Raw genomic sequence first — 57671 nt, 5'->3', positions numbered from 1 at the left:
TTAAAAACCAGTTTTAGCATCGTTTTCTTTTATTGATTCAATCTTATGAAATATAGCTTATTAAAGTTAACATTATAATGCTGTTTTGTTTGCTAGCTATATCAACCGAAGCCACGCGTCTCTATATTGCAGCAACACCCTCAGTTTAACATTTCCCTCACTTAAAATCGTCCAAAATCCTGACGAATTCAAGCAAGATAGACTTATATTGCTTATAATACCCATTAAATTTTTTGATGATATTGTCTGTAGTGTCTCAGGATGCTCTGTCGCTGATACAGGCACTAAAACTCATTTACATCGATATAAGGAATGTTATGCAACTTGATAATGAAACAATCAAACGTCTAAAGAGCATTGGCCACGAGCTCAAGCCTATCGTCATGATCGGTAATAAAGGCATCACCCCTGCTATTAGCGAAGAGATCGATAGAGCTTTAACCGATCACGAGTTGATTAAGGTGAAACTGCCAGCAGGTAGTAAGCATGAGCGTGATATTGTTAGCACCGAGATTGCGACTACAGCGAATGCGAATGTTATTCACACTATCGGCCGTATGGCGCTGTTATTGCGCCAAAACCCAAACGCCAATCCTAAGCTGTCAAACTTGGCACGTCATGCTAATTAACCGATAGCCACTACTGACTTTATAGTAGAAGGTTAGCTTATAATAAAAGCCGCAGCTTATAGACTTGCGGCTTTTGTCATTTTTACTCTTCTACTTTTGCCATCTTTTTACTGACCGCTTAGCCAGTTTTAAGCGTTTAACCTATTAACTGTAAGGCAATCCCTAACATGAATCAGACTTTTATCCTTAAGCTTGCAAGCGATAGTTTGATAAGCGATGCTCAAAAAATCGGCGTGCCCGCTACGCGGTTACAGCAAATTGCAGTTAAGGTGACAGCTAGCATTGCAGATTTGGCTAATACTGATAGTGATGATTTAAACGCAAAGACTAGCGCAGTCAATACCAGCTTAAATCTCAGCTATGAGATTAAGCTACCTTCTATACCTTTACTTGAGCAGCTGCAGTGGCCACTGTGGAGTAAAGATAAGGTTGGCTTTGAAGATTACTTATGGGAGCAAACTTGCCTAGAATGCTTTATAACCAATAACCCGGCAAGCTATGTTGAGATCAACGCCAGTCCAGACGGTCAGTACGCTGTCTATCAGTTTACAGACTACCGTACCCCTGCTACGCTGCCACCCACTCCTTTATTAATAAAAGATAGCCAAGGTCCTGTTCGTATTCAATGGCACGATACCGCATTGACAAGTAGCGATATCTTAACCAAACAGCGCCGAGTCTCAATCTCATTAGATAAGCTGCCCTACCCTATATTAAACCCCGACTCTACTGCCTTGATACATCCTTGCGTCATTCTTTATTTTAATGAGATTCCGCTTTATTTTGCACCCTATCATGCCTCTCCAGCTGATTTTCATCAGCGTAAGCATTGGTCAATGCTGCAGTTTGGTAAACAGTTATGGAGTAGCAAAACTAAAAAGTAGCATCCCTAAAAGTTGCGAGGACTTATAGGCGTAGCATTAGATGTACCATAAAAAACCCAGTAATGTCATTGAGATCATTACTGGGTTTATTTGCTTAACTGACGACAGTTAGATCATAACTAACTATGGCAAGTGCTGAAGCATTTACTCGTCAGCCATCGCTAAGTAGATACCACGGTTTGAGGCATCATCAACATATTGCGAATCGCGCCAAGTCGTATACTCGTGGACACCACTATAAGGGCTGATACCGTTTTGACGGAAATCAGATACCCAGCCATTACCATCAAAAATTTGGATATGGCCGTGTGGGCGTCTTGATGAGCGGTTAAAGACGACGACATCACCAACTTGCGGCTGCATGTTGTTGCTGATCTTAGTAAAACCTGCGTTAGCTAAAGTACCACGCGTAGCATACTGATAAGCAGATGGATTAGGTGTGAACTCGTAACCGGCAGATTGTAGCGCTTTACGGACATAACGGGCGCAGTAACCGGTACTTCTAGCGTGCGCTGCTCTTGCCGCACGTGCTGCAGCGATAGCAGGCGCTGAATTGCTATCAGGGATATTACTGCGGATTTGCTGTTGTCTCTCGTAAGATAAACGGCTAGTTAGCGACGCTAACTGATATTCTTTTTGCTTGGCATGAGCGCTTAAGTTATCAATAGCTTGACTGATTTCGTCATTGCTAAAAACATGAGCGCCACTGTTGGTGCTGTAGATGTTCTGGCTAGAACCGTAGTTCGAAGCAGCAGAGATATTAGTGATGGTATGAGTCAAGGTATTATTTGATTGAAAGGTCGTTTCGGCAGCACCACTTGTTTGTGCTATGCCCATTCCCAGTACTGACAAAATTAATAAAGCTTGTTTCATAAATTTACTACCTATTGTTAATACAAGATCGCTCGTCATCCATAACGAAGCATCAATTAATTTAGAGGATATAACCATCAAACAATCATGATAAAATCCTAGGTGTAGCAGCTAACCCTCTAGTCTTAAGCGCCCGACACTAGCATCATTACTAGTTCTGTCATCCGCCTCGTAGATTGTCCGCTTCAACCTTATATCTAGCAATGAGCAATACGATGTCAAAAAAACAGCCCAATCGACTTGCCCGGCTTATCGATCATCAAGCATTTGCTGGTAGTGCGCTACCTCGAAGCTTGAGCGATAATATTCGTGTTTTTACACAAGCAACCACTGAGATAAAAAAACTATTGGTAGATTGTCTACCAGAAGAGATTCTTAATACCTGCTGGGTTGTCGGTCTGACTAACGAGCAACTCACACTCAGTGTAGGTTCAGTAACTGCTGCTAATCACATTCGCTATTTACAAAATGCTTACTTATCGGTCTTAACAGAGCAGTCGATTACATTTCAACAACTCAAGCAAATCAACGTCGTGGTAGCTCATACCGCCGCCCATAGTTCTAAAGTTTCAGAAAAATCAGCGGTCTCAAAATCCAATCAAACCAATGTGCATCAGGCTCTTAGCCAAAACACAAAGCGGACTATATCACAGGCAGCAGAGCATGTCACCACAGATAAAAAGCTGCAAAAAGCGCTTTTACGGCTGATAAATGACTAAAAATCCGTAGCTCACACTGTAAACTTATGTAAAAAATGCTCTGAAAAATAGTCCATGCTGAGTCATTATCCAAAAAATTTCGCACAAAAAAAAACGTACAATGAAGATTGTCTTTAACTTGACATCATCATTGTACGTTTTTTTATAGCTGTTAGCTTTTATACTACCTAAGTTTCAGCGATTTTATTTAACTCTAACACTCTAATATAGTCAAAATTATGAATGTTTTACTTCGTAAACTATGTAATATTGCGTAAATGTTGCGATACATCCTGTATGTTCGTGTATTTATCCTTCAACGACTAACCCAGAAAGAGGCAAATATTCGATAGGACAAGTTACATTGTCATCAAATGTTACAATTTCAAAGTTATTTGAGTCAGATAAAATCTCACGAACCAAGAGATTGTTTAGCGCATGACCGGATTTGTAGGCACTAAACCGGCCTAAAATAGGATAACCGATCAGATATAAGTCGCCTAATGCATCTAATATTTTATGACGGACAAATTCATCGTTAAAGCGTAGGCCTTCAGCATTTAGCACTCTTGCCTCATCGATAACAATAGCATTGTCCATGTTGCCGCCTAAAGCGAGGTTGTTTTTGCGCAGTGCTTCGATATCCTTCATAAAACCGAAAGTGCGCGCTTCGCTTAACTGCTCAATAAAGTTATGAGTAGAGAGGTGGAACTGGGCATGTTGAAAGTCTTTGTCAAAGGCAGGATGATCAAAGTCAATCTCAAAATTCATCTCAAAGCCATTATAAGGACGAAGCTCAGCCCATTTATCATCGACCTTAACTCGTACTGGTCTGACGACTTTTAGAAACTTCTTAGCCGCTTCTTGCTCTTCAAAGCCAGCTTGCAGTAATAAGCCTACAAAAGGCGCAGCGCTACCGTCCATAATAGGAATCTCACTGGCGGAGACTCGTATCAGTAAATTATCCACACCAAGGCCCGCAATAGCGCTTAGCAAGTGCTCAACGGTACCTACGCGCGTACCCCCAAACACTAAATTAGAAGACATCATCGTGTCTTGCACTAGAAAGGCGCTAGCTGGAATCGGTGCTGAGCCTAGTATATCGGAACGCTCAAAAACAATACCAGTGTCAATAGGCTGTGGATGAAACTCGAGATCCACTGGCTGACCACTATGTAAGCCGATACCAGTGACTGCTAAGGCTGTTTTTATAGTTCTTTGATTCATGGCTGTAATCCCACATATTTTGTTACAATTACCCTAGTGTACCATTACTACCCCTTAATTCGCTATAGTCAAAAAATACTAATTTGCATATTTAAGCTATTAATAATACTTATCACTATAGTTTTTTAAACTATATTTATTCATCATAGAGTGGCTGAGCGTAGAGCAGATAGGGAGTACAGCTCTAACATAGATAATAAACAACCTGCTCTAAACCCTTATTTTTACTCAGTAATTCTAAATATTCATAACAAATTTTTAACGTTTCCCCTTAATAATAAAATATAACTTTGTGATTTATTCATGCTATTAGCTATTTTTTAAGCAAAAAAAACCAGCGTTCATACGCTGGTTCCTTTTTACTGACCTAAATAAATAACTAGAGTGTGTTATTTGTTCTGCTGACGCTTTAGGTAGTCTTGGATACTGTTAGTCTTAGTTTGCGGCTGCTCTTGCGGCGCGGTACGAGGCGCGCTGTCTTGGTATTGCTGCGCTTGGGTTTGTTTTTGACTGTTTAAAGCGCTCGTATGCAAGCTTGGGTCTACTGATTGAGTGCTAGTTACAGAAGGCACTGGCACTTCAGGAATATCTTCATTCAAAGTCAGACCGGTTGCGATAACGGTAACATGCAAGTCATCACCCATCTTCTCATCGATGACCGAACCATAAAAGATATTGGCGTCGTCGTTATCAGTGATACCTTCGACGATTTCACTGATTTGACTGAACTCGTCTAAAGATAGCGATTCAGAGGAGATGACATTGACCAACAGACCTTTCGCATTTTCTAAACGTAAATCGTCAAGTAGTGGTGATTTAATCGCTTTTTCAGTGGCTTGACGCGCACGGTCATCGCCGCTAGCACGACCGATACCCATCATCGCATGGCCTTTAGCGGTCATCGCTGTACGAATATCATTGAAGTCAATGTTGATAAGCCCTTCACGAGCGATAGTTTCAGCAATACCTTGCACCGCATGTAATAGAACATCATCCGCTTTTTTGAAAGCGTCTTGCATTGAGATATTACCGTAGATACTCATCAGCTTATCATTGGGGATAGTAATGATAGAGTCCACAAAATTAGTGAGCTGCTCGATGCCTGCTTTGGCCGCTTTGATGCGCTTGCCCCCTTCAAATTTAAAGGGCGTTGTGACTACAGCGACAGTCAGCACCTCTAACTCTTTGGCAATACGGGCGACAACTGGAGCAGCGCCTGTACCTGTACCACCGCCCATACCGGCAGTAATAAATACCATATCAGAGTTCTCTAGCATCTCACGGATCGCTTCTTCTTCACTTTCAGCTGCCTCACGTCCGACTTCTGGATTAGCGCCAGCACCTAGGCCGCGATTAGTCTTGGCGCCTAGCTGTAGCTTATTAGGAGCGGTTAGACGATCCAGCGCTTGTCTATCGGTATTGGCGCAGACAAAAGTGACGCCTCTGATACCTTGCTGTACCATATGCTCCACTGCATTACCGCCACCGCCGCCTACCCCAAATACGGTGAAGCGCGCTTGGCCATTGTCTTGAACTTGACTATCATCTGGCATAGTATATTTTGACATAAAAAGGGTTCTCCAGTTGCAAATAGCGTAAGGGTCGACATGGCATAGTGCAGGCAGGTTCTGTCATATCGACTGACTATATATAAATGTATTTAAATAAAATGAGTATAAGTATATCTTAGTTTAGTTTTCAAACTATCTTTTCAAACTATCACAGTATCTTTTTAAAAACGTTTGTAAAACGCTGACCGACTCTTTGGAAGGTGCCTTTTACTCGGCTTTCTTGAATAGCTTCGGGCTCGCTTTGTTCACTATGACGAAACTGCTCGCTCTGACTGTATAATAAAGCCCCAAAAGCCGTATGATAAGCTCGATCATTAATCTGTGTGTTGAGCTGCTTAAAGGTATCTTCATTGTCAAAATGGTTAAAAGCGCTGATTGCCGGATGAGTATTACTCATGACGACTGGCATTTTTAATAATTTTTTAGCAAAAGGCACCATACCTTTAATCGTACTACCACCGCCTGTCAAGACGATGCCGCGATCGATAAAACCTATCAAATCTGCGTCATGCAGCTGACGCGCTACTTCGGTAAATATCTGAATAAACCGTGCCTCAATAATACGGGCTAAATTGTAAATGCCGATATTGATCTCATCATTTGAGCCTTGTGGCTTAAACAAAAAGAAGGCACTAGGGTCTATGCTATTGGTATCGACTGTGCCATGGGACTTTTTGAGTCTCTCAGCTTCTATCATCGAGATACCCACATCGGCTGAGATATCCATAGTCACTTCATGACTACCGCTAGCGATACAATGGGTAAAGATAAGCTTGTTTTCTTTATAAACACAAATACTTGTGGTACTTGCCCCGATATTGACCAAACAGACGCCCTGCTGACGCTCCTCACTCATCAAGCTGTACTCTGCACTAGTGACAGCATCAAAGACGATATGGTCGATACCCACATCGCAGCTTTGCAATAGTTTTTGAATATTTTGGCGACTGGCCACTGGCATCATCATCATGTGATAAAGAACAGTGATATTTTTGGCAATCATTTCGATAGCATCATCGACCATAGTATCCGTATCGTCGACATAGATACCTTGCTGACAGCAGTGCATAAGATAATAATCAGAAGGCAAGTCTTTAGTTTTTGCGTTAGACAATGCCTGTACCATGTCTTTAGCCAGCACTACCTCTTCTTCAACAGCGACCTGTCCGGTACTATTTTTACTGAGTAACTCAGGGGTCGCTAAAGTCAGCCAGACGCTATGCACACGGCAATTTGCCGTATCTTCTGCTTCTTGAATGGCTTGTTTTATCGCACCTTGCAGACGTTCGCGGTGCTTGATTCGACCTTGATAGAAGTCATTGTTTTTGACTTGACCGACACCCATGATACGGATGTCTTTTGCAGAGACGACACTACCAATCACAGCATAAACTGCAGTGGCACTTAGATGGACAACAACGAGGTTTTCAGTATTTTTCATGTTACCAGACAAATTATCGCTAATCAGGGAACGGTTTAACATCCCCATTAATCATTAAAAAGTACTTGCGAAGCAATCTATCTAACGAGTTTCGTTAAATTATCCTTTAGAAAACTCTAAAGTAAAGATCCATTTCACAAAGATGAATAAAATATAAGCTAAAGAGTCGCTGCACTGTCAGTGCTAACCGTATCAGTCTCTTCTTTCACATTCCACGCTATAGTGAAGCCGTTTTTGTAACGCAGATCTATCGACTGCATCTCATTACGACGATCATGCAATTGCGCGGCCAATAATTGGCTCAGACTCAGTAACTTCTGAGCGGTATTTTCATTATCTACAATCACTCGTAAGCCATTATCAAAACGAACCAACCACGTCATACGCGGGGTCAAAATAATATCTTCGACTTGCATCTCAAGCGGCGAATACCAATCGTTGATCTGCTGCATTTGCTGCATGATGACCGGTGCTTGCTCGACAGCGCCTTGTAAAGTTGCAAACTGAGGTTGGCGCAAGTCGTTGCTATCAACAGGTACAAATACCTCGCCTTTAGCATCTACTAGTCGCTCAGTACCAAAATTAGCAATAGCTTGTTTTGGCAGCGCAGTAATAACAATTCCGCGTTGCCAATCACGAGTCACACTCACCTGATCAACCCAAGCGAGTCTCATTGCGATATCACGTAAAGACTGCAAATCATTGGTAAAAAAGCTACTAACGGTTTGCTGACTCATCGTTTGTTGCAAGCTTTGATACTGAACCGGGCTCAGACCTTGAGAGCTGACCTGTATAGTAGCAGGCGGCGCGTCACGTAAAGCCTTAGCACCCATACCTAATATTAATAATAATAGAGCAACTACGATAGCCGTAAAAAAATACTTAGCCGAATTCGGGAGTGGTAAGCTTCGTTTCGGACGATCCGGTTTACTATTCATGAGCTCAGCCACATCATCGACAGTTTGAGCCATAATTTCATCCGTCCCTATACTCGATTAATTTTACACTTAATATGTACTAAATTTACTAAATACTGAAGCTACGAGCTGCAATAGTCCGTTCATTTATAAAGCTGTTTTTAAAAGTACGGTTAGTGGCCGCTTGACTGAGTGCTGCTAAGGTTAAGATACGACAATCCTAGCAAAAACAACACAATCACTGCAATATTAACGTATTTTCTAGCTAAACAATAGCTTAACCCGAGTTGTGATTGATGAATTTACACAAGTTTACACTAAGCTATGCTATAGCAAGCTTAGACCGGGTTGTTGCCCATCATTCGTTTAAATTAAATGGAGCCTACAAAGCTACAAAGTCTGCGATAAAATATGCCAACACAAGCTATCAAAATCCATACCACGCGCTTTAGCAGCCATAGGCACTAAGCTATGACTGGTCATACCTGGTACCGTATTGATTTCAAGTAACCAAAAACTGCCGTTATTATCCTGCATAGCGTCGATACGCCCCCAGCCTTTGGCATCTACCGCTCGAAAAGCGGCTAAGCTTAGCTCTTGTAAGTGCTGCTCATCACTAGCGCTCAGACCGCAAGGAATATAGTAGCTGGTATCATTGCGATTGTATTTGGCTTCAAAATCATAAAAGTTGCTAATATCAGCAGGCTCTAAGCGAATGATCGGATAAGCTTCATCATCAACGATAACGATGGTGAATTCGCGTCCGGTAATCCAGCGCTCAGCCATCACCGCATCCCCGCACTGTACCGCAGTGGCATAGGCAGCTGGTAGCTCATCTAAATGATTGACCTTAGTCATACCAATGCTAGAGCCTTCGTGTACTGGTTTGATGATCAAAGGCAGGCCAAGCATATTGACCACTTGTTGCCAGTCAGTATCCGCGGTCAGTAATGAAAACGGCGCTGTTGACAGACCACAGCCCTGCCACAGCTGCTTAGTACGCACCTTATCCATGCCAAGCGCCGAAGCCAATACGCCAGAACCTGTTTGTGGAATATCCAACCACTGCAAGACGCCTTGTAATAACCCATCTTCACCGCCGCGACCATGTAGGACATTAAACACACGATCATAAGCACGCAGCTCAGTGATGTCTTGATCTTTTGGATCGAAATGCTCGGCATCAACACCCTGATTTTGTAGCGCTTGTAATACTGCTGCACCACTATCTAAAGAGACCGTACGCTCATTACTGTTGCCGCCATATACCACCGCAACTTTGCCAAACACACTAGCGTCTTTGACTAGCGGAGCAGCGCTCAAAGCTTGGTCATTATTGGCTTGTTCCTGAGCAAACGCTTGCTTATCATTGGCCTCTTGCTCGCTCTGAGCTGCCACTAATGCCGGCTCTGGATTTTCTATATTGGCTTTATGAATGTGCTCGTTGCTGTCTTGCGAGAGGCTTTGACTATCTTGGTGATTCATATATAAATTCCTAACGTTCTTTTGAATGCTCAGCGAGGCGCTCTATGGTGGTAGGGCCGACCAGTTCAATGACTATTTTAAATACAAATTATTAGCAGCCAATTCAACCGCAATTTGCCCAACATTACCCGCTCCCTGAGTGATAAGCATATCGTTAGCTTTTAGCAGACGCTGCATCACCGGCGCTATATTATCCTTATCAACGATGGTCGGCTCCACTTCACCGCGCAGACGAATACTTCGGGCGAGCGACTTGGTATCCGCGCCATTAATATGGTTTTCACCTGCAGAATATACGTCTAATAGCAATAACTCATCGACGCTAGAGAGCACTTCGACAAAATCATCAAAACAGTCGCGAGTACGGCTGTAACGATGCGGCTGGAACATCATTACCAAACGGCGCTCAGGGAAGCTTTGGCGAGCGGCTTTGATTGTAGCGTCGACTTCTTTTGGATGATGACCGTAATCATCAATCAACAACACATCACCCTCATCAAGCGCGACCGCTTCATGCTGCTCAAAACGACGTCCAACACCAGCGAACTTCTGCAAAGCGCGAGTGATGGCTTCATCATCTACGCCCTCATCGGTAGCCATAGTGATAGCGGCAAGCGCGTTATATACATTATGAATCCCTGGAATGTTAAGGGTTAAACGCAGCGGCTCATGATCGCGGCGTAATACGGTAAAATGGGTCTTGGTTCCTTCCGCTACTACATCGATCGCTTGTACATCGTTAAAAGGCTCAAGTCCAAAAGTCAGTACCGGACGGCCAATATCATCAATCATGGCATAGAGCTCAGCATCATCACCGCAAACCACTGCTAAGCCATAAAAAGGCATGTTCTGTAAAAACTGAATGTAGGCGGCTTTTAATTTGTCGAAGCTATTTTCATAGGTTTCCATATGGTCTTGGTCGATATTGGTAACAATAGCGGACATCGGATGTAGCGTCAAAAATGAAGCATCAGACTCATCCGCTTCAGCAATCAAAAAGCGACTACTACCAAGCGCGGCGTTCTTGCCCGACGCGTTGAGCTTACCACCGATCACATAAGTAGGGTCTAGCTGTCCCTCTGCCATCATCATCGTCAGTAGACTGGTCGTCGTGGTTTTGCCATGCGCGCCTGCCACAGCGATACCATGACGATAGCGCATAAGCTCACCAAGCATATCGGCGCGGCGTACCACAGGCAGACGGGCTTTTAGCGCCGCTTCGATCTCAGGATTGCTACGATCAATAGCCGATGAGACCACAATCACATCAGCATTAGAGATGTTTTTTGAGTCATGGCCAATAAATATCTCGATGCCAATACTCGCTAAACGCTGAGTCACCAGGCTGTCGTTAATGTCAGAACCGCTGACTTGATAGCCTTGATTATGCATCACCTCAGCGATACCGCACATCCCTGAGCCGCCAATACCAACAAAATGCAAATGCTGAATACGGCGCATCTCTGGAATCTCAATCAGGCGTTTGGGTAGGTCTTTAGTAGAGGTAGGCATAAAAGGGTCTCGATAGAAAAAGTAAATATATAAATATAAAAGGCTAAAAGACAGAAATAAAAAATAGTCGCAAGGCTAGACCACTTACAACGACTGCCAAATGATATCAGCCACTTGCTCAGTAGCACTACGGTTGGCAAGCGCATGGCCTTTTTGTGCCATCTCTAGACAGTCAGCACGGTTAAGAACGCTTAGCTCATTGCTTAGACGCTCAGGCGTCAGCTCAGACTGCGGCAATAAAATAGCGGCGCCATGATCGGTTAAAGTACGCGCATTGGCGGTCTGATGGTCATCGACAGCATGGGGCAATGGTACAAATATAGCTGGAATGCCAACGTTTTGAATCTCAGTCACCGTAAGGGCTCCTGCGCGGCAAACGATGACATCCGCCCAATTATAAGCGGCAGCCATATCATCGATAAACGGCTGAACTTGCGTGCTATGACGGCTCAAATCTTCATTATCGTAAGCCGTTTGGGTGGCTGACTCGTTATTACGTCCACATTGATGGCGCACCGTAAAAGGCCTATCTATCAAAGCCAAGGCTTTAGGGACATTATCATTAAGCACTTGCGCACCCAAAGAGCCGCCAACGACTAGCAAGCGTAGCGGCGAATCGTCATTAACGTTATAACGCTCTGTAGGAGCCGCCACCCCAGTAATCGTATTGCGTACCGGATTACCTACGGTTTCAAGCTTGGCATCTTGCTGAGTATCGGCAAAAGTACCCTCAAAAGCTTGCAACACTTTAGTCGCCATCTTGGCAAGATAACGATTACTCATACCAGCAATGGCGTTTTGCTCATGAATAATAAGCGGCGTACCAGTCATACGCGCCGCGATACCACCAGGAGCAGTCACATAACCACCAAAACCCACGACCATATCGATCTGATTACTACGAATCACTTTCATCGCCGCCATCGTCGCTGATAATAGAGTCACGGGTAGCTTCAATAAGCGCCCGATACCTTTGCCGCGCAGCCCCTGCATATCAATAGCATGAAACGGATAACCAAGCGGCTCAACCAATCCATTTTCCATACCCTTTGGCGTACCTAGCCAGTGGATAACGGCGCCGCGCTGAGTCAACTCTTCGCTTACCGCAAGCGCTGGAAACACATGCCCGCCGGTACCAGCAGCCATCATCAATATATGCGGAGTCTTCATGCACGCCTGCCTATCTTTTTTGGTAATGTCTATAAAGCTACAACAGTAGCTGACTAAAATTTGCCTAGTATAGAGGAAATCGCTCGCTCATATATAGTACTTTTTCTCACTAAAATAGCTTACTTTGATCTCTTATGATCTAGGCTTGATTTCGTTATTAGGCTATTAGTTTTTGTTCTATCGCCACGATAAAATCGGTGCCGATATCGGTGCCGCATTGATCGTCGATCTCGCGTACACAAGTTGGGCTTGTGACATTAATCTCAGTGATACGCCCGCCTATTAAATCTAAGCCGACAAACATCAGTCCTTTTTCTTTGACGATAGGCGCAACCGCTAGCGCCACTTCGCGCTCGGTGTCAGTCAGCGGCATCGCCACACCGCTACCGCCAGCGGCTAGGTTACCGCGAGTCTCGCCTTTGACCGGAATACGCGCTAAGCAATAATCGACCACCTCGCCGTCAACGATAAGTACGCGCTTATCGCCTTCCTTGATCTCCGGTAAATAACGCTGCGCCATAATAGGTAGGGTCTCAAGCTCCGTTAGTATCTCAAGGGTAACACCAATATTAGCGCTGTCAGCGGTGAGACGAAAGATGCCGGTGCCGCCCATGCCGTCTAAAGGCTTGACGATGACGTCTTGCTGTTCAGTGATAAACTTACGAATATGGGCTTGTTTGCTCGTGACAATCGTTGGGCTCATATACTCGCTGAACCATGTGGCAAATAGCTTTTCATTACAATCGCGAATCGCTTTTGGATCGTTGACGACTAACACGCCAGCCGCTTTGGCATGATCGAGCATATAAGTGGCGTAAACAAAACGCATATCAAACGGCGGATCTTTACGCATTAAGATGACATCATAATCACTAACCGAAGCTGTCGTCTTCTCGCCTAAATTATAAAAGCGCTCAGGATCTCGGTAAACCGTGACTGGCTGCGAGTCTATCATCAGCTGACCGCGATCTAACCATAAGTCATGAATCTGACAATAGCCTAATGTATGGCCGCGATCTTGCGCCGCCCACATCATCGCAAGACTGGTGTCTTTTTTATAATTGACAAGTTCAATAGGGTCCATGATAACTAGTATATTTAAAGGTTTTGCAGCTGTTTGATTTTTCATATTCATAATAGGGCTCACTATTTTTATTATTGTTTAGATAAGAATTCTCTTAAACTGAGGTGCAAATGCTAGACTCCGTATTGCTCACGGTAATGCTGCATTTTTGCTAATTGCTGAGCATCTTTATACTGGCTATTTTGTGCATCATGGTCATCGGCTAGATAACCGATCAAATCATCAATATCAACTAAAGCCCGTACCGGTACTTGCAAATTCGCTGCTAACTCCTGAATAGCGGACTGCTCATTTTGGCCTTTTTCTTTACGGTCTAGGGCGACAAGGATACCAGCAACGCTAGCGCCTGCCTGCTGCAAAATCTCTATCACTTCTCGCATTGCCGTGCCGGCGGTAATCACATCATCGAGAATCCAAACGGCTTTGCCCTCAACATCAGCGCCGACTAAATTGCCGCCTTCGCCATGGGTTTTGACCTCTTTGCGATTATAGCCCCAATCCGCGTTGATACCATGATGCAGCCACAAAGCTTGGGCGGTCGCTGCTACAAAAGGAATGCCTTTATAGGCCGCGCCAAAAATAACTAGCGTGTCATCGCTGGTACTTGAGTTGTCAGTATTATCAGCCTCATTAACCGCCAACTGCTCAACTAAAGCATCCGCATAACCTCTTGCTAATAATGACAGCATCTCACCTGATGCGAGCAAACCAGCATTAAAAAAATAAGGGCTAATTCGTCCAGATTTGAGTACAAACTCGCCAAATTTGAGCACTTTATTCTCAAGAGCTAATTCGATAAATTGCTGCGCTGAAAAAGAGGCTTGTGTAGCGTTTTGAGCGGTGTTGGCAACGGGCATGAGCGTTCCTGTTAGTAGTTAATAATTAGTAGCAGATAATCGATAAAGGTAATAAAAATTAGTCAACAGCAAGTGAGCAGATAAGGCTAACTCGACCAACCGTTAATCATGTAGTCATCCACATTGGCATAACGAGTCAGCAAACCACAGCGCGATGAGATATTAAAATACACTTGACCATCATGGCTGACTTGGATATCCCAGCCTAAATGATGAGCTGCCACAATAACATGACCGACAAATAAGCGAATCTGACGATAATGATAACGGCTAGCCGGTGCATGATAAAGCTGGCTTAGCAAGTAGCTACGCAGATAATGGCAGATTTGCTCAGCGCTATAGCTTTGATTGACACTTTTACGAGTCGCGCATTGCTTTAAGGCGTGCACTGCCACGCTACAAGCCAAAATATCTGTCGCTAAGCTACCCTCGCCCATTTCAAAATCCTGTGGCTGCAAAATCACTTGCCAGTCATCAGCGTAAAGACTGCTGAGCAGCTCATCAGGATTATAACGCTTAATCAGTGTACGTAACGAATCGGCTGTATTTGAAGCGGTACTTAAAGGCGACTTATCTGCTAAAAAACCATAACGGCCAAGCTGGGGATAATGAATAATAGCGTCTTGAATATCTGCCATATCAAGCAAAGTCATCTCGTCTAGTGGCGACAACAAACGGTTAGCCGGCGAAGTGCTTAAGGCTTGTTCACTATCCTGTTTAGGATAACGACGATAAAAGCTGTCCGGCAGTTCTATCAGCTTTGCGGCGCTAAGTAGCGATAAATGCTCCGCAAACGGTTTTGAAGCCATCAGCTGCCACTTGGATAACGACTGCGGTTTGGGCGCACTAAAACGCGCTGACTTACCATAAAACCTTCGCAGCTGGCCGTTTACCCGTCGCGCGGGCTCTGGAATATCACTCAAAGGCCGCGCCGGATCAAGTGGCGTCTGCCGAGGGTCAAAATTGGGATGGACAATAGCTGGCTGCTCGCAGCTCGCGGTCTGTGCGACCTCAGCATTACTCTCTGCAAGCTTGCCTGGCTCAGCACTGCTCTGAGCATTCGGTAAACTCGTATCAGAAGTAAATGGCTGGGTCATAATGGCTCCGCATAGTGATAAAAAAGTAAAAATGAAAATTAAGCTTGGGCTAATAAACAACCAACAAACGATTTTAACTAGGTATAAATATCATAATCATAGTAGTAGTCATAGTTATCATAGTAGTCATAGCTATTTATGGACTCGACCGAAGGCAGAAATGCGCTCTACTGTTGATGCTGCAAAATATCTTGATAGCCCGTCTGCCAATCAGGATAATCGAGCCAAGTTAACGGAATATTGCTATGCAAGCGTTTACCAGTAGCTAAGCTTTTATTATTAACCTCTGCAGCTGTAACGCCTAGCTTTTTACTGAGCCACGCGTCAAGCTCAAGTGTAGTCACAGGCAGATAGTCAGTCGCAATATAAAGCGGCTTTAATAGCTTCGCTTGCTCGGTATCTGCCCTATCTAAGGTCAAAACATTAGCAATAACCGTCACTAAGTCACGATCCATGATGCGATTGCTCCAATGCTCAGCGGCAATAGCCTCTTTATTTGACTCGCGCGCCTTACGTAGGCGCATCAGACGCTCGCGACCATAGATACCGCTTGGGCGGATAATGATAGCTTTATCTTTAAACCCTTGCTGTAGCGCTTGCTCCGCCTGCATGATTATCTTTGAGGCATCACGCTCAGGCTCTACGGTTACGGTATTTTCATCAATCCATTCGCCATTATCTTGTCCGTAAATGCCCGTTGAGGAGATAAAGACAATACGCTCAAGCTGAGATAACTCGTCAGCCAAAGACGCTAAGTGCTTACAAATAGCTAGATAACTGTTGCTGTAGCCGTGAGCGGAATACTCATCAGGAGTGACGATGATAGCAATAGCGCTAAACACTTGTAGCTGATCGCTCGTCAAACTCAAAGCATCGGCTTGCATAAACTTGGCATGATCATCCAAATCATAATGCTCGCGTTTACTACGGGCAAGGCCCGTAACGGATACACCGTCTATAGCAAGTTGATTTGTGACCGGCAGACCGATATCACCTTGACCAATAATCAGTAAATTTTGCGCACTCATAATGCCTCCTTTCTTGCATAAGTTTTCAAGACAGCGATTAAAAATAGCGCATATAGGACAATTGAATATCCTCATTATCCTCAACGCGATCTTGCCAATCGTAACTGGCCTTTATACGTAATGCTTGGTTTTTATCGATATCATACTGTACGCCGATAGTGCTGATTGGTTGCCAGTAATTGGCTTGTACCTCGGACAGACTGCTGTCGCCATGATACCAATATGGCAGCTGCAATTGGGCTTGTAGGCGTAACCGATTGTTAAGCTGGTAGCGGCAACCGGCATTGATACCAGCGCCAACACGAAAGCCCTTATTGATTCCGCGGCCGCCTTGTAGCGCACCTGTCGCTAAGGCGTAGCATAACTGCTGCGGCATCTCACCTGTCAGCCTGCCAGCATCAGTGGCTGCAGTCATAGCAGGCGGCTGTCCAAATACCCAGGATTTGCCGTACTCAAAAGTAGCGCTACCGACCAAATGCGCCGCGCCGTCTTGCTGCGAGCCGTCGTTGATTTGTGTCGCCTCTATGCTAGCTCCCCAAGTCTGACCTTTTTTGGCAGCATTGTCCGGATTAAACGAACGACCCCGAAATAAAGTGAAGTTCTGCAATTCAACCCGATCATTATTGGCATCATCGTCTTCAGTATCATAAACCCGTAGCGAGGCTTTGAGTCCTTCTAAATCAAAAAACTGCGGATAGCCGCTAGGTCGATCAAGGGTATCGTGAAAGCCTGCGCGTATGCCAACCTCAATATAAGCATTATCGCCGCGTTGACCGGCGCCAACATGAGCACGCTGCAGCCGATGCCGATCTAGTGGATTATTATCTGCAGTAGCAATCGGCAACATCGGTAGCGTTTGCTCATCCGCTGACATACTGGAGGCTGAATTGGCCGTTTCTGACTTAATATTATTGAGCTCATCTTTACTGATACTAGTGTAGCCAAGCTTGGCCGATAGTTTCGCTTGATTGAGCTGTGCTTGCCTAACGCTACTATCTGCTGGAGTATAATGACTAGTCGCTAACAATTTTTCATCATTAAGCAGATTGACCACATCAGCAGGTACGACCACATAAGGCAGCTGACTTAACAGGCCTTGCTGCGGACGCACGACATCAATTAGGCGTAAAATCTCAGAAGCACAGTTGTCAGTGGTAAAGTAATAAGGAATCTCTAAATTTTTGGTTTCCCAAACATGCGCGATAATCTGCTGTACTTCTGATGGCGTCAAATCCAACCGATAAGTCCAAGTATCACGCTCATCGTCTTTGAGGTACTTAGCTAGCTTCTCTGGATAAGGATCAATCTCAATCCGATTATCATAACCGCCACTGATCGACTTGATAGCATAAAGCACAAAGGGATCATCGGGATCACCATCGACAGTATCATTCAGCGCATAAGCATGATTAATTTGGGAAAAATCAGCGGCGCTAGCTTTGGAGTCGATACGAAGCAGCGTATGGGCAAAAGCTGAGATAGGATTATCCAAATACTCTTCGGCGAACATAATCGATAACTGCTCAGGCGCTAGCATAGCCATCCATTCTTTGAGCTCTGGGCAGTCGGCTTGTAAAGACGACTTATCGATATCTAGCTGCTCAGCTAGCCAATTTACTCGCGCCGGAAAACGGCATATAACCGAATCATTGGTCGCAGCGGCGACTTGGTTTGGCGTAGCGATTTGCTTGGCTAAGGCGACAAGCGTAGCATCAAGCTCAACAGCTGAGTCCTTGTGGCCATTACGCGTTAAAAAAAACGAAGGATCATCAATAGTGCTTTGGTTTTTAGCCTGACTAAACAGCCCTTTTTTATCGTCTAAAAAATATAACAATCGGCGCCATGTCGTATGCTGAGCCAAATTTTGCGCAGCCGCTTGCTGACGCCAAGTCGCTAATAATTGCTCTGCTTGTAGATTTGAGTGTTTATTTTGTTCATCAGTAACTAGGGTATTAGCATTGCTTGCTTTGGTTGCCAAGCTGGGATTGAGAGTTGTTGCCGCTAGTGGAGAATGACTTGATGTTGGCGCAGGCGCTGTTGTAGCTGAAGCAATGGTATTATCTTTGATTGCCGCATCAGCTAATAACGCGTCAGCTTCGACCACCGACGACGGTGTCGGCAAAAAAGCGGGTACTTGCGCGCTCAATAACAACCCAGCAACAGCTAGTGGCAGGCGCGCGGACTTGGTTAGATATTTCGAATGATCAGCCACTGCCTTGAGGTTAGGATTTATAGACATGGATTAGTCTCTCGTATTTGGCTTCATTAAGGTTCTATACTAGTCAGTTATAAATGTGTGCTGATAACAAGCGTTCGCTTATCTTTGGTTTGGCTAGCGTGTATGATATGTCATCTTGAATTGACTATTAGCCATAAATTTTTATAATCAAACGGCTTTAAGCGCTGACTTTATCTTTATCGTCGACTTTTTTTATATCCTCTTCTCATTATAACAGAGACTACTATGTCCACCACGCCGATGACTATTTGCAATGGTCAATTATCTTCTGCCACTTGGCTGAGCTCACCTAATAAAAACCTCCGTCCTACTCGTATGAGTAAGAGTAATATAAATGGCGATGACGATAGCAAACCAAATGCAAACGCTAATATCGATCCGGCTTATATTAATACGATTGTTATCCATAATATTAGCTTGCCGCCTAATGAGTTTGGTCAGACTGACGTTAATGGTCTACATTATGTCAAAGCGCTATTTACTAATAAGCTGGACTGGGACGCCCACCCCTACTTTCAAACGATCAAAGGCGCGGAGGTATCGGCGCATCTGTTCATTGAGCGCGATGGTGCTATTACCCAGTTTGTCAATTTTGAGGAGCGCGCTTGGCATGCTGGTAAGTCGAGTTATTTGGGGCGTCCTGAGTGTAATGACTATAGCATCGGTATTGAGCTTGAAGGCTCAGACTTTACCGCTTTTACCGATATTCAGTACAAGGCCTTAAGCGAAGTCATCATTGCGTTATACAAAGCTTATCCTAAGACCCGCCGGCATCTCACCGGTCATAGCGATATTGCCCCAGGCCGTAAAACTGATCCGGGTGACTATTTTGACTGGGCACTATTGCGTGAAAGGATAGCTAAAAAACTTAATAACTAATCGCTGATAATAGACTAGATTTCACAGTCAATCCATTTACCAAGCGTCTTAAAATGCTATAATCCGTCAATTTTTGACCCTCTTATATTCACCGGCAAACTTGCAAAAAAGGTTCTCATGGCAAAAAGTCGCTTGTTCCGCTCCACAATGGTCGTCAGCAGCATGACCATGCTATCGCGTGTTTTGGGTTTAGTACGCGATATCGTGCTGCTAGGCGTGTTTGGTGCCGGCGGCTTGATGGATGCGTTTTTGGTCGCATTCAAAATTCCTAACTTCCTGCGACGTTTATTTGCTGAGGGCGCTTTTAGCCAAGCTTTTGTCCCGGTTCTGTCTGAGTATAAAGAGAAGTACAATCTGCAACAAGTACAGCTATTGGTTAGTCGCACCTCAGGGGCTCTGCTCCTGATTTTGTCGATGTTGACGGTAGTGGTCATCTTATTAGCGCCTTGGGTAGTAACTTTATTTGCTCCCGGTTTTGCCGATCAGCCTGATAAATTTGCGGTTACTGCTGACTTACTCCGTCTAACTTTCCCTTATCTACTCTTTATCTCGATGACTGCTTTTGCTAGTGGTATTCTACAAAGTTATGGGCGCTTCGCCGCTCCTGCCTTTGCGCCTGTGTTATTAAATCTTTGTATGATTGGCGCGGCGCTAATATTTGCGCCGATGTTTGATACGCCAATTATGGCTTTAGGCTATGCCGTAGCTATCGCCGGACTGTTGCAGTTTTTGATTCAGCTGCCGCAGCTATGGCAACAAAAGCTACTGGTCGCGCCTAAAGTCGATTTTGAGCATGAAGGCGTCAAGCGTATCTTAAAGCTGATGCTGCCCGCTATTTTTGGGGTGTCGGTTACCCAGATTAACTTATTGCTCAATACTGTTTTTGCCTCGTTAATGATCGGCGGCTCCGTCTCTTGGCTATATGCTGCTGAACGTATGAGCGAGCTACCATTAGGGCTGATTGGGGTGGCGATTGGCACGGTTATTTTACCCAGTCTTTCCGCTAGCGAAGCCAAAAAGGACGATATCACTTTCAAAAAAACTATCGATTGGGCGGCGCGTCTCATTATTGTAGTGGGTTTGCCAGCGGCAGCGGCGCTCTTTATCCTCTCTGATGTGATGATGCAGGCGCTGTTTTTGCGCGGTGAGTTCTTGCTGCGCGATGCTGAGATGAGCGGCTTGGCGCTACGCAGTATGGCCGGCGGCATCTTAGGGTTTATGCTGATCAAAATCTTTGCACCCGCATTTTTTGCGCGGCAAGATGTCAAAACCCCTGTCAAAATAGGTATTGTATCGGTCTTTGCTAATATGATATTTAGCGTGCTGTTTATTGGTATTTTTTACTTCCTTGAGATTCCTCTACACGGCGGCCTCGCCCTAGCGACGACGGGTGCTGCTTTCGTCAACGCTGGCCTCCTATATTACTTCTTACATAAACGTAATATTTTCCGTTTTGATAGTCATTGGAAAAAGCTATTTGCGCAGTTTATCATCGCTACTAGCGCTATGGTGGCGGCGCTCTACGTGATGCTGCCCTATTTCCCAACGGATTCTGCCCAGTGGCGACGCATTGTGGCTTTGTTGATTATGTGTGCGATTGGGGCAGCGGTCTATGGCGTCGTACTACTAATGACGGGGTTTCGTCCGCGTCAGCTTAAGCATGGCTAAATTAAGGCTAGCGGTGATATAACTACTGATTGTCAATACTAGGCAGAATCGTCATAATGATTCATTTACCAAAATCTTATATTAACTAATGTTGAGGTTTACCATGACAACCACTCTAGTATCAAAGCCACTACTATTGGCGACTGGTTTATTGACGGCCAGCCTAGTGTTTACTGGCTGTAGTAATAATGACAGTGCCGATGTGGAAGCAACTGAAGACAACAGCGAACAGACAGTCGTTGCCAATACCAATGGTCCGGTGGAAGAAGCCGTAGCAGCTAAGGCTGATGGAGTGGTTGCTGATGACGAGCCGGTTAGCGCTGACCAAGTAGCGGACGAGACTAGCATGCCTAGTAGCAATATTAATCCAGCGACCACTACCCCGGATCAGCCAAGCTTAGTCACGAATCCTACCGAGCCCAACACTCCAGAGGATACCGTCAAGCAAGCGCTTAACACGCTATACTATGGCGATGTCGAAGATGCCGTTGGCTACTATCAAGTCGATATGGCAAACTTTGAGCAAGAGCTGGGCAACACCCAAAGCGCGTTTCAGCAAACGGTCGAGAGTGTGACGATCACTAAGACGCAATATAGTGTCGACAATACGAAAGCGACCATCACAGGAGAGCTGCGACTCAAAGGTCAAAGCGAGCCGGCACCTCTGACTTATCAGCTACGTAAAGTTAATGGTCAGTGGAAGATTTTGGGCTAGAGAACTAACGAATAGATAAATCAAAACTATATATACTGATACCAGCTCTCCAAACCTTTAAATACTTGGAGAGCTGTTAGTTTTGTTCGTTATGCCAAGCATTACTACGTCGGCGATAAAGCCTTGCATATCACAAACTTGCGGCATATAGCCCCACTGCTCAAAGCCAAGCTTGCGAAATAACTTTAGGCTTGGGGTGTTATGAGCGAAGATAAGCGCCACGATATTGTGAATACCCAGGCTTGGCGCTTGACTAAGCATCCATTGTATTAACAGGCGACCTAAGCCCTGTCCGTGATAATCACGATGCAAATAAATACTGACCTCACTACTGATATGGTAGGCGGTACGCGCGTATAAATCGCTAAAACTGCCCCAAGCGACGATAACAGCTGGCGAGTCGACTGATATCGCTGATCGCGTGGTTACCACATAAATGGGCCGTTTTGGATTGTTTAAGTGTTCATCGAACCAACTGGCACGCTCAGCGCTAGTGACGGGTGCTAATTGAGCGGTCGCTTGCTTGCCGGCGATACTTTGATTATAGATATCCAGTATTGCCGTTAGATCATCGATACTGGCACGTTGCACGACAAATTTATCATCTAATGAAACTGGGTTTAATGGGGCTACGGCCGTCTGCTCCTGACGACTGGCGGCATTTTGTAACATAGCTCTCCTAGTGGAATAGTTTGTGGTCTATAGTTTGCTGTGTGAGTTTGGCTATTTTACTTTATAATGACAAACCTTGAAGCCCTTTATGCTCGTAGATTCATTATGTGTGTCTTTTATTTAACCGCTCCTATCATAGCTGTAAATTATGAATACCTATTATTTAGAACAACTGATCGCGCCGCCTTATATTGTTAGTAAAAATACTAAAGCTACTGACTTAGCGCCTTGTGTACTGACTATTGGCAATTTTGATGGGGTGCATCTGGGCCATCAAGCGATGCTTGCAAAAGTACGTGCATTGGCTGATGAGCAAAACCTGAGCGCGGCGGTGATGATATTTGAGCCGCAGCCGCGTGAGTTTTTCACCCCGCAAAAGGCCCCTGCTCGTCTGACCTCGTTAGCAGAAAAGCAAGCGCTGTTAGCGGAGTTTGGAGTAGATACGTTAATTGTAGCTAGCTTCGATAATGATTTTCGGGCGCTGTCAGCCACTGCTTTCGCCGACCTGTTAGCGCTGCGCCTAAACGTACAAGCGCTAGTCTTAGGCGATGACTTCCGTTTTGGTCACGATCGCACCGGCGACAGTCAGTTTTTGCAAGACTATGGCCTGCAAGTCACCGACCTGCACACTATAACGGATGAAGTCAGCGCAAATAACGAGGTCGAAAACGCAGATCATGATGCTGAAAGCACGCGCATCAGCTCAACCCGCGTACGCGACTTACTATTAGCCGGCGACCTTGAGGCAGCCAATCGTTTATTAGGCCGCGACTACACGATTATGGGGCAAGTGGTTGGCGGTGATAAAATCGGCCGGACTATGGATTTTCCGACCGCTAATATTGAGCTGGCTCGGATAAAGCCTGCCTTACACGGTATCTTTGCAGTCGATGTGGTCCGCCTCGATAAACAAGGTCATGTCGTAGTGGATGGTATGAGCGCTCTTGCAGAGGCAGGACAAACGGGCATAGCAGGGTTACGAGAGCACAGTCTCTTTGGCACTGCAAGCATTGGTACGCGGCCTTCAGTGACCAAAGAGCAAGAATGGCGCTTAGAAGTCCATTTCCCAAACTTTAAAGCCGATCTATACGATAAGACCTTGCAAGTGCGTTTTTTGCACTACTTGCATGGCGAACGTAACTATGAAGGTTTAGAAGCTCTAAAAAAAGGCATCCATCAAGACGTAACTGATTTGCTGGCTTGGCGAGAGCAGCAGCAGCTAGATTAAAAAAATTATCGAGTTTTAACTGTCAACTAAAAAAGCCACTTTAATTATCATTAAGGTGGCTTTTTCGATGTATGGCTTATTGAGTTCTAGCTACTAAGCATCAGGATGCATACGGACATTTAAGTCATCAATAACCTCTACCCATGCGGCATCTTTTTTCCATTCTTCTTCCAAGAACATACGCTGACTATCTGTCCAGACATCTGCTTTTTTTAACTCTTCATCCTTTCCTAACTGATTATCTGCGATAAACTTATCAATGGCCTCATCTGAATTATCGAGACCTAACTGAGCAAATAGCTCATTCATATTGTAATCGACTTCACCTAGCATAGTGCTTCTCCTTAATATTAATATCAGCTTTAACAGGGTTACTTTATTATATGACTTCTTTGTAGTGCTATTTTAGTGCTTTTTAGCGAACGTCTTCATTGTAGCAAGCTCCCTTGCAAAAGCTGTTAGTCAATGTTTATCTAAGCTTACCAGTTGTGTTAACGAAGCAGGCATAAAAAAGCCCTGCTAGGTAAGCAAGGCTTTTGTATTTCTAATCAGACATTATACCAATAGCGCTTATGGCAGTAAGTGAGATACCGCATCACGCTCTTCGCTCAGCTCTTGCTCGGTGGCAGCCATTTTCTCTTTTGAGAACTCTGATGAGACATCGACGTTTTCAACGATAGACCAGTCGCCATTGCTGCAAGTGCAAGGGAACGAGTAGATCAAGCCTTTTGCAATGCCGTATTCGCCGTTAGAGTAGACCGCCATAGAGACCCAATCGTCGCCGTCCGTGCCCATGACCCAAGTACGGATATGGTCAATCGCGGCATTAGCAGCAGAAGCAGCTGAAGAAGCACCACGCGCTTTGATAATTGCCGCGCCGCGTTTTTGTACTTCTGGGATATAAGTATTTTCATACCAGTCGCGCTCGACTAAATCTAGCGCTGGCTTACCGTTAACGGTACAAGCGGTCAGATCTGGGTACTGAGTTGAGGAGTGGTTGCCCCAGATGATCATCTTTTTCACATCATTGACAGTGCTATCGGTCTTTTCAGCCAACTGTGCAATAGCGCGGTTGTGGTCTAAGCGAGTCATTGCCGTGAAGTTGCGTGGATCTAGATCCGGCGCATTACGCTGAGCGATAACGGCGTTAGTATTGGCAGGGTTACCAACGACTAAAACTTTGACATCACGGTTAGCGACATCATTTAACGCTTTACCTTGTGCTGAGAAGATAGCAGCGTTAGCTTCTAATAAGTCTTTACGCTCCATACCTGGGCCACGTGGACGTGAGCCTACTAATAAAGCATAACTCACATCTTTAAAAGCAACTTTGGCGTCGTCAGTTTGCACGATATCTACTAATAACGGAAAAGCACAGTCTTGTAGCTCCATAACTACACCCTTTAGGGCGTCAAGCGCTGGAGTGATTTCAAGTAAATTCAAAATAACGGGCTGATCTTTACCTAGCATCTCACCAGAAGCAATACGGAATAGCATAGCATAGCTGATATTACCAGCAGCGCCAGTGACGGCAATACGTACAGGCTGTTTCATAGAGTATTCTCCAATTGATTATTAGACAGTATCTTGTTCGACAATATCTTTATTAAGTAGTCACTTTTTCAGTCGTAACGGTTCGAATTAAACACTGCTTTTATGCAAAAGGCGCATAAAACGAGAGCTAGTGTAGCACCTCATTTAGGGAATCGTCTAGGAACAATAGCAGGCAAGCTGAAGATTTGCGCGCTATATTGTTACATTTTATGCTAATACTATTATAGTATTAGCAACCAGAGTGAATATTAATAGCAATGAATAAGCAAGTGATAACACTCTATACCCCCTAAAAATCAATTTAGAATGAATAGGGTACAAAATGAGTAAAGATAGAGATTTTAAAAAAGAGGTTAACCACTCATTCAAAACGCGCTCCAAGATAGTATCAGAGACTGTTGTTAAGCATTTAGTTAAGAGATTTGCAACAATTGTCATGCTGTCTATTATATTAGTATTTTTATATTTATCTGGCGCACTTAGCGGTCTTTTCTATGTGCTTATCTACGCGATTTATTATTGACCCCCGGAGATGATAAACTTTTTGCCACAGCTATCGACAACATTGCTACAACTGGCAAAATCATTGCCTTCATAGCAGATATTGATATCGGTCAAAATAGATTGGCGGCGACTACCCGCTTGGCATATCAGATCGATGTCAGATGAACTCATACCACGATTAAGGCTCGTCATCTGCTTGAGAAAACTCGATTTGGACACCGTATAGCTGTTACCTGTTGTCAGCTCGCTGGGTAGCTTTAGGTCTCCAGCATAGTTGATAATTTGACGAAAATAACTGTTAGCACTTAATGGGCTACAAGTACCATAGCGATGCCACACTTGGCTGCGCACCGTAGTATCCGGCATAATACGGTTGACGACTTTGAGCTGCAGCGGTGTCAAGCGCGGCTCACTACCACGGCCGCAGCGCTCACCATAGCCTAAATCTAGGCCAGATATGGTAAACGAATAGCCTTCTAAACATTGACGCATACGCGCGCGCGTCGGCTGCAGACTACATAGCGCGGGGGTCATCTCAACCATAAGGACACGCTGACCACTTTTGACCACGCTTGCCGCCTGTGCAGGCGCTATAAAGACGCTAGGTAGTAGTATTAGCCCCGCTAGCTTCGCAACTTTAGATAAATAAAACCCTGACAGTTTTTGCAGGTCTCGTTTATTAGTTAAAGGACTAATCAATGAGTATTGTAAAGCCTGCTTATTCAGTAAAGAGGGGTTCAGCTCAGATTGTTTTGAGTGTTTTGTAGGTTTTATTAGCTTTACAGACTGCGGTTTAGTTGAGGTAGCAGACACTCGAAACCAAACAGACGATTGACGGCTGTTTGCTGGATACTTTGCAAAATTTAAATATTTATTTATCATAGTCAAAAGGATATTCAACAGTAGGAGCAAGTATTAAAAGAACAAGTATTCATCGTCCCAATTCTGGACGCTAACTAAATAAAAGACTAGCAATCTATAACATTTAGACAGATTAGTCTAATACTAACAAAACACTTTGTTTAATCTATAGCAAAAACGTAAGTCAGCATAACAAACTTCTAATTACTGATATAGAAAATAATGTAGCGATTAGTCAAAGTCTCATCTACACCTTTATCCTTTAAGAAGATCAAAAAAAGCCATCAACCCTATTTTGCTGATGGCTTTTACTATATGAATTTTTGCTATTTTGCTATAAAGCTGCACTACTAACCACGTCAAACGCTATTCTTGGGCAATGAACTTGTTAAAAACCCGCTGGCACCGCTCCCATACGATCAGTAATCGGTTGCGGACGGCCCAATAGGCTACTATAAATAGTCGCGTTTTCCATCACGTGCTTGACGTAATTGCGTGTTTCAGGATAAGCGATAGACTCCACATATTGATCGGCAGCGAGCGAGCCATAGACCGGCTGCCAGCGCTTGGCATTGTTAGGGCCAGCATTATAACCAGCGGTTGCAAGGACAGGTTGATAATTGAGCTTACCCAAGATATCGCCCATATACCAAGTACCATAACGAATATTAGTATCGCCGCTATTAGCACGGCTGGCACTATAGCTCTCGCCTAGATTGCGCGCGATGTACTTAGCGGTATCGGGCATGACTTGCATCAGGCCACTAGCGCCAACGTTCGAGCGTGCTGAGGTCACAAAGCGGCTCTCTTGACGCATAATGCCATAAGCCCATGCCGGATCAATGCCTGCCTCTCGGCTATAGCGTACCACTGCGCTTTGGTGCGGCATCGGGTGCGATAGCGCTAAGCTGTCTACTCTATCAGTATTGTCCACCGCATAGATCGCGCGATCAAGCCAGCCCATATCATGCGCTACCCGCGCGGCAGCAATGATTAGATTATCATCACGCTTATCACGAGCTTGCTTGACCGCCCAGTTCCATTCGCGGTTGGCAAACGAGCGATTGGCATCGGAGTTATACAGCGCAAAGGCGCGCGCAAAGTTTGGCTCTTGCATTACACGAGCGCGATCAGCGCTGCTAATATTAGGTAAATTATTGCCACCTAAACGGCTGGCATCGAAGCGTTGACCGATTTTGTCTTTTGCCATTAAGCCATAATAGTCATTACTTTTTGCCAGCTGCTGATACATTCTCTTAGCGGTAGTACGCTTATTAGCATCGCTCGATTGCTCGTAAGCGCGCGCGAGCCAATACTGCCATTGATCTGACTTTTGAGTCTCGCTATCCATCTTAGAGATCGCCTCAGCGACATCATCCCAACGACTGAAACGGATAGCAGCCATCGCATAATCTTCGGCTTCTTCAAAATTAAAATCATCATCAAGACTGTTACGGAACCAGTCTACCGCCTCACTATTAAAGCCATCATCGGTATTATAATTCATCCGTTTGACACCAATAATACGATAAGCATAGCGACGCGTGTCATCATTCAATAAGCGCGCGTTACGCTGATTGTCCTGCTTGATATCGAAATCTAACTGCAGCGCGGCTTCGCGATAAGACTTATCGGCGAGGCGACCCATCGCGTATAAATAAAGATATTGGTTGGTTTGACTGTTGGGCTCTCTAGTGAATCGGCTAAGAAACGAGGAAGGATTAAGCTGAATCTCGCTCAGTGCTGAATAAGGAATAGGCGTCCCTAAGCGTGAAGATAGCGCCATAATATCGCCTGTCTTGCCGACACGCAGCATACGTTTCAGTCTCGAGACTCGATCGCTATTGCTAATAAGCGCGTTGTTATTCATCTCCATCGCTAGCTGCTCGCATAGCGCAGGCTGTTTTTTGGTAGTTAGCCAAACTTCAGACTTTTCTGCCAAGGCGCGCATCGTATCACCGCCATTATTGAACCCAAGGGCAATGGCGCAGCGCTCAGATCTATCAGCATTAGTAATCAGGTTCGCGACTTGACGTACCGCAGCATAATCATTAGCGCCCGCCTTGGTCTCCGCAAAATCAGCGACGAGTTTTTCGGCCATAACGGTACCTGGATATTGACGCACAAATTGCGAGACGGCCGCTGAACTTTGCGAATTAAGATCCAAATTCATTCGCCAATAAGTCGGATACATGGCAAATAGGCTGCCACTCATCAGCTGCTCATAATTGAACAAGGAGCTGATATCGCCTCTATTTTCCGCTTGCGCAGCGGCATTAAAATAGTCCACGCCGCTGCTGCCCTGCTGATAGCTACTGCCTGAATAGTAGCTCCCTTCTTGCTCAAAGCTCTCGCCATCACCCCAAGATAGCTCAGCACAAGCCACTTGTGATAATCCAAGGGCTCCCATAGCGGTCGCTAAGCTCAACGCACTCACTCGCAGCTTGCTGTTTTTGACGCTCTTTAATGCTTGTAGACTTAGAGTGTGGGTAGTCGTTTTCTCTTTGCTGTTATGAGCAACGCGCAATTTTGTCATACGGACTCTCTTTATATTCTTTAGTATCAGGTAAGTTAGTAGCAGGTGAATTACTGGCGTGTGCATAGCGATTTGGTGCCTACCGCTGCAATAAGACAACTTATCATACTTTTTATCATACTATATTTGCTTAACTTTCAACCAATAGCTTTACCATTTATCCATAATTAGGACAGTGCCCAGTAACAACAAAATGATACTGCTCGCCTTTTGCTAACGCATACTAACAGCGCACAGATACAAGCTGATACTCTCGCTCTAGTCCTAAAAGCTTAAACTATCTTATATTATTGGTGAGCGAATGATAAGCAATTGATACTATTATAAATAATTTATCAAACGAATGATATTCGCTACTGCTTACTTTTCACTTTACAGACTGATTATGATAAAATACGCGCCTTCAGTGCTTGGTCTGCAGCGTTTAGTCTTCAGCGCTTAGCCCCGCCAATCTGTTTAACCATGGACGTCTTGTTATGAGTGTTACTGTATTTGATCCGCGTATCGATAATATTGCTAGTGTTGACACGAAAGCTGTAGCGCTTGAAGCTTCTAACTCTGCGCCAGTAGCTACTGATAAACAGGCAACAAAGAAGGTGTTTATTACGACGCAAGGCTGTCAGATGAATGTCTATGATTCTGACAAAATGCTCGATGTGCTCGGCGACTCACACGGTATGCAAGTCACCCATGACATTGATGAAGCTGATGTACTCTTGATGAATACCTGCTCTATTCGCGAAAAAGCGCAAGAAAAAGTATTCTCAGAGCTTGGCCGCTGGCGCAAATTGAAAGAAAAACGCCCTGATTTAGTGATCGGCGTTGGCGGCTGCGTGGCCTCGCAAGAAGGCGATAATATCCAAAAACGCGCGCCTTATGTCGATATGGTGTTTGGTCCGCAAACTCTGCACCGTCTGCCAGAGCTCTACGATCAGTCCAATGAGCAAAAAGCTATCTCACCTAAAAACCGCATCGGTACTATCGATATCTCTTTTCCTAGTATTGAGAAATTTGACTTTTTACCTGAGCCCAAGGTCGAAGGTTATAAAGCCTTTGTCTCTATTATGGAAGGCTGCTCGAAATATTGCTCCTTTTGCGTGGTTCCTTATACACGTGGTGAGGAATTATCACGCCCGCTCGATGATGTGTTAGCCGAAATCGACAGCTTAGCGGAGCAAGGAGTGCGTGAGATTAACCTGCTCGGTCAAAACGTCAATGGCTATCGCGGCGAAAAAGACGATGGTAGCATTTGCCGTTTTGCCGAGCTCTTGCATTATGTCTCACATGTCGATGGCGTTGAGCGCATTCGCTATACCACTAGCCATCCGCTAGAGTTCACCGATGATATCATTGATGCTTACGCACAGTTACCTGAGCTGGTCTCGCACTTGCATTTGCCCGTTCAGAGTGGCTCAAACGCTATCCTTGCGGCGATGAAACGTAACCATACTATTGATGTCTATATTAATCAGATCAATAAGCTCAAAGCTATTCGCCCTGATATTCATTTATCGAGTGACTTTATTATCGGCTTCCCCGGTGAGACGGACGCCGATTTTCAAGATACTTTAAACCTAGCTAAGGAGTTAAACTTTGATCACTCCTATAGCTTTATTTACTCGAAACGTCCGGGCACGCCAGCAGCAGAACTGCCTGATGATGTCAGCTTCAAAACTAAGAAGGAACGCTTAGCTGAATTCCAAAAGGTGATTATCGATTCCACGCTAGCTAAGTCGCATGAGATGGTCGGCACTACTACTCGCGTATTAGTTGAACAAGTCGCCAATCGTCATCCTGATTGCTTAATCGGTACCGCGGATAATACGCGTACAGTGATGTTCAAATATGATGTCGATAAAATGGATGAGCTACTGGGTAAAATCGTCAGCGTAAAAGTGACTGATTTTGTCAGCCCACATATGGTTAAGGGCGAGCTGGTTGAGGTTTTGGCTTAATAGCTATTCATTCAAAGCTATTGCAATAAGATTATATTTTCGTCGGTTGCTGTAAAGCTTGCCACGCCCAACGATTTAAATGAGAAAAGCCGTTTGCTATCATTAGCGAACGGCTTTTTTATGAGTGACTACTAATATTCTAAAGGTATTCTAATGAATAAGTAATAGTGTTGTTTAACCTATAAAATGACTAATTGCTTCAGCCAATAATGCGGCGGCAATTAACATAAATATCACCCCGCAAGCGCGATTCAGCCAAGCCAGACGATCGCCAACATCGAGCCAGCCGGCCAATTGCTTGCCGCCAAGCGTATAGATGATTTGCCAAATGGTTTCGCTTAAGAACAAGCCAAAAGTCAGCATGATATACTGCGGCCAAAGCGGCGCGCTAAAATTAATAAACTTCGGAAAGAAGGCAGCGAAGAATAATATAGCCTTGGGGTTAGACAGTGATACCCAAACGCCGGTACGAAATAACTTTGAATTGCTAGGAATGACCTTGACCGCTGCACTAGATAAGCTACGTGGTTTCGGCTGCTGTGAGCTATTAAACACCTCAGAACTATCAAGGTTAGCCACTTCCTTACTCACTGCACTCGCCTCTGCCATCAAGTTGCTATGACCTGTATCGCGCCATGATAAGATACCTAAATAGATGAGATATAGCGCTCCTACTGTTTTGATAACTTCTAACAGCCAAGGCGATTGACGACTGATGACATCTAAGCCCAAGAGCGTCGATAGCAGTAGGATAAAAAGTCCGAGACTCAAACCTGCTAACGTCCAAAGCGTACGCTTAACACCATAATTTATCCCGTACTGAAAGGCTAGCAACATATTAGGGCCTGGAGTGGCGGAGATAAAAAAGGTACTGACAAAGAATATCGTAAATAGATGCCAAGACATCAATAACCCCTACTATTTGCAACTTTATTTATTAAAATTTAGCTTGCTCGCGATAAACCAAAAAATAAACACCGCCATTCAGACGGTGTTTTATTAATCATGATTATACTCTAAACGCTTCCAACCTATGAACGTAAGCTACAATTATTTTATTAATAAATAGCTAATTAACCGTACAACTGTCTAATAATTTTTGCAAGAACTCATCACAGCGCGCAATTTCGCTTAGCGCTACAAACTCATCGGCTTTGTGCGCCTGCTCGATACTACCCGGACCACAGATGATCGTTGGAATACCGTTATTGGTAAATTGGCCACCTTCGGTCGCATAAGCGACTTTATGACGCTCATGATCGCCAGTGAGCGCGGCGATGAGCTGCTGTAGCTCGTCATTGGTATTATCAGTCATCGCCGGTACGCCCTCTTCTTGCAGCAGCTCAATACCCGTTTCAGGGGCGCGCTGCTGCATCTGCGCAGTTAACTCAGCGATTTTGGCTTTGATCGGCGCTAACATATCGTCTTGGGTCATATGCGGCAAGTTACGATAATCAAAAGTAAACTCGCATAGGTTTGGCACGATGTTAGTCGCGGTACCGCCTTGTATGGTACCGACTGATAAGGTCGAATACGGCACATCAAATATCTCATCGTTATCTTTACGGCTGGTGAACTCATCCGCTAAGCTATCGACATAACCGACCAAGCGACTAGCATAGCTAATAGCATTGACACCTTGATGGGTCAAGGAGGAGTGCGCGGATTTGCCATGGACTCGGCAACGATAGACCGCAATGCCCTTATGCGCGACCACCATCGTCATATTTGTGGGCTCACCAACGATGCAGTAATCAGGAGTGATATCACGTGCTTTTAGATCGGCCAATATCAAAGGCGCTCCTAAACAGCCGACTTCCTCATCAAACGATAGTGCCAAATGTAGCGGACGACGCAATTGACCGCTATTTGACAGTTGTACCGTTTTGGGTAGTAAGCTCAATGCACAAGCAATAAAGCCTTTCATGTCACAAGACCCGCGTCCATAGAGCTTATCACCGCGAATCTGCGCTTTGAACGGATCAGAGCTCCAATCTTGCCCATCGACGGGTACTACATCGGTATGCCCTGACAATACTAAGCCGCCATTGATATCCTCAGCATTACGACCTGCTGGCACGGTAACAAATAGATTGGCTTTGTTTTTTTCGTCATTAAAAGTTAGCTCAACATTCAAACCCAACTGCTTACAATAGCTTTGTACGTCTTCAATCAAGGCTAAGTTTGAATGGCGGCTCACTGTATCAAAGCCAATCAAACGTGTCAGCCAGTCGATACTTTGCTTCGGATAACGAGTATCGGCTGTCGTTTGCTCGTCAGTATGGTTCACTGTCTTGGTAGACATGGTATGTCCTTATCTTATAAAAGCGTTTCTGCACTACAATGATGAAAGCCGCTCGTTACCCTCTTTGCTGAGCTTGGTGCTGTAATTCTTTCACTTCTTGATCTAAGCCTTCGACTGGTCCTTCGACAAGAATATCAGGGGCAACCTCTGAGATAGATAGAGAATTAATCGACAACGGCGCATCAACTCTCATCTCACTCATCCATTCGCCTAATTGCTTAGCAGAGCTGACATAAACGATGCGACCTAGCCCGGCCAGTCCATGCGCAGCTGAACACATCGCGCAGTGCTCACCTGAGGTATAGACCACCGCTTTTGCTCGCGCATCAATGCTCATATTTTTTGCCGCCCAGCGTGCTACCGCAATCTCCGGATGGTAAGTGGCATCGACACTATTGATACGGTTGCGATCTTCTCGTAATACCTTACCATCACCATCGACTAATACGCTGCCAAATGGCATATCACCCGCCTCTAACGCTTCAGCAGCTAGCTCGACGCAGCGGCGTAAATGGATCATATCAGCATCAGTTATCATATCTACTCCTCAAATAGGTGATAAGTTATTACTTCTATTCTAACAATACATCACCCATAGATGAGGGCTTTTCAGTAACCAATCTTAGGACGGATTATTTTGATTCATCACATCCATGACCGGTGGCATGGGCTTGGGCAGCTTACCTTCCGCTTGTAGCTCTTGAGTAGTCTTAGCATCGATTGGTAGTCCGGCAATTAGCGCAAGATCCTTCACCGATTTGCGTTTGCGGGTGGCAAAGCTGACGGGCACCATACGTGCAAACTCATAAATATAAAGATAGGACTCTTCACCGCCCTCAAACTCGTCTTCTTCAGCTAAACGAATCGCGCCAATCTTTGCCAAATCAGAGAGCATCTCGTTTTCCTCAGAGCTTAAGCGACAATCAGTAATACCAAAACCGGTCATAAACCCATTCGCCCACTGTTTCAGCGCCATTACGCGCTCGTACAAATCATGTTCATCATCCGGCACTAGCGGCATATAGGCGTAAGCATCATCTTTATCCTTTAGCTGAAATACCGTGTCCTCGGCCTCCTCAGTCAATAAAGTTAGCGCCTCTTCGGGCAGAGCTTCAAAACTAAGCTCGCTCAAAATAGCCGCCCAACCTTGCTCATCAGGCGCGTTGCAGGCGGTCATCAGCCCGGTCATCAAGCCATGTATCTCACTGATAGTCACATCCGTCCAACCTGCAAACGCATCCGACCAAGTGTTCCAGCCTGAAATATTATCATTCATAAATACATCCTGATTTAAAATAAATTAAGGTTAAATAATGGCTACAAAGTATAAATTTGCATAAATATGCCCGCTATAAGCTCAGCGGCAATTACTTTGTTGATATAGATATTATGAGGTCACTTATGGCATTATTAAACGCATAAAGCCAATTCATTCACATCACGTTTCTTAAGGATAAAAACTGACTATGTATGATCAATTAAAAATCTTAGAAAAAATGATACTAGACATAAAAAAACAGCATCAACTGGTCAGTAATGAACTCAGTCAACTAAAACAACAGCCCCATCCTGATCCAAAAGAGCTGTCTACTCTAAAAACCCAGCTCAGCAGCAGCAGCAATGAGCGTGATACTGCCAAAAAACAACTGAGCGATCTAGACAAGCGCTATCAAAGTTTGGCCGAAGCTCATCATATGATAGGGGAAGAGCAAGACAAACTACAGCAGCAACTGGGCGATTTAGAACAAAAAAATAGTGAGCTTAAACAGATCAATCAGCGCTTAGAGCAGCAAAACCAAGAAGCACATAAACAGCTCGATGATATCAAGCAACAAAATAGTGATTTACAGCAAAAAAACCAACTGGCAGCTGAGCGTACCCAAGTGGTATTACAGCGCTTGACCCGTATTGACCAGATGGATAGCTAAGCGCTTTAACGTCAATTTCAAACCTTTATTTTGTAGGATTTTTTATGACTGATAACCGTACTGACTCGCAAAACCCAGCGCTCGCAGCAACGAGTAAAAGTGGCGACACGACTAATAAGAGCGACACGACCAATAAAAATAGCACTGTAAAAGCGGATAGCAATCCAAATACGCCGCCGACTCAGCGCCAAGACGCATACGCTCAAAGCCGAGTAGTCGAAAGCAAAGCGGTGCGCTCATCGGCTAATGCTAATGGCCCGGCCGAGACAACTGACCCTAATAAAAGCAATGATATGACTAATGGTAAATCCGCCGACAAAACCAAAGAGCTGCAAAACAAAAAACCAGAGAATAAAAATCTGGAAAGCAAAAAGCCGGAAAGTAAAAAAATAGATATCGTAATCGCCGGTGCCAGCTACCCTATTTTTTGTCCCGCTGATGAAGAGCAAGAGCTAAGAGCAGCAGAGAAGTTCATCAATGACTTTGCCACTGCGATCAAAAAAGACGCACCTAAGCTGAATCAAGAAAACCTGTTAGTCTTGTCTTGCTTGAATTTGTATGAACAAATTAACGCTTATAAAACCTCAGCAGCTGAACGTCAGCAGCAAAGCAAACAAAACGAGCAGTTATTAAATAAAATCATGCAAGAAGCGCAGTCTGTTCTCTAAACCTATTTTTAAACCCAGACACGCCTAGGAGTGAGCGTTATAGACTTTTCCAGCATGAAAGTCGGCCTGATGCTCGTAGTTACAGAAAAATAGCTCTTGATTCTTGTCAGCAGCCGTAACGGTCGTCATGCCATCTGCAGCTGGTGCCGCTTCGGTATTAGGCTGAGTTTCGAGCACGCCGCGATACTCAGCAAGACTATGACCGCAAAAGTTGCAGGTGCGCGGGGTGGTAATATCGCCTGCTTGCGGCATCATACTTTTGGGCGCACGCGGATACATGACTTTATAAAACAGCCACATGCAGATCCAAATGATAATAATAGTGGTAATAACAGCGAACACGGCAAGGCTCCTTTGAGTAGCGGACAACGCTCTGGATATTGGGGTCTGTTGAACATTAGACCGTGGCAGTGCCTTCTTGCGAATGTTCAACAGACCCTAGAGCGTCTTAAATCTTCACCTTTAGATTTTACGGTAAGTTACGCACTTCGTATAGGACGCACTCACAAAAAACTGGCTTCATAAAGCCAGTTTTTGGTTTATCAGTTAAACGATGACTTCTAGAGTTGCAGCTCGCTAATATCAGCAACCGTTAAGAATAGCGCGCGGACCTGCTTTAGTAGTGCTAAGCGATTGGCTTTTAGCGCCGCATCCTCACTATTAACCATGACGCTATCGAAAAACTGGGTGAGCGGCTCATCTAAGCTGGTTAAGGTTTGCAAGACTTGGGTATAATCCGCCTGCTCTAACAGCGGCGCGACTTGCTGCTGCGCTTGCTGCACTTTAGCGTATAAAGCTTGTTCAGCGGCTTCAGTCAGTAGCGACTCATCGACACGATCAGCGACTGTATCTTCTGACTTAGCAATGATATTAGCCACGCGCTTATTAGAATCCGCGAGCTTTTGCGCCTGCGGTAATTCACTAAAGGTCTGTACCGCGCGGATACGCTGGTCAAAATCAAGCGGCATGTGCGGATTTATCGCTTGCACCGCTTGGATGGTATCGACGCTGACGCCTTTTTCGGTATACATCGCGCGATAACGCGAATTTAAGAACGCCATCACCTGAGTGAAGGTATCGCCCATTTTTGCAATCTTACTGCCCTCGCTGCTGCTATAATTCTTAATCGCTTGCTCAACCAGCGCCACTAGGTTAATAGGTAGCTGCTTTTCGATTAAAATACGCAAAATACCGATAGCCGAACGGCGTAAGCTAAACGGATCTTTTGATCCTGTTGGTGCTTGATCGATAGCAAAGATACCGACTAAGGTATCCAAACGATCGGCTAGCGCTAAGCAGATACCAATCGGCGTCTTTGGTAACACGTCACCGCTAAACTTAGGCAAATACTGCTCTTCAATACTGGCAGCGACCGCCTCAGGCTCATTATTCAAGCGCGCGTAATAGGTACCAGCGATACCCTGCAATTCTGGATACTCTCCGACCAAGGAGCTGGCTAAGTCCGCTTTGGCTAGTATGGCAGCGCGTACCGTCTCATCAAGGTCAATCGTCTGCCCTTGCTCTTGCATGAGCCCAGCGATAAAGCCAGCAAGCTTGGCAATACGCTCAGACTTCTCCCAAATCGTCCCAAGCTGATCTTGGAACACGCGCGTCTTCAAGCTCTCAGTCATCGCGAATAATGGCTGCTTTTGGTCTTGTAAAAAGAAAAATTCTGCATCGGCTAAGCGCGGACGCACAACTTTTTCGTTGCCTTCGACGATTTGGCTAGGGTCTTTTGATTCGATGTTGGTAATAAAGATAAAATACGGTTGCAGTTTGCCATCTTTGTCGGTCAGACAAAAATACTTTTGATCCGCTTGCATGGTTGAGATAAGCGCTTCTTGCGGTACTTGCAAAAACCTGGGCTCAAAGCTCGCTCTTAGCGCAATCGGCAAATCAACCAACGCCGTCACTTCATCTAATAGTTCTGCCGGAACAATAGCATCGGCATTGACTTGATCGGCTAAAGTTTTGACCTGATTGTTTATCAGCATCCGGCGCTTATCAAAATCAGCAATCACTTTTGAGCGCTCAAGCAGCGATTCATAATTATCGGCATGATCTAGCTCATAATACTCTGGGCTATGGAAGCGATGACCACGGGTCTTTGCGCCAGTCTGATGACCTTGAATAGTCGCATCGATGACTTGCTCATCTTGCATCAAGACCACCCACTGCACCGGACGTACAAACTCTTCTCTACTCGCACCTGAACGCATACGCTTAGCAATTGGCAAATTGTCTAATGCCGTCTGGAAAATATTGGGTAATAATTCAGTCGTCGCTTGACCGTGAATGGTTTGCTCATAGCCGACGTAATCGCCTTTATCAGTATTGATCGTCGTCAGCTCGCTGGCCTCTATGCCTAAGCCTTTGGCAAAGCCCATAGCGGCACGAGTGGGATTGCCCTCGCTATCATAGGCCGCTTTAATGGCAGGGCCGCGCTTTTGCTCGCTGCGATCGGGCTGCTTATCGCTAATACCTTGAATCTGAATCGCCAAACGACGCGGCGCGGCAAAGGCTTTGATACTATCGAAGCCAATCTCTGCTTCATTTAACTGCTCGGTGACACTCGCTTGTAGCGCATCACGTAAAGGCTTTAGGCTTTTTGGAGGTAGCTCTTCACACCCCAATTCAAATAAGATGGTACTCATGGGATGCTCCTATTTATTAACTTCAGTATTAGTACTGTTATTGTTATTAGTACTGGTAGGCTGGTTTTCAGTAGAACCTTCAGTAGCCACTGTCATATCTTCTTTGGGCAAATACTTATCAATAGCGGCTTGACGGTGCGCTTCATCAGCTAACGGGAAGCCTAACCTAGCGCGTGCTTCGACATAACCAAAGGCGACCTTTCGCGCCAGCGTACGTACGCGCAAAATAAAGCGCTGACGCTCAGTGACCGAAATCGCGCCGCGTGCATCGAGCAAGTTAAAAGCATGCGACGCTTTTAGCACCATCTCATAAGCAGGTAAAGGCAAGCCTGCAGCCACCAGTTTATCCGCTTGCGCTTCATAAAAATCAAAGAACTCGCCCATCTTCGGCACATCAGCGTGCTCGAAGTTATAAGTCGACTGCTCGACCTCGTTTTGATGAAATACATCGCCATAAGTGACGCGGCCAAACTCACCATCTGCCCAAACCAAATCATACACGCTATCAACGCCTTGTACATACATCGCTAAGCGCTCAAGCCCATAGGTAATCTCGCCGGTGACCGGAAAGCACTCGATACCGCCGACTTGCTGGAAATAGGTAAACTGGGTGACTTCCATACCATTGAGCCAAATCTCCCATCCTAAGCCCCACGCACCAAGAGTAGGCGACTCCCAGTTATCTTCAACAAAACGAATATCGTGTACCAAAGGATCGATACCGATGGCACGTAAAGAGTCTAAGTACAGCTCTTGGATATTCGGCGGATTCGGTTTGAGCACTACTTGAAACTGGTAATAATGCTGCAAGCGATTGGGGTTATCGCCATAGCGGCCATCGGTCGGACGGCGTGAAGGCTGTACGTAAGCGGCGTTCCAGCGCTCAGGCCCTAGTGAGCGCAGAAAAGTCGCCGTGTGAAAGGTGCCCGCCCCAACTTCCATATCATAAGGCTGCAATACCACGCAGCCTTTGGATGCCCAATAGTTTTGTAGGGTTAAAATCAAGTCTTGAAAGCTCAAAGGATTAGAGTCTTTAGGGGAGTTTTCATTATTAGCAATACTGTCTTGGGAGGTCATAAAAAAATCACTATGAAATAAGTAGGATTAGAGCGAGCTTAACTAAAAATAGTTAAGCTTTGCTAGCTTGTTCGGCTACGCCTCTATTAACTTGCTTACCTTACTAAAAAATGGTCATTTTATCCATATATACAGTAACTATATTTATAGTATTTGATTTATAGCAACTATATTTACAGCGATATTTACTACGATTGGATTTAGCTCATACAGTTCAAAACTGTCTATATTTGACCAAAAAGAATAAGCTCATACCTTGCAAAACAAAAAAATACCCAAATGCGTAAACATTTGGGCAGGAGGAAAAGTGTGATACCGGTATCCTGTTGCGTCAGGCTTTTTGTTTTTTATAAGCTATTATTTTTATTATAGTTAATACTTCGATAATTTTATTTAGTTTGCTATTTATTAATAGGATTGGCTACCTGCTTTTGGCATGACGATCCACAATATAATGTAAATCAAGATCCCTGGAACTGCAGCACTTAGTGAAGAGATAATGACGAATAATACTCTAACCCAAGTCGGTGACCATCCTAAATACTGAGCGATACCGCCCATAACTCCAGCGATCATTTTATTATTTTGCGAGCGATGCAACTTAACTAACTTACTCAAAGTTTTTACTCCTTCTCGAGCGATTTAACTTATAAATAAGTATAGCAAGCATTTACTTTTTATCTGTTGATGCTTTAAGCGTGCTTTGTGACTTTATGATAATCAAAGTTGCCGTAACCTGTCGTAAAGTGCGGTAACTCCCTGATTTTAAATAGTTATTTCAAAATGTTTCAAGGAAAGCGATGTTACGGGTTCTTTTCGCTTAGTTTGCAAAAACCATTACCGATGACAATCGCTATTGATTTCAATAACTTGTCTATTCTCACTGCTCATTCTGTAAACTTTTACAATAACTCACCTGTATCTGCCTTCAAAGCTTTATACCATGCTATTAATTTAGCGCACAAACAGCACTGTTTGCATAACGAAGTCATGTAGGAGATATTATGATTGATACCGGTTTAATGATTGGGCATTTTCAGCCGCTACATTTAGGTCAAATGCGCAGTATTTTGGCCGCAGCGGGGCAAGCTAAAAGCCTCCATATCGTCATTACCTCTCATCCTACGCCGCATCCAGATTTCGATATTACCCTAAAAGATAAAGCGCGTTGGCTACAGATGGCTTGTGCTGACTTGCCTTTTATTCACCTTCATATTAGCCAAGAGATTGCGCTGCCTATTCATGATAGCTTTGCCGATGTCGCTATCGACGTTGCTGTAACTCAGGCCAAACTCACCCATATCATCAGTGAGTTAGAGCTTCCTACTGATACCGCGTTATTCGTCGCGGATAACCATCCTATAGCGCAAGATGAGGTCAAGTCTCAGCTTAGTATGCCGGTATTAACGACACCGCTACAGCCAGAGTTTGATTCTTTTGCTATCGCAAGCAACCCTATCGCGCATTGGTCAGCGATTCATCCAGAGGCGCGCGCCAACTATACCAAGACTGTCGCTATCGTCGGCGGCGAAAGCTCAGGCAAGACCACTTTAGTACATAAGCTTGCCAACTATTACGGCGCAAGCTTTGCTTTAGAGATGGGTAGAATTTATGTCGGTACCGATTTAGGCGGTAGCGAGATCGGCCTGCAATATAGTGATTATGGCCCTATCGCGCTCGATCATGCTGAGGCTATCCGCCAAGCTAAGATCAATGCGACCGCGCCTGTGACTATCGTCGATACCGACTTTGTGACTACCCAAGCGTTCTGTGAAGAGTATGAAGGCCGTACTCACCCTTTCGTTGACGCTTGTATTAACGAGTTTCGTTTAGACTATACGGTGATGCTTGATAATAATACGCCTTGGGTCGATGACGGTATGCGCACGCTGGGTAGCGCGGAGGCTCGCGGCCGCTTCGAACAGCTGCTACTAGATATCTTCGCTCGGCATAATATTGAACCACACCTTATCGACGCGCCAGATTACGACACGCGCTATCATGAGGCCGTTAAGTTTATAGATGGCTATATCTATGGCAAAGCATTGTAGAATCAATAAAACAGCAGTGAGTATTATTCACAATCCTAAGACATGAATAACCCCACGACTCCAATAAACGCAAGACTTAAAGGATAACTCCCCTATGCGCATTCAGTTACTAGACAACATCACTGGCAAGTGGTCGCTACAATGGATCATTATCTGGTTTATCTCAGGAGTCATAGCGCTAAGTGCAGGGTTTTGGCTTACCACTGAACATAGCACTTTAGATTGGTTTTATTTGGGTGTCTCTTTTATTGGTCTGATCTGCGTGGTGTCATTATCGTTTCGCAAAAACGTCGCGGGCAACGGCTTTGGTATGGCAGCGACCGCCGGTGAAGTAGTGGTACAAGGCACGGCAGGCTCAGTCGGCCTGATGCTAGCGCCTTTGTTTAACTTTTTCACGCATCTTTATGGCTTATTTTATTGGTCAAAGAATACCGACGCTGACGGCGACATGATCCCAAAATCGGCCAACAAGTGGGTCTGGCTCATTACTATTACCTTTATGATCATCGGCCTAGCGCTCTTCCCTACTGTCAACGCGCTACTAGCAAGCTACGGTTATGCGGTCGTCGAAAACGATAGTAGTTTGTTTTTGGGCGTGATCTCTTTTTTCTGGATTAACGTCATCGCCTTTATCCTCTCTATCACCGCACAAGCAGCGATGATTTTGCGCTACTCGTTTAACTGGTGGTTATGGATTATCTCCAACTTCGTTTGGCTCACGGTGAATCTCATGACGGGCAATTATATCTTTGCTATTCAAACGATGGTCTATCAAGTCAACTCTTTCGTCGGGCTTTATGAATGGTATCGCAGCGAGCAAGACTTAGTGAAAGTACAACGTAAATAAGATTAATTTAAATCCAAAACTAAGGCTTATTGAAGCTAGTAAAGTGGCGTATCACTTTGAGATAGTTTTGAGATAGTAACGCCCAAAGCGCTTTCTTATGACGCTAGGGTTTACTCGATAAAGTGGTAGCGCGCGCTAAATAATGCTAAAACTAAGATATAGTTATCGTTTTACCTCATAGAACAACAGTATTTTATAGACAACAACAAGGAGGTTAGTATGTCTCGTAACTCTCAATCTCATAAGCAGCAAAAGATGTCAAAACGCACACTTGAGCAGTGGCTTAGCGAATATTCGGTCAGTCACCAAAACTTAGTCAATAAAAAGATCCACTGGATGGCTGTACCGACTATTTTTGTCAGTATCTTAGGCATGGGTATGTCGTTGTCAGTTTGGATTACGTTAGTGCTAAGCGCCTTAGTGCTGCTGTTTTATATGCAGCTCTCAACGCCGCTATTTTTAGCGATGGGCATATTTATCTTGATTTGCTTATCAGTGATGGCAGCGCTACCTATCGGCTTTAAGGTCTGGGCCAGCATCTTCGTAGTCGCCTGGATCGGGCAGTTTGTCGGTCATAAGATCGAAGGTAAAAAACCCTCTTTCTTTGAAGACTTACAGTTCTTATTAATTGGTCCAGCTTGGGTGGTCAATAGCTTAATGGGTGGTAAAAATAAGCAGGGCTTAGAGCTTTCTATCTTAGATACAAGGCTACGACTTTAGCCTAGCGTCTCATCTTTACAAAGATTTTATTGCGGCTAAATAAGCAAAAAAGCGCGACCTTGTTAGCAAGATCGCGCTTTTGTTTGTCAAAAGTTACTAGTGCTTATGTGCTATTAGCGATCATACAATGTAAATCTTTTCATTTAGCTCAAGTTTAACTCCAGTTCTAACTCAAAGTCTGCACGCCGCCACCATTAACAAACAAGGTCTGACCGCTGACCCACTCTGAGATTGGCGCAGCAAAATAGAGCATAGCGCCTGCGATATCGTCCGCCTCACCTAAGCGTTTTATCGGCGTATGCGCAAGCATTTTTTCTTCAATCGCTGGCGTGAGTACTGATTTTAGCGCATCGGTGCGCGTCGCCCCTGGTCCGACCGCATTGATACGTACCTCAGGACCGAAGTCATGTGCTAGATTGGCGGCCATATGATTAACCGCCGCTTTGGAGGCGGCATAACCACTCATATTGGGATCTTTATTGACGCTCGACATTGAGGTGGTGATGACGATGGAGCCATAGCCTGATTTTTTCATATACGGCACGCAAAGCTGACACAGACGCCAAGCACTAAAGACGTTTAGCTCAAAGTCACGGCGAAAGTCATCTACTGAAATCTTAAAGGGGTCTTCTTTACCGCCACCGCCACCGCCCGCGTTGTTAATCAAGATATTGACCGTACCAAATTCGCTGACCGCTTGCTCTACCATAGCGACGAGATCCTCATCTTTTAAGATATTGCACTCGACCGCTAGGGCTTTAACGCCAAAGCTTGCGATTTCTTCGGCAGCGGCTTTGGCATCGTCCATTTTTAGATCAGCGATTACAATGTTAGCGCCCGCTTGTGCCAGTCGTAGGGCGCTTGCTTTGCCAATACCGTTAGCGCCGCCGGTGACGATAGCAACTTTATCGGTTAAGTCAAATAGCTCGTTAAACGTTTTATCTTTAAATTCTGGCATAAAAAATGCTCCTATTTTGATTAGGGCTTGTTATTAGGTGTGGGCAAACCTGCAGTGACGATTATCTTAATTTTATTGGTTTAAAACCTGTACTTTTAAAACTTGTACTTTAGATATCGCCTTAAAGGTCATTCATTAATTATGCCCTGCTAACCTCAAGTAGATGTAGCCAGTTGACTGACTTTTGTAACCTTAGCACTTTTCAGTATTGCTTCTCATTATTTTCATATCAGACTGCTTTCAAAAAAAATCCGCAACATGCAGACAAAAAAAACCCTCACTATTGATATAATAGTGAGGGTTTTTGCTATCTATCTTACAGATAATATCTATAAGATATAGTAGCCATATTTGGAGCGGGATAAGAGATTCGAACTCTCGACCCCAACCTTGGCAAGGTTATGCTCTACCACTGAGCTAATCCCGCATAGATCAAAGCGTATCATTAATTAATATTAATTACTACGTCTCGATAGGTTGGCTATTTTAGCAACTATTTTGCCGGTGTCAATATATATTTTTGAATTTTACTCATTTTTATGGCTTTTGTCATTCCTAAATTAACAGGTGTTCGATTATCTAGTTGATAATTTAGCGATTATTCATCAACGCATCTTTTAGGTTTAGCTGTGATTTTTTTATAATCCTTAGGCGCTGCCCAACTATCATATATTGCTTATACTAGAGATTTACTTACATTTGCACGTAGTAATGTTACTTTTACTGCACTGGTCTTGTTGCAGTAGGCTTATTATACTATTGCATATCTCGGATTAGATTAGATACGCTTGGCTTTATATTTGTTTCATTTTAACTTTAATCATTAGTATTAATTATTAACAGCGAGGATGTTTATTATGAAAAAATTGCTTACTACGTCACTGATGGCGGTCTCATTATCGACACTTGGACTTGTTGGCTGCACGAGTACCACTAGCACAGGTGCTGTGGGCGTCGATCGTCAGCAGCTGTTACTAGTGTCTGATGAAGAAGTGCTGCAACTTTCTGCTAAAAGCTATAATCAAGTACTACAAAAAGCCCGTCAAGAGAGAGTTTTGGACACCAATCCAGCGCAGCTTCAACGTCTAAAAAGAATTGCCAATCGTCTGGTAGGTCAAGTAAGTGTCTATCGCCCTGACGCTGCTCAGTGGAACTGGGAAGTGCATACTATTAAGTCAAAACAGCTTAATGCTTCGGTATTACCAGGCGGGAAAATCTTATTTTATTCTGGCATTATCGATCGTCTCAACTTAACCGATGATGAGATTGCTGCTATCATGGGTCATGAGATCTCCCACGCGCTGCGTGAGCACTCACGTGAACGTATCTCGCGTGAATACGCGACTCAGACAGGTATCGGGCTTGCTGCAAGTGTCTTTGGTCTCTCGCAAGGTCAAGCACAGCTAGCTGGTCTCGCAGGTGATCTAGGTTTGAGCCGTCCGCATAGCCGCACCCAAGAGTCTGAGGCCGACCAAATCGGACTTGAGCTAATGGCACGTGCTGGCTACAACCCACAAGCGGCTATTACGCTATGGCAAAAAATGCAACGTGCTAGCCAAGGCGAGCCACCACAGTTCTTAAGCACTCACCCGACTAGTGGTACACGAATCTCGCAGATGCAAGCGTTAATGCCTAAAGTGATGCCACTGTATCAAAAAGCGCGCCGTTAATTATCAATGTTAACCGCCTTAATAACAGGGTTTGAATATATATTCATGCCCTGTTTTTTATGGCGCGTGTTTTTTATGATAAAACGCAGTATCCTACGGCTCTACAACGACAGACAGCGTTTAGCATTTGCTAGCTTTGCTCTGTTATAATAGCTTTCTCTGTTTTTTGTTACCTACTTATCAAATCTACACATTACTGACTGTTGAAGGACTGTTATGACGACTACCGCACCTACTGCTATCGCCCTTAAAGAAGCGCTACAGGATTTACAGCCACAGTATCTGGACCTGATCAATGAATCTATGAATCACGCCGGTTACTTTGAGGGTAAAGAGAGTCATTTTAAGCTGACAATAGTTAGTGAAGCTTTTACAGCTAAGCGTTTGGTCGCGCGCCATCAGCTCGTCTATCAGCTAGTAGATCCGCTACTGACCTCTCAAGGCGGCACTGTGCATGCACTAGCGATTCACGCTTATACCCCTACTGAATGGCAACAGCAAACCCAAAGCCCTGAGAGCCCACTATGTGCCGGCCAAAATAAATAAGCGCTATCACTGTGTTAAATTAGCTCAGACTGACTGACTAACAATGGCTGTTACCCTACAAGGAATAGAATTCAATGAAACATCTGCATACGCTACTGGTATTTATATTAATTGGGTTATTTATCTACCAGAGCTTTTTGGTGTTGAGCGCCAATAGACGCGCGCCGCGTCCGGTGAAGATTGCCAACCATATTTTATACGCCTTAGTGATACTCTCAGGTGCTTGGATGCTAATGCAGCTGATGAGTGTCAATGCACCAGTACAGTGGGTATTTGCCAAAATTATATTGTTAGTCGCGGCGATCAGCGCTAGCGTCAAAGCCTTCAACGTCAATGCTGCGCCTAGTCAAAGTAAAGTCGGTATTCTTATCGCTGGTGTCGCGTATATAGGGATTGTTATCTTAGCTTACGCAAAACCCAGTAATTTGTTTTAATATCAGTGGATGCGCTCTTTTTAATATCATAGACGCTTTATATTTGCTATCTTAAATACCTCCTACTGGTTTAACGGAGTTTTTATGAAAACCTTTACCGCAACGGCATTACTGGCAACCGCTGGCATTTTTACTCTTTCAGGCTGTGCAACCAGTGGCAATCTCACTCCGCAATATGTACCGCCAAGCACTTATCAGAGCTATGACTGCCAAGCGCTCGCTCAAGAGTACAATCGCGTTGAGCGCTATGTTAACGCTACGCAAAAGCAGCAATCTACCCTATCTGCATCAGGGGTCGGCGTTGGTGTCTCTGCTGGGCGCTGGGGTATCTCGCCTAATATCAGCTTTGGCGTTGGTAGAAGTAACGATAATAAAGCGCGTGATGCTAAGCTATCGCGTCTATACGGCGAAGCTGACGCTATCATTCAGACAGCGCGTATAAAACGCTGTAGCTTCGCGAATGGTATTAAGATTTATGGTGAGTAATACTTTGCTCTTTTAATAGCCGCAGCTAAAGCGCTATAAATAACTTAGCGCCCGCATTAAAAAGCCAACACGTGATGAGCGTATTGGCTTTCTTATTGCTGGTAATCTAGTTATAGACCTTTTCATTGCAAACTTTGCACCCACTGTACAATCTGATCCCTAGGCAGCGCGCCTGACTGCCGAGCGAGCTCTTTGCCCCCTCGGAAAGCTACCATCGTCGGTAGACTACGAATGTTATAAGGCGCAGCTGCTTGTTCGTATTTATCAGTTTGAATCTTGGCAAACACCACTTGCGGCAGTTGAACAGCGGCCTCTTTAAATTGCGGCGCCATCATCAAGCAAGGCTGACACCAGCTGGCCCAGAAGTCTACTACCGTTAACACTTCATTTTTTTGAATGACTTTCTTGACCGTTTGCGCGGTTAACTCCTGCGGGCTATTGGTCAATAAGGGCTCTGCGCATTTACCACAATTGGGCGCAGCGCTGAGACGATCCCTTGGCAGACGATTGGTCGCTTGGCAATTGGGGCAAACGATATGCAAACTCTCGGTACTCATAAAATAATCCTCTTTTATTTATTATCTTTTCTGTGATTTGTTTATACTGCAAATGACAAAGCTTAGCTCGAATTATTATTTTAATTTTTTAAAATCGCTTCTTCTATAGCTTTTTCTTAGCCGAGCCACTATAGACATAACTCATAGGTTTTGGTCCAGGTAAGTATTCTTTGTTTAAATCCTCGATACTAAAGCCGCCCGCTGTAATCAGCGCGGCGATATCACGGTCTAGATGACAGCCGCCTGCCATAGGTTTCCATAGTGGTGTCAGACGGCGCTGCCAACGCTCTACGCTCGCATCTGGCGCGAGACCATGCTCACAAAACAGCAGCCGACCTTGAGGTTTGAGTACCCTTGCCATCTCTTTGAGCGCCGGTATCGGATCCTCAATGCTGCATAAGGTAAAGGTCATCACGATAGTATCAAAACGCGCGCGCTCTGCATCAATGCCATAGATATCCGCGGCGATGGTCTCGACAGGAATATCAATCTGCTCCGCCCGTTTATATGCCAACGTCTGCATTTGCGCAGCAGGATCAATGCCGATAATAGAAGTTACTTGACTGGCATCATAAAATTCTAGATTAAGACCGCTACCGATGCCAATCTCTAGCACCTCCCCTGTCGCTTGTGGCACGATTTTGGCGCGCGCTTTCATCACTTGACCCGTACCGCACGCCATATCGATCATCTTGGGTAGTACATACTGCTGATAGATATTCATAGATTTTTCCTTATATGAGGGTTATCAACAATCATATAATTATAGTCTATACCTTTACCATTACTATATAGTTGATGGCTTATGAGTACCGCAGATGAATAAGGCTATAACTATACCTTACAAGTATTGATACCCAGCAAGGAATAAAGCACGCAAGAGCGGAATAAACCGGTAAGCAGGGGTATCAAGCCAATAATGCCCCATAAGCTTTGATAATAAAACCCTAACGCAATAATGACTACACCCGCGATGATACGTATCGTTCTATCGGTACGACCCACATTAATTTTCATAACTTACTCCTTAAGATAATAAAATGGATATGACGACGCTATAACATATTAGAAGCTATAACGCATTAATAGGCACTTTTAGATAGCGAACGCCATTGACCTCAGGCTCTGGAAAACGCCCGGCATCAATATTGACTTGTACCGAGGGTATAATCAGTCTTGGCATGGCAAGGGTGGCATCACGGCGCTCACGCATCTGCACAAACTCCGCTTCATTGATCCCGTTTTTGACATGAATGTTGCCTAGCTTTTGCGCAGCAACAGTGGTACTAGGACAATGCTGCCTACCTTGACTAGGATAGTCATGACACAGATAAATCATCGTATCCTCTGGTAGAGACAAGAGCTTTTGGATAGAACGGTAGAGCGTCTTGGCATCGCCGCCTGGGAAATCACAACGAGCCGTGCCCACGTCTGGGGCAAAGATCGTATCGCCGACAAACACTACGCTCTTTTCATTATCAGTAGCCACATAAGCCATATCCGCAGGCGTATGCCCTGGGACGTGTAGAACGCTTATCTCGATACCACCTAACTGTAAAACACTATCTTCATCGGTCAAGATATCGAACTGGCTGGCATCGGTGCGAAAGCTGGTATCGAAGTTATAGACTTGCTTAAATATTTTTTGTACCTCAGTGATATATTTGCCGATGACTAACTGGCCGCCAAGCGCTTCTTTAACATGAATGGCTGCGGATAAGTGATCGGCATGAGCATGAGTTTCGATAATATAAACCAGCTGCCAATCCTTACTACGTATGAACTCAAGCACTTCATCGATGCTGTCTGTGCGCGTCCTACCCGACTTGGCATCAAAGTCCAATACCGGATCGACAATCGCACATAGCTGCTGATCGCTATCCGCTAAGACATGAGTATAAGTTTCGGTATCCTGATGTAAAAAAGAATGTACTTGCATGCTTACCTCGTTTTATTGATGATTCATTTATTAAGAATTTATTGTCTTTATAACGCTTAACTCTATAGTCCTAATATAACATCCATACCACTATTTATAAATTTATATAATGTAATTTATGATAATATAGTTTATTATAAAGCGTCTGAGCTTATTGAATGTTAGAATACTGATAACTAATCTTTGATGACGGCCAGACATTACTAGCCTTTACCAGCTACTATAGTAGTCATATGGCCAAAATTTCTATCAATAAGATAATCGTGATATCCCAAGGAGATTACTCTGACTACTTCTACCTTAGATAAGAGGTCATCGAACCATATAACGGATGCTTCCACGCAGGATTTGGCAGCTATTGACTTAGCCAAACAGATGCAGCAGTCCTCACAGCAAGCTAGCCAGTTGCTCAAGTCACTATCGCACCCCGATCGCTTATTATTACTTTGTCAATTAACCCAGGGCGAGTACTGCGTAAGCGAGCTTGAGACTTTAGTCGGTGTCGGTCAACCGAGCCTATCGCAGCAACTTGGCATCCTGCGTAAAGACGAGCTAGTAGCGACGCGCCGCGAAGGTAAGCAAATTTACTACCGTATTGCAAGCGAGGATGCTTTGGCGGTATTGCAGCTACTATATCAGCGCTTTTGTGCTAAAGACGACTAAGACCCGCTAAACCCTTGATAGCTATCAATTTCATATTAGAGCTTGTTGAACAGAGATTAGGATAATGGCGTACTGATATGGCCTCTATTGCCACCCGTCTAATACCCGCTTGGCTGCGTCACTACTCGCTTGCCGCTTTACCTGCTGATGTGATTGCCGGACTGGTAGTCGGAATCTTAGTCATTCCGCAAAGCTTAGGTTATGCGGTGCTCGCCGGCCTACCCCCTGTGTATGGTTTATACGCGGCTATCGTGCCCGTTATCGTTTATGCGTGGATCGGCTCGAGCAATGTACAAGCGGTCGGTCCCGTGGCGATCACTGCGATTATGACCGCTAGTGCTTTGAATACTTATGGCGATCAAGGGCCTGAGCAATATGTACTGATGGCAAGCCTGCTCGCCCTAATGGTAGGCGCGTTATTATGGATTGCAGGTTGGCTAAAGCTTGGCTGGATTATGCAATTCATCAGCCGCGGTGTCTCCGCAGGCTTTATCAGCGGCGCGGCAGTACTCATCTTTGTCAGTCAGCTCAAATACCTCACCGCTATCCCAGTCACTGGTAATAGCTTGATAGGTTACTTATCCAGCTTACAGCAGTTTGCGCAGCAGCTGCACCCGCTGACCTTAGCTATTGGTGTCGTCTCCTTTGTATTACTAGTCGCTAATCGTTATGGCGGCAAGTGGCTTTGGCGCTCTTGGCTATCGGCGGACTATGCCAAGTGGGCTGAACGCTTGTTTCCGCTTATTTTATTAATAATCGCTATTGTACTCAGCGTGGTCGGTCACTGGTCCGCTCATAACGTCGACACCATCGGTAGCATTCCGCAAGGCTTACCAAGCTTGACGCTACCGCATCTGCCAGACTTTCGTGAAGCAGCTAATCTGCTACCAACCGCAGGACTGATGGCGCTGATCGTGTTCGTTTCTAGTAGCTCGGTTGCCAGTACCTATGCGCGATTGCGCGATGAGAGCTTCGATGCCAACCGCGAGCTGATCGGCTTGGGACTGGCGAATATTGCAGGCGGCCTGTTCCAGAGCTTTGCAGTAGCTGGCGGCTTTTCACGCACGGCGATTAATGCCGACTCAGGTGCTAAGACTCAGCTGGCAAGCTTCGTAACGGTCGCGGTGATGGTCGCGGCTTTAATATTCTTTGGTCATGTACTTGCACCCCTACCTTATGCGATTCTTGGCGCAATTATTATGGCCTCTATTATCGGTCTAATAGATATCGCAACCTTAAAATCCGCTTGGCAGCGCGATCGCTTGGATGCTGCTAGCTTTATTGCAGCATTCGCAGGGGTATTGATATTTGGTCTTAATACGGGTCTAGTTATCGGCTTAATGGTGTCCTTTGCTAGCCTGATTTGGCAATCAAGTCATCCGCACGTAGCTATCGTCGGTCAACTGGCAGAGACCGGGCACTTTCGCAATATCCACCGCCATAGCGTCGTCACTTATGAGCATCTATTGATGATCCGTATCGATGAGAGTTTGTTCTTTGGTAATACTGACTCTATTCATCGCCGCATTCTGCAAGCGACCAAAGACTATAGCGACGCGCATGAGATTATCTTAATTATGTCAGCAGTCAATCATATTGATCTTACCGCGCAAGAGATGCTGATTACCTTAAACAGAGAGCTTGCCGCTGATAATAAGCATCTGCATTTTAGCTTTATCAAAGGCCCTGTAATGGATAAGATTGAGCATACGCCATTGATTACTGAGCTATCAGGGCAAGTATTCTTGAGCACCAACGCGGCGGTAACTGCTCTAAAAGATCTGTAATCATTCAATTTTTTAGTAATAACCATACTTTATTGTTATTATAGTCTTATCTCTTATATTTACAGTGCATATCGCTTTACAATAAACCGTGACTGACCACGTTTAGACCCTTTTAACTTTCTTGAGACAACCGACCGAATTTATGACTGACAACCTTACGATTTATAAGCAAATATATCCATCGCAATGCGCGAAGCTTGCCCAGCTAGGCTATCGCTCAGTCATCAATATTCGCCCTGATGATGAGCATATCACACAGCCGACGAGCCTTGATTTAGCAAGTGCTAGTCAGCAAGCCAATTTAGCTTATCAGCATTTGCCATTCGATGATGAGCGTCTAAGTAAGCTGACGGTTGAGCAATTTGCTAGCTTTTATCACGCCTTCCCCAAACCAATATTGATGTTTTGTGGGACAGGCGCGCGCGCCAAACTCTTATATCAAAGCGCTTTGATGCAAGGTCTGCTATAAACGTTACATAGCTTATCTTTTATTCCAAAGCGTTTCATCCTACCCTATTTACTCAATTTCCAAGCCACTAAACCCTCTATACAGACAATAAAAAAGGAGCTCGTATGAGCCACGAAATCAGCATTACCGGTCAAATCACGCCTGATCAAGTCCCTATGATCGCCGAAAATGGCTTTAAAACCATTATTAACAATCGTCCTGATGGTGAAGAGCCCAACCAACCAACCAGTGCTGATATTGAGGCCGCTGCAAAGGAGGCAGGGCTGGCCTATAAAGAGGTATCATTTGCCGGTAGTGAGCTCAATCAAAACCACGTGGAAGAATTTGCAGACTTTTTTAATCAAGCTGAGCAGCCGATCTTAATATTCTGCCGTACCGGTAATCGCTCAACAGGCATTTATGAAGCGGCTAAGCAGATGGATTTGTTAGATGACTAATGCTTGATGACTAATGCTTAATGACTAAGATAACCTAACTCTACACCTGAACATAAAAACGCCCTTTCAAATCTGAATGGGCGTTTTTTATTACTTGATACTTGTTTTATGGCTTGATAAATATTAAGCAATTAAAGGTTAGACAATCAAAGCAAGACTATTTGAGATCACTCACGCTTTTCATAGCACGCAAGATAGAATTTGATATACGCTATAAAGCTCTAGAACGAATAAAACAAGGATAGTATTAGGGTCTGTTGAACATTCGACCGTGGCACTGACAGAGACTATTTTTTAGACGATTCAAAGGTAAAAATATCTAGTTTAGTCATTCTAAGCGGATATTTTTAGCAAAGGAGCGGCAAAAAAGAGTCCTGTCTCTACGAGCTGATACTAAAATCGCTCTATTCGTTGTAAAAATCTAGCCGAGGCATCTGCATTACCTGCGATTTTTACCTAGACTAGAACCATTTTAGTTATCAGCAGTGCCTTCTTGTGAATGTTCAACAGACCCTAGTAAAATGCTATTTGCTTGTGTTATCTTCAGTCGCATACGATAAGTGATCTTACAAGGACTGTTTTATGAATAATATCGCCTTAGCGCTATTGCCGTTAGCGCTTGCTTACATTATGTTCACTTTAGGCACAGGGCTAAAATTAAGCGATTTCAAGGTCATCAGCGCTTATCCCAAAGCTTTTTTTGTCGGGCTAGTGAATCAAGTTATCTTAGTACCATTAGTCGCTTTAGCAGTAGTATTAATCACTATGCCGCCGCCAACTATCGCCTTCGGCATTATGCTTATTAGCTTCTGTCCGGGCGGTGTGACCAGTAACATGCTGACCTATTATGCCAAAGGTAATGTAGCGCTCTCTATCGCGCTTACCGGCGTCGTCAGTTTATTATCAGTCGTCACGCTACCCATACTGATTACCTTAGCGTTTGATTACTTCATGCAAGATCAAGCCGGCTCTATTAGCGCGCTGAAGATCGGGCTGGTGATGTTCTTATTGACCACCCTACCCGTCACTTTAGGTATGTTGGCTCGCCGCAAATTCACAGGCTTTATGGAGCGCAGAGGCAATATCCTAAACGCTATTGCTAGTCTATTATTTGTGCTAGTGGTCTTAGCGGCAGTGGCCTCTAACTGGGCACTACTCAAATCACAAGCGACGGCAATCGGCTTCGAGCTTATCGCTATTATCGTCATCTTATTTGCGCTGAGTATGGTGATAGCTAGAGCCTTCAAGCTAAATTGGTTCGATACTAAAACTATCTCTATAGAAACCAGCATTCAAAACAGTACCACGGCCATTACGCTTGCACCCATCATTATGGGAACAGCAGCGGGTCTGCCAGCTATCGCTTTGCCTGCTGCGGTGTATGGCGTGCTGATGTACCTAGTCGCTCTCCCAGTCATTGCTATGATTCGCAATAAAAACCAGCTTAAACCGGGTTAAAATGAACGCCCATAAAAAAAGACCACCTCATATATGAGGTGGTCTTTTTGCTGGTTTGCTCAGTTGATTAAATGTACATTTATTGCATGACCAAATACTCAAAAGCGCTCAAAGCGGCTTTCGAACCTTCACCCATAGCAATATTAATCTGCTTAAACGGCACCGTCGTGACATCACCACAAGCAAAGATACCTTTGCGATCGGTACGGCATTTTTCGTCAATCTCAATCTCGCCAAAGCGGTTTAGATCGACAAAGCCTTTGATAAACTCCGTGTTCGGTACTAAGCCAATCTGTACAAACACCCCTGCCAAATCACGCTCATGGGTCTCGCCTGTACTACGATCTTCAAAGACGATAGAGCTGACTTTACCATCAGTGGCTTTGATCTCTTGCGTTGCCGCGCTAGTGATGAATTCGATATTGTCTTTCTCTTTGGCTTTATTAATGAGTACCTGATCGGCTTTTAATTCTTCAGCGAATTCTAGAACGGTGACGTGCTTGACGATACCGGCCAAATCAAGCGCCGCTTCGATACCTGAGTTACCACCGCCGATCACTGAGATGTCTTTATCTTTAAAGAAAGGACCATCACAGTGCGCACAGTAAGCTACGCCTTTACCGATGTTTTCTTCCTCACCAGGGACGCCAAGCTTACGCCACTGCGCACCAGTCGCAAGGATAATACTACGGGTTTCAAACTGCTCGCCAGTATTAAGATGGATGCTGTAGTTTTCTTCCTCAGTCTCATCGATCTCTTTGACCGTTACATGCTGCTTAAGGGTAATATTATACTCTTGTAGATGCTTCTCAAAGTCCGCTGATAAGTGCGTGCCTGTAGTCAAAGGCACCGAGATTAAGTTCTCGATGTCCTGCGTATCTTTAACCTGACCACCAATACGATCGGCAACCATGGTCACTTTTAGACCCTTACGCGCAGTATAAATGGCTGCGGCAACCCCAGCAGGACCGGCACCGATGATAGTGACGTCTTGCTGCTCTAATTGCTCGCTATCATCGCTACCTTCGCTTAATAAGTCAGGGAACTGCTCTTGTAACTTCTCGATCAGTTTAGCGGTATCAATAAGGCCATTAGCAAAAGGCTTACCGTTTAAGAAAACCGCCGGTACGCCTTGGATATTATTGGCTTCTACTTGCTCTTGGAATAGCGCGCCATCGATCATCTCGTTACTGATATCATCGTTCAGTATGGCGAACTGGTTCAACGCTTGCACCACTTCTGGGCAACTGTGGCAAGAGAGTGACACATAAGTCTGAAACTGTAGCGGTTTATTAAAGCGCTTCACTAGTTTCTGGATGCCTTCATCAAGCTTAAGCGTATGACCACCGGCCTGCAGTATCGCTAAGATAAGCGAAGTAAACTCGTGACCGCCTGGAATACCACTAAAGACGATACCGTTATCTACTATAGCGCCATCGGCATGGCTACGCACCGCAAAACTGATTGGGCTTGGTAAGCTGCTATCGATATAATCCGCTTGGTCCAGCTCAAAATTAATCTTATCAGTTGTTCCGGCTATCTTAGTTAAAAAGTCGACTAGCTCGCTACGTTTTTCGTGCTCGCCTGTACCCAAAACAAAACTAATAGGACGAGTCATATTTTCGCTATAGCTTTTCACCGCGTCTAATAAACTTTGGTCTATCATGGTTAATCCTCTTTTTATAATATAAAAATACTGATTTCATTCGGTTAAAGTTAGAGTATCGGGCTTAATTAGGCTTTAATTTTAGCTCGCTAATACACTGCCACCCTTAGGCTACTAACTTTTGATAAAGCTATTATCGGACGTTTTAGAGCCATGAACAAGCGGATAAAGCCAAACTATATGTTTTATAAAACAAATCATAAGACGTATATCATATAGTAATTTAAACCTATTATTGATAAATCACCCTAGAACCTAGCCTTTTATTTCGCTACAATCGAAGAGGTGATAAGAGAAATGACTGATTTTAAAAGCAATCAATCTTCTAAATGAAGTGCTTTTATGACCGTAACTCTTAGCGCTCTAGAGTCTTAAATTCATTAATGGTTTTAATCACTATGCGTCAATAGTCGTTTATGACGACTTCACGCTTACTAACAAGGATGAAAACATGAGAAAGACTGATACCCTGCAAGATAATAGAGAAATTATTGACGAGCTTAGACAAAAAGACAGCCACTTCGCGGTGATATTTGATGAGCATACCCAGCTCGATGAGCAAATTAATAGGCTGGAGAAAGACCGCGTCACACAAGCGAGCTGGGACGATAAAATTGAGCAGATGAAACGACGAAAGCTGCAGCTTAAAGATGAGATTTATAGAGTCATTGATAAGAACAAATTACAGTCACACGCTTAATGATGACTCAAGACCAATAAAGACCTTTTCCCAGTCATAAAGAACAGCAAATAAAGATAAAAAAGCCCTCATCAAACTATGCTGATTGAACTGACCCCCAAATGTTGGACGGTTTATTTTATAACAAGGACTGAGTTCTGTATTGCACAGGACTCAGTCCTTTTAGTTTGAGTTGAATACGCTCATGATTGTAATAATGCATATACTCATGAATCTGTTTCTCTAACTGCTCAATCGTTTTCGGTTTTTCAATATAAATCGTCTCGCACTTCAGCGTACCGAAGAACCCCTCCATCAGTGCATTATCTAAGCAGTTGCCTTTTCTGCTCATACTTTGCTTAATACCATGCTGTTTAAGCGTCTTGTT

General features: G+C 44.5%; 56 protein-coding genes and 1 tRNA gene. 23 read left to right on the top strand and 34 right to left on the bottom strand.

Annotated elements, in window-relative coordinates:
• Positions 1-317 precede the first annotated feature (317 nt).
• Positions 318-629: a YhbY family RNA-binding protein gene (locus tag ACS8FD_RS02325; RefSeq protein ID WP_439241588.1), complete on the top strand. Its 312-nt coding sequence runs from the start codon at positions 318-320 to the stop codon at positions 627-629.
• 167 nt (positions 630-796) lie between these two features.
• Complete coding sequence (locus ACS8FD_RS02320) at positions 797-1513, top strand: DOMON domain-containing protein (protein WP_439274267.1); 717 nt, start codon at positions 797-799, stop codon at positions 1511-1513.
• A 144-nt stretch (positions 1514-1657) separates the two neighbouring features.
• Here ACS8FD_RS02320 and ACS8FD_RS02315 read toward each other — a convergent pair whose 3' ends face one another.
• Positions 1658-2386 carry a CHAP domain-containing protein gene (locus tag ACS8FD_RS02315; protein ID WP_439274266.1) on the bottom strand — a complete coding sequence of 243 codons (729 nt, stop codon included), beginning with the start codon at positions 2384-2386 and terminating at the stop codon, positions 1658-1660.
• A gap of 215 nt (positions 2387-2601) precedes the next feature.
• On the opposite strand from ACS8FD_RS02315, the gene ACS8FD_RS02310 reads away from it, so the two are divergent.
• Positions 2602-3105 carry a hypothetical protein gene (locus ACS8FD_RS02310; RefSeq protein WP_439274265.1) on the top strand — a complete coding sequence of 168 codons (504 nt, stop codon included), beginning with the start codon at positions 2602-2604 and terminating at the stop codon, positions 3103-3105.
• A gap of 288 nt (positions 3106-3393) precedes the next feature.
• On the opposite strand, the gene lpxC is transcribed toward ACS8FD_RS02310, so the two are convergent.
• From lpxC to ACS8FD_RS02250, 12 genes are all read right to left on the bottom strand, one after another.
• A complete protein-coding gene (gene lpxC, locus ACS8FD_RS02305; RefSeq protein ID WP_439274264.1) occupies positions 3394-4311 on the bottom strand; it encodes a UDP-3-O-acyl-N-acetylglucosamine deacetylase in 918 nt (305 codons plus the stop codon).
• Positions 4312-4700: 389 nt separating this feature from the next.
• Positions 4701-5879: a cell division protein FtsZ gene (gene ftsZ / locus ACS8FD_RS02300; protein WP_439274263.1), complete on the bottom strand. Its 1179-nt coding sequence runs from the start codon at positions 5877-5879 to the stop codon at positions 4701-4703.
• A gap of 151 nt (positions 5880-6030) precedes the next feature.
• Positions 6031-7365: a cell division protein FtsA gene (gene ftsA / locus ACS8FD_RS02295; protein WP_439274262.1), complete on the bottom strand. Its 1335-nt coding sequence runs from the start codon at positions 7363-7365 to the stop codon at positions 6031-6033.
• Between the two features lie 116 nt (positions 7366-7481).
• Positions 7482-8294 (bottom strand): cell division protein FtsQ/DivIB, encoded by an 813-nt coding sequence (locus tag ACS8FD_RS02290; protein ID WP_439274261.1) that lies wholly within the window; start codon positions 8292-8294, stop codon positions 7482-7484.
• Between the two features lie 336 nt (positions 8295-8630).
• The gene (locus ACS8FD_RS02285; RefSeq protein ID WP_439274260.1) at positions 8631-9725 is read right to left on the bottom strand and encodes a D-alanine--D-alanine ligase; all 1095 of its coding nucleotides are present in this window, start codon (positions 9723-9725) and stop codon (positions 8631-8633) included.
• Positions 9726-9797: 72 nt separating this feature from the next.
• Positions 9798-11237: a UDP-N-acetylmuramate--L-alanine ligase gene (gene murC / locus ACS8FD_RS02280; RefSeq protein WP_439274259.1), complete on the bottom strand. Its 1440-nt coding sequence runs from the start codon at positions 11235-11237 to the stop codon at positions 9798-9800.
• A gap of 84 nt (positions 11238-11321) precedes the next feature.
• On the bottom strand, positions 11322-12407 hold the full coding sequence (gene murG / locus ACS8FD_RS02275) for an undecaprenyldiphospho-muramoylpentapeptide beta-N-acetylglucosaminyltransferase (protein WP_439274258.1): 1086 nt from the start codon (positions 12405-12407) through the stop codon (positions 11322-11324).
• Positions 12408-12564: 157 nt separating this feature from the next.
• Entirely contained in the window at positions 12565-13536 is a 972-nt protein-coding gene (gshB, locus tag ACS8FD_RS02270; protein WP_439274371.1) for a glutathione synthase, read from the bottom strand.
• A 68-nt stretch (positions 13537-13604) separates the two neighbouring features.
• A complete protein-coding gene (gene pyrE, locus ACS8FD_RS02265; RefSeq protein WP_439274257.1) occupies positions 13605-14348 on the bottom strand; it encodes an orotate phosphoribosyltransferase in 744 nt (247 codons plus the stop codon).
• Positions 14349-14434: 86 nt separating this feature from the next.
• Positions 14435-15445: a hypothetical protein gene (locus ACS8FD_RS02260; RefSeq protein ID WP_439274256.1), complete on the bottom strand. Its 1011-nt coding sequence runs from the start codon at positions 15443-15445 to the stop codon at positions 14435-14437.
• Between the two features lie 167 nt (positions 15446-15612).
• Positions 15613-16473 carry an NAD-dependent epimerase/dehydratase family protein gene (locus ACS8FD_RS02255; RefSeq protein ID WP_439274255.1) on the bottom strand — a complete coding sequence of 287 codons (861 nt, stop codon included), beginning with the start codon at positions 16471-16473 and terminating at the stop codon, positions 15613-15615.
• Positions 16474-16510: 37 nt separating this feature from the next.
• Positions 16511-18712, bottom strand: a complete 2202-nt coding sequence (locus ACS8FD_RS02250) for an Lnb N-terminal periplasmic domain-containing protein (protein ID WP_439274254.1) — start codon at positions 18710-18712, stop codon at positions 16511-16513.
• 225 nt (positions 18713-18937) lie between these two features.
• Here ACS8FD_RS02250 and ampD point away from each other — a divergent pair, with 225 nt between their 5' ends.
• From ampD to ACS8FD_RS02235, 3 genes are all read left to right on the top strand, one after another.
• Complete coding sequence (gene ampD, locus ACS8FD_RS02245) at positions 18938-19591, top strand: 1,6-anhydro-N-acetylmuramyl-L-alanine amidase AmpD (RefSeq protein ID WP_439274253.1); 654 nt, start codon at positions 18938-18940, stop codon at positions 19589-19591.
• 117 nt (positions 19592-19708) lie between these two features.
• The gene (gene murJ / locus ACS8FD_RS02240) at positions 19709-21259 is read left to right on the top strand and encodes a murein biosynthesis integral membrane protein MurJ (protein WP_439274252.1); all 1551 of its coding nucleotides are present in this window, start codon (positions 19709-19711) and stop codon (positions 21257-21259) included.
• 103 nt (positions 21260-21362) lie between these two features.
• On the top strand, positions 21363-21974 hold the full coding sequence (locus ACS8FD_RS02235) for a hypothetical protein (protein WP_439274251.1): 612 nt from the start codon (positions 21363-21365) through the stop codon (positions 21972-21974).
• A 57-nt stretch (positions 21975-22031) separates the two neighbouring features.
• On the opposite strand, the gene ACS8FD_RS02230 is transcribed toward ACS8FD_RS02235, so the two are convergent.
• Positions 22032-22646, bottom strand: a complete 615-nt coding sequence (locus ACS8FD_RS02230; protein WP_439274250.1) for a GNAT family N-acetyltransferase — start codon at positions 22644-22646, stop codon at positions 22032-22034.
• Positions 22647-22794: 148 nt separating this feature from the next.
• On the opposite strand from ACS8FD_RS02230, the gene ribF reads away from it, so the two are divergent.
• A complete protein-coding gene (gene ribF, locus ACS8FD_RS02225; RefSeq protein ID WP_439274249.1) occupies positions 22795-23874 on the top strand; it encodes a riboflavin biosynthesis protein RibF in 1080 nt (359 codons plus the stop codon).
• Positions 23875-23967: 93 nt separating this feature from the next.
• Here ribF and ACS8FD_RS02220 read toward each other — a convergent pair whose 3' ends face one another.
• The 4 genes from ACS8FD_RS02220 to ACS8FD_RS02205 form a co-directional block, all read right to left on the bottom strand.
• A complete protein-coding gene (locus ACS8FD_RS02220) occupies positions 23968-24207 on the bottom strand; it encodes a DUF2789 family protein (protein WP_439274248.1) in 240 nt (79 codons plus the stop codon).
• Between the two features lie 237 nt (positions 24208-24444).
• Entirely contained in the window at positions 24445-25428 is a 984-nt protein-coding gene (locus ACS8FD_RS02215) for a malate dehydrogenase (protein WP_439274247.1), read from the bottom strand.
• A 516-nt stretch (positions 25429-25944) separates the two neighbouring features.
• A complete protein-coding gene (locus ACS8FD_RS02210; RefSeq protein ID WP_439274245.1) occupies positions 25945-26631 on the bottom strand; it encodes a T2 family ribonuclease in 687 nt (228 codons plus the stop codon).
• Between the two features lie 550 nt (positions 26632-27181).
• Entirely contained in the window at positions 27182-29329 is a 2148-nt protein-coding gene (locus tag ACS8FD_RS02205) for a lytic transglycosylase domain-containing protein (protein WP_439274243.1), read from the bottom strand.
• A 476-nt stretch (positions 29330-29805) separates the two neighbouring features.
• Here ACS8FD_RS02205 and miaB point away from each other — a divergent pair, with 476 nt between their 5' ends.
• Positions 29806-31284 carry a tRNA (N6-isopentenyl adenosine(37)-C2)-methylthiotransferase MiaB gene (gene miaB / locus ACS8FD_RS02200; RefSeq protein ID WP_439274242.1) on the top strand — a complete coding sequence of 493 codons (1479 nt, stop codon included), beginning with the start codon at positions 29806-29808 and terminating at the stop codon, positions 31282-31284.
• Positions 31285-31458: 174 nt separating this feature from the next.
• On the opposite strand, the gene ACS8FD_RS02195 is transcribed toward miaB, so the two are convergent.
• The 4 genes from ACS8FD_RS02195 to ACS8FD_RS02180 form a co-directional block, all read right to left on the bottom strand.
• A complete protein-coding gene (locus tag ACS8FD_RS02195; protein WP_439274241.1) occupies positions 31459-32190 on the bottom strand; it encodes a LysE family translocator in 732 nt (243 codons plus the stop codon).
• A gap of 163 nt (positions 32191-32353) precedes the next feature.
• Positions 32354-33589, bottom strand: coding sequence for an acetylornithine deacetylase (gene argE / locus ACS8FD_RS02190; protein WP_439274240.1), 1236 nt, complete (start codon positions 33587-33589; stop codon positions 32354-32356).
• 55 nt (positions 33590-33644) lie between these two features.
• Positions 33645-34127 (bottom strand): nucleoside deaminase, encoded by a 483-nt coding sequence (locus ACS8FD_RS02185; RefSeq protein WP_439274239.1) that lies wholly within the window; start codon positions 34125-34127, stop codon positions 33645-33647.
• A gap of 84 nt (positions 34128-34211) precedes the next feature.
• Positions 34212-34865, bottom strand: coding sequence for a UPF0149 family protein (locus tag ACS8FD_RS02180; RefSeq protein ID WP_439274238.1), 654 nt, complete (start codon positions 34863-34865; stop codon positions 34212-34214).
• Positions 34866-35055: 190 nt separating this feature from the next.
• Between ACS8FD_RS02180 and ACS8FD_RS02175 the strand changes: the two genes are divergently transcribed.
• Together ACS8FD_RS02175 and ACS8FD_RS02170 are read left to right on the top strand one after the other, a co-directional pair.
• The gene (locus ACS8FD_RS02175) at positions 35056-35517 is read left to right on the top strand and encodes a hypothetical protein (RefSeq protein WP_439274237.1); all 462 of its coding nucleotides are present in this window, start codon (positions 35056-35058) and stop codon (positions 35515-35517) included.
• Positions 35518-35561: 44 nt separating this feature from the next.
• Positions 35562-36185, top strand: coding sequence for a cell division protein ZapA (locus ACS8FD_RS02170; RefSeq protein WP_439274236.1), 624 nt, complete (start codon positions 35562-35564; stop codon positions 36183-36185).
• 24 nt (positions 36186-36209) lie between these two features.
• Here ACS8FD_RS02170 and ACS8FD_RS02165 read toward each other — a convergent pair whose 3' ends face one another.
• The 4 genes from ACS8FD_RS02165 to ACS8FD_RS02150 all read right to left on the bottom strand — a co-directional run bounded on the left by ACS8FD_RS02165 (position 36210) and on the right by ACS8FD_RS02150 (position 40534).
• On the bottom strand, positions 36210-36527 hold the full coding sequence (locus ACS8FD_RS02165; RefSeq protein WP_439274235.1) for a hypothetical protein: 318 nt from the start codon (positions 36525-36527) through the stop codon (positions 36210-36212).
• Positions 36528-36745: 218 nt separating this feature from the next.
• Positions 36746-38839: a glycine--tRNA ligase subunit beta gene (gene glyS / locus ACS8FD_RS02160; RefSeq protein WP_439274234.1), complete on the bottom strand. Its 2094-nt coding sequence runs from the start codon at positions 38837-38839 to the stop codon at positions 36746-36748.
• Between the two features lie 9 nt (positions 38840-38848).
• Positions 38849-39916 (bottom strand): glycine--tRNA ligase subunit alpha, encoded by a 1068-nt coding sequence (gene glyQ / locus ACS8FD_RS02155; RefSeq protein ID WP_439274233.1) that lies wholly within the window; start codon positions 39914-39916, stop codon positions 38849-38851.
• Between the two features lie 408 nt (positions 39917-40324).
• Positions 40325-40534, bottom strand: coding sequence for a PspC domain-containing protein (locus ACS8FD_RS02150; RefSeq protein WP_439274232.1), 210 nt, complete (start codon positions 40532-40534; stop codon positions 40325-40327).
• 386 nt (positions 40535-40920) lie between these two features.
• Between ACS8FD_RS02150 and nadR the strand changes: the two genes are divergently transcribed.
• The 3 genes from nadR (at position 40921) to ACS8FD_RS02135 (ending at position 43534) form a co-directional block, all read left to right on the top strand.
• The gene (gene nadR, locus ACS8FD_RS02145; protein ID WP_439274231.1) at positions 40921-41967 is read left to right on the top strand and encodes a multifunctional transcriptional regulator/nicotinamide-nucleotide adenylyltransferase/ribosylnicotinamide kinase NadR; all 1047 of its coding nucleotides are present in this window, start codon (positions 40921-40923) and stop codon (positions 41965-41967) included.
• A gap of 94 nt (positions 41968-42061) precedes the next feature.
• Positions 42062-42814, top strand: coding sequence for a nicotinamide riboside transporter PnuC (gene pnuC, locus ACS8FD_RS02140; RefSeq protein ID WP_439274230.1), 753 nt, complete (start codon positions 42062-42064; stop codon positions 42812-42814).
• Positions 42815-43033: 219 nt separating this feature from the next.
• Complete coding sequence (locus tag ACS8FD_RS02135) at positions 43034-43534, top strand: Mpo1 family 2-hydroxy fatty acid dioxygenase (RefSeq protein WP_439274229.1); 501 nt, start codon at positions 43034-43036, stop codon at positions 43532-43534.
• A gap of 166 nt (positions 43535-43700) precedes the next feature.
• On the opposite strand, the gene ACS8FD_RS02130 is transcribed toward ACS8FD_RS02135, so the two are convergent.
• A complete protein-coding gene (locus ACS8FD_RS02130) occupies positions 43701-44492 on the bottom strand; it encodes a glucose 1-dehydrogenase (protein WP_439274228.1) in 792 nt (263 codons plus the stop codon).
• A gap of 352 nt (positions 44493-44844) precedes the next feature.
• Positions 44845-44919 (bottom strand) — tRNA-Gly (locus ACS8FD_RS02125).
• 430 nt (positions 44920-45349) lie between these two features.
• On the opposite strand from ACS8FD_RS02125, the gene ACS8FD_RS02120 reads away from it, so the two are divergent.
• The 4 genes from ACS8FD_RS02120 to ACS8FD_RS02105 all read left to right on the top strand — a co-directional run bounded on the left by ACS8FD_RS02120 (position 45350) and on the right by ACS8FD_RS02105 (position 47628).
• Complete coding sequence (locus ACS8FD_RS02120; RefSeq protein WP_439274227.1) at positions 45350-46162, top strand: M48 family metallopeptidase; 813 nt, start codon at positions 45350-45352, stop codon at positions 46160-46162.
• 216 nt (positions 46163-46378) lie between these two features.
• Positions 46379-46708: a BolA family protein gene (locus tag ACS8FD_RS02115; RefSeq protein ID WP_439274226.1), complete on the top strand. Its 330-nt coding sequence runs from the start codon at positions 46379-46381 to the stop codon at positions 46706-46708.
• 74 nt (positions 46709-46782) lie between these two features.
• Complete coding sequence (locus ACS8FD_RS02110) at positions 46783-47142, top strand: SirB2 family protein (RefSeq protein WP_439274225.1); 360 nt, start codon at positions 46783-46785, stop codon at positions 47140-47142.
• Positions 47143-47226: 84 nt separating this feature from the next.
• On the top strand, positions 47227-47628 hold the full coding sequence (locus ACS8FD_RS02105) for a hypothetical protein (protein WP_439274224.1): 402 nt from the start codon (positions 47227-47229) through the stop codon (positions 47626-47628).
• A 122-nt stretch (positions 47629-47750) separates the two neighbouring features.
• On the opposite strand, the gene trxC is transcribed toward ACS8FD_RS02105, so the two are convergent.
• From trxC to ACS8FD_RS02085, 4 genes are all read right to left on the bottom strand, one after another.
• Positions 47751-48185, bottom strand: a complete 435-nt coding sequence (trxC, locus tag ACS8FD_RS02100) for a thioredoxin TrxC (RefSeq protein WP_439274223.1) — start codon at positions 48183-48185, stop codon at positions 47751-47753.
• Between the two features lie 103 nt (positions 48186-48288).
• Entirely contained in the window at positions 48289-48909 is a 621-nt protein-coding gene (locus tag ACS8FD_RS02095) for a class I SAM-dependent methyltransferase (protein ID WP_439274222.1), read from the bottom strand.
• 110 nt (positions 48910-49019) lie between these two features.
• Positions 49020-49202 (bottom strand): YgaP family membrane protein, encoded by a 183-nt coding sequence (locus ACS8FD_RS02090; RefSeq protein WP_439274221.1) that lies wholly within the window; start codon positions 49200-49202, stop codon positions 49020-49022.
• A 55-nt stretch (positions 49203-49257) separates the two neighbouring features.
• Complete coding sequence (locus ACS8FD_RS02085; protein WP_439274220.1) at positions 49258-50124, bottom strand: MBL fold metallo-hydrolase; 867 nt, start codon at positions 50122-50124, stop codon at positions 49258-49260.
• Between the two features lie 348 nt (positions 50125-50472).
• Between ACS8FD_RS02085 and ACS8FD_RS02080 the strand changes: the two genes are divergently transcribed.
• The 5 genes from ACS8FD_RS02080 to ACS8FD_RS02060 all read left to right on the top strand — a co-directional run bounded on the left by ACS8FD_RS02080 (position 50473) and on the right by ACS8FD_RS02060 (position 54938).
• Positions 50473-50787: an ArsR/SmtB family transcription factor gene (locus ACS8FD_RS02080; protein WP_439274219.1), complete on the top strand. Its 315-nt coding sequence runs from the start codon at positions 50473-50475 to the stop codon at positions 50785-50787.
• Between the two features lie 77 nt (positions 50788-50864).
• Positions 50865-52574, top strand: a complete 1710-nt coding sequence (locus ACS8FD_RS02075; protein WP_439274218.1) for a SulP family inorganic anion transporter — start codon at positions 50865-50867, stop codon at positions 52572-52574.
• Positions 52575-52716: 142 nt separating this feature from the next.
• On the top strand, positions 52717-53043 hold the full coding sequence (locus ACS8FD_RS02070; RefSeq protein ID WP_439274217.1) for a protein tyrosine phosphatase family protein: 327 nt from the start codon (positions 52717-52719) through the stop codon (positions 53041-53043).
• Positions 53044-53147: 104 nt separating this feature from the next.
• Positions 53148-53480 (top strand): protein tyrosine phosphatase family protein, encoded by a 333-nt coding sequence (locus ACS8FD_RS02065; protein WP_439274216.1) that lies wholly within the window; start codon positions 53148-53150, stop codon positions 53478-53480.
• A gap of 582 nt (positions 53481-54062) precedes the next feature.
• A complete protein-coding gene (locus ACS8FD_RS02060; protein ID WP_439274215.1) occupies positions 54063-54938 on the top strand; it encodes a bile acid:sodium symporter family protein in 876 nt (291 codons plus the stop codon).
• 79 nt (positions 54939-55017) lie between these two features.
• Here the strand turns inward: ACS8FD_RS02060 and ahpF are convergent, their stop codons facing one another.
• Positions 55018-56604: an alkyl hydroperoxide reductase subunit F gene (gene ahpF / locus ACS8FD_RS02055; RefSeq protein ID WP_439274214.1), complete on the bottom strand. Its 1587-nt coding sequence runs from the start codon at positions 56602-56604 to the stop codon at positions 55018-55020.
• 451 nt (positions 56605-57055) lie between these two features.
• On the opposite strand from ahpF, the gene ACS8FD_RS02050 reads away from it, so the two are divergent.
• A complete protein-coding gene (locus ACS8FD_RS02050) occupies positions 57056-57304 on the top strand; it encodes a YdcH family protein (protein WP_439274213.1) in 249 nt (82 codons plus the stop codon).
• 118 nt (positions 57305-57422) lie between these two features.
• Here the strand turns inward: ACS8FD_RS02050 and ACS8FD_RS02045 are convergent.
• Positions 57423-57671, bottom strand: a 249-nt coding sequence (locus ACS8FD_RS02045) for a transposase (RefSeq protein WP_439274212.1), incomplete at its 5' end; no start/stop codon positions are given.

It is taken from the genome of Psychrobacter sp. 1U2 (genome assembly GCF_051847575.1).
This window is presented reverse-complemented; position numbering and strand designations above follow the sequence as displayed.

What these genes read in the sequence shown, in the direction of transcription:
- ACS8FD_RS02325 (WP_439241588.1), top strand. Translation starts at nt 318, where the DNA reads ATGCAACTTGATAATGAAACAATCAAACGTCTAAAGAGCATTGGCCAC.
- ACS8FD_RS02320 (WP_439274267.1), top strand. Translation starts at nt 797, where the DNA reads ATGAATCAGACTTTTATCCTTAAGCTTGCAAGCGATAGTTTGATAAGC.
- ACS8FD_RS02315 (WP_439274266.1), bottom strand. Translation starts at nt 2,386, where the DNA reads ATGAAACAAGCTTTATTAATTTTGTCAGTACTGGGAATGGGCATAGCA.
- ACS8FD_RS02310 (WP_439274265.1), top strand. Translation starts at nt 2,602, where the DNA reads ATGTCAAAAAAACAGCCCAATCGACTTGCCCGGCTTATCGATCATCAA.
- lpxC (WP_439274264.1), bottom strand. Translation starts at nt 4,311, where the DNA reads ATGAATCAAAGAACTATAAAAACAGCCTTAGCAGTCACTGGTATCGGC.
- ftsZ (WP_439274263.1), bottom strand. Translation starts at nt 5,879, where the DNA reads ATGTCAAAATATACTATGCCAGATGATAGTCAAGTTCAAGACAATGGC.
- ftsA (WP_439274262.1), bottom strand. Translation starts at nt 7,365, where the DNA reads ATGTTAAACCGTTCCCTGATTAGCGATAATTTGTCTGGTAACATGAAA.
- ACS8FD_RS02290 (WP_439274261.1), bottom strand. Translation starts at nt 8,294, where the DNA reads ATGGCTCAAACTGTCGATGATGTGGCTGAGCTCATGAATAGTAAACCG.
- ACS8FD_RS02285 (WP_439274260.1), bottom strand. Translation starts at nt 9,725, where the DNA reads ATGAATCACCAAGATAGTCAAAGCCTCTCGCAAGACAGCAACGAGCAC.
- murC (WP_439274259.1), bottom strand. Translation starts at nt 11,237, where the DNA reads ATGCCTACCTCTACTAAAGACCTACCCAAACGCCTGATTGAGATTCCA.
- murG (WP_439274258.1), bottom strand. Translation starts at nt 12,407, where the DNA reads ATGAAGACTCCGCATATATTGATGATGGCTGCTGGTACCGGCGGGCAT.
- gshB (WP_439274371.1), bottom strand. Translation starts at nt 13,536, where the DNA reads ATGAAAAATCAAACAGCTGCAAAACCTTTAAATATACTAGTTATCATG.
- pyrE (WP_439274257.1), bottom strand. Translation starts at nt 14,348, where the DNA reads ATGCCCGTTGCCAACACCGCTCAAAACGCTACACAAGCCTCTTTTTCA.
- ACS8FD_RS02260 (WP_439274256.1), bottom strand. Translation starts at nt 15,445, where the DNA reads ATGACCCAGCCATTTACTTCTGATACGAGTTTACCGAATGCTCAGAGC.
- ACS8FD_RS02255 (WP_439274255.1), bottom strand. Translation starts at nt 16,473, where the DNA reads ATGAGTGCGCAAAATTTACTGATTATTGGTCAAGGTGATATCGGTCTG.
- ACS8FD_RS02250 (WP_439274254.1), bottom strand. Translation starts at nt 18,712, where the DNA reads ATGTCTATAAATCCTAACCTCAAGGCAGTGGCTGATCATTCGAAATAT.
- ampD (WP_439274253.1), top strand. Translation starts at nt 18,938, where the DNA reads ATGTCCACCACGCCGATGACTATTTGCAATGGTCAATTATCTTCTGCC.
- murJ (WP_439274252.1), top strand. Translation starts at nt 19,709, where the DNA reads ATGGCAAAAAGTCGCTTGTTCCGCTCCACAATGGTCGTCAGCAGCATG.
- ACS8FD_RS02235 (WP_439274251.1), top strand. Translation starts at nt 21,363, where the DNA reads ATGACAACCACTCTAGTATCAAAGCCACTACTATTGGCGACTGGTTTA.
- ACS8FD_RS02230 (WP_439274250.1), bottom strand. Translation starts at nt 22,646, where the DNA reads ATGTTACAAAATGCCGCCAGTCGTCAGGAGCAGACGGCCGTAGCCCCA.
- ribF (WP_439274249.1), top strand. Translation starts at nt 22,795, where the DNA reads ATGAATACCTATTATTTAGAACAACTGATCGCGCCGCCTTATATTGTT.
- ACS8FD_RS02220 (WP_439274248.1), bottom strand. Translation starts at nt 24,207, where the DNA reads ATGCTAGGTGAAGTCGATTACAATATGAATGAGCTATTTGCTCAGTTA.
- ACS8FD_RS02215 (WP_439274247.1), bottom strand. Translation starts at nt 25,428, where the DNA reads ATGAAACAGCCTGTACGTATTGCCGTCACTGGCGCTGCTGGTAATATC.
- ACS8FD_RS02205 (WP_439274243.1), bottom strand. Translation starts at nt 29,329, where the DNA reads ATGACAAAATTGCGCGTTGCTCATAACAGCAAAGAGAAAACGACTACC.
- miaB (WP_439274242.1), top strand. Translation starts at nt 29,806, where the DNA reads ATGAGTGTTACTGTATTTGATCCGCGTATCGATAATATTGCTAGTGTT.
- ACS8FD_RS02195 (WP_439274241.1), bottom strand. Translation starts at nt 32,190, where the DNA reads ATGTCTTGGCATCTATTTACGATATTCTTTGTCAGTACCTTTTTTATC.
- argE (WP_439274240.1), bottom strand. Translation starts at nt 33,589, where the DNA reads ATGTCTACCAAGACAGTGAACCATACTGACGAGCAAACGACAGCCGAT.
- ACS8FD_RS02185 (WP_439274239.1), bottom strand. Translation starts at nt 34,127, where the DNA reads ATGATAACTGATGCTGATATGATCCATTTACGCCGCTGCGTCGAGCTA.
- ACS8FD_RS02180 (WP_439274238.1), bottom strand. Translation starts at nt 34,865, where the DNA reads ATGAATGATAATATTTCAGGCTGGAACACTTGGTCGGATGCGTTTGCA.
- ACS8FD_RS02175 (WP_439274237.1), top strand. Translation starts at nt 35,056, where the DNA reads ATGTATGATCAATTAAAAATCTTAGAAAAAATGATACTAGACATAAAA.
- ACS8FD_RS02170 (WP_439274236.1), top strand. Translation starts at nt 35,562, where the DNA reads ATGACTGATAACCGTACTGACTCGCAAAACCCAGCGCTCGCAGCAACG.
- glyS (WP_439274234.1), bottom strand. Translation starts at nt 38,839, where the DNA reads ATGAGTACCATCTTATTTGAATTGGGGTGTGAAGAGCTACCTCCAAAA.
- glyQ (WP_439274233.1), bottom strand. Translation starts at nt 39,916, where the DNA reads ATGACCTCCCAAGACAGTATTGCTAATAATGAAAACTCCCCTAAAGAC.
- nadR (WP_439274231.1), top strand. Translation starts at nt 40,921, where the DNA reads ATGATTGATACCGGTTTAATGATTGGGCATTTTCAGCCGCTACATTTA.
- pnuC (WP_439274230.1), top strand. Translation starts at nt 42,062, where the DNA reads ATGCGCATTCAGTTACTAGACAACATCACTGGCAAGTGGTCGCTACAA.
- ACS8FD_RS02135 (WP_439274229.1), top strand. Translation starts at nt 43,034, where the DNA reads ATGTCTCGTAACTCTCAATCTCATAAGCAGCAAAAGATGTCAAAACGC.
- ACS8FD_RS02130 (WP_439274228.1), bottom strand. Translation starts at nt 44,492, where the DNA reads ATGCCAGAATTTAAAGATAAAACGTTTAACGAGCTATTTGACTTAACC.
- ACS8FD_RS02120 (WP_439274227.1), top strand. Translation starts at nt 45,350, where the DNA reads ATGAAAAAATTGCTTACTACGTCACTGATGGCGGTCTCATTATCGACA.
- ACS8FD_RS02115 (WP_439274226.1), top strand. Translation starts at nt 46,379, where the DNA reads ATGACGACTACCGCACCTACTGCTATCGCCCTTAAAGAAGCGCTACAG.
- ACS8FD_RS02110 (WP_439274225.1), top strand. Translation starts at nt 46,783, where the DNA reads ATGAAACATCTGCATACGCTACTGGTATTTATATTAATTGGGTTATTT.
- ACS8FD_RS02105 (WP_439274224.1), top strand. Translation starts at nt 47,227, where the DNA reads ATGAAAACCTTTACCGCAACGGCATTACTGGCAACCGCTGGCATTTTT.
- trxC (WP_439274223.1), bottom strand. Translation starts at nt 48,185, where the DNA reads ATGAGTACCGAGAGTTTGCATATCGTTTGCCCCAATTGCCAAGCGACC.
- ACS8FD_RS02095 (WP_439274222.1), bottom strand. Translation starts at nt 48,909, where the DNA reads ATGAATATCTATCAGCAGTATGTACTACCCAAGATGATCGATATGGCG.
- ACS8FD_RS02090 (WP_439274221.1), bottom strand. Translation starts at nt 49,202, where the DNA reads ATGAAAATTAATGTGGGTCGTACCGATAGAACGATACGTATCATCGCG.
- ACS8FD_RS02085 (WP_439274220.1), bottom strand. Translation starts at nt 50,124, where the DNA reads ATGCAAGTACATTCTTTTTTACATCAGGATACCGAAACTTATACTCAT.
- ACS8FD_RS02075 (WP_439274218.1), top strand. Translation starts at nt 50,865, where the DNA reads ATGGCCTCTATTGCCACCCGTCTAATACCCGCTTGGCTGCGTCACTAC.
- ACS8FD_RS02070 (WP_439274217.1), top strand. Translation starts at nt 52,717, where the DNA reads ATGACTGACAACCTTACGATTTATAAGCAAATATATCCATCGCAATGC.
- ACS8FD_RS02065 (WP_439274216.1), top strand. Translation starts at nt 53,148, where the DNA reads ATGAGCCACGAAATCAGCATTACCGGTCAAATCACGCCTGATCAAGTC.
- ACS8FD_RS02060 (WP_439274215.1), top strand. Translation starts at nt 54,063, where the DNA reads ATGAATAATATCGCCTTAGCGCTATTGCCGTTAGCGCTTGCTTACATT.
- ahpF (WP_439274214.1), bottom strand. Translation starts at nt 56,604, where the DNA reads ATGATAGACCAAAGTTTATTAGACGCGGTGAAAAGCTATAGCGAAAAT.
- ACS8FD_RS02050 (WP_439274213.1), top strand. Translation starts at nt 57,056, where the DNA reads ATGAGAAAGACTGATACCCTGCAAGATAATAGAGAAATTATTGACGAG.